Origin of the sequence: Streptomyces sp. NPDC004134, assembly GCF_042874195.1 — a bacterium.
Taxonomy (GTDB): Bacteria; Actinomycetota; Actinomycetes; order Streptomycetales; family Streptomycetaceae; genus Streptomyces.
On the sequence record NZ_JBIAMS010000014.1, the window covers coordinates 57,672 to 113,677 of the forward strand.

Consider the following 56,006-nt stretch of genomic DNA (forward strand, 5'->3'; position numbering starts at 1 on the left):
CCGGCGCTGCGATGGCCCGACGTGTTCGCCGTGGCGACGCTGGCCGGCATCGGCTTCACCGTCTCGCTGCTCATCAGCGAGCTGGCCTTCACCGACGACCCCGGCCTCGCCGAGGAGGCCAAGGCCGCGGTGCTGACCGGCTCGTTCATAGCCGCCCTGCTCGCGTGCGTGATGCTCAAGATCCGCGACAATCGCTACAAGGCGATCGCCGAGGAGGACGAGCGCGACGAGGACATGGACGGCATCCCGGACATGTACCAGCAGGAAGATCCGGAGTACCACCTCCGGATGGCCGCGATCCACGAGGCAAAGGCCGCGGAACACCGGAGGCGTGCCGAAATGCGGCACCCGCCCGGCGAGCAGGGTGACGGTCGGGCATGATGTGACTTCAGGCGGCGAAGGGACGGACGATGAGCGCAGCCGGCAACGGTGCGGCAGGCAGCCGGACGGCCGCGGACGCGAGCACCACCGCGAAAGTCACGATGGCGAAGGCCGGGACGGCCAAGGACGGCGCGGGCCCGGAGCCCGGCGACGACGCCCACCTCGACACGCAGCAGAGCCTGGGTCAGCTCGTCTCGACCGCCACCACGAACCTGAGCGCGCTGCTCCACGACGAGATCGCCCTGCTCAAGGCCGAGACCCGGGAGGACATCAAGCGCGCGGGCGCGGGCGGCGCCGCCCTCGGCGCCGCCGCCGTCCTCGTCCTCTTCGGCATCCCGGTGCTCAGCTTCGCCGCCGCGTACGGGCTGCACGCCCTGGGCCTCCATCTGGCCTGGTCGTTCCTCATCGTCTTCGGCGCCCACGTGCTCCTCGGCGCGCTCGCCGCCGTCTGGGGCATCGCCAAGATGCGCCAGATGCGCAAGCCCGAGCGCGCGATGAACTCCACCAAGGAGACCGCCACCGTCATCTCCGACTCCCTGCGCGGCCGAAGTCATCCGGCGGACCGACGCAAGCCGGCCGCGGGCGTGGCACGCTCGGAGTCATGACGGCACCGTCGCCAGTCGACCCGGCAGTCCACCTCGAGGGGCCCTGGACCCACAGGGACGTCGCGGCGAACGGCGCCCGCTTCCACATCGTGGAGATGGGCGAAGGGCCGCTGGTGCTGCTGCTGCACGGTTTCCCGCAGTTCTGGTGGACCTGGCGGCACCAACTGCCCGCGCTCGCCGAGGCCGGCTACCGCGCGGTGGCGATGGACCTGCGCGGCGTCGGCGGCAGTGACCGTACGCCCCGCGGCTACGACCCCGCGAACCTCGCCCTCGACGTCACCGGCGTGATCCGCTCCCTGGGCGAGCCGGACGCCGCGCTCGTGGGCCACGACCTCGGCGGCTACCTCGCCTGGACCGCGGCCGTGATGCGGCCCAAGCTGATCCGCCGGCTGACCGTCGCCTCGATGCCGCACCCGCGCCGCTGGCGCTCCGCGATGCTCACCGACCCGCGGCAGAGCGCCGCGGGCTCCTTCGTCTGGAGCGCCCAGCGCCCCTGGCTGCCCGAGCGGCAACTCGTCGCCGACGACGCCGCGTTGGTCGGCCGGCTGATCCGCGACTGGTCGGGGCCGCGGCAGCCGGACGACAAGGCGCTGCAGGTCTACCGGCGCGCGATGACCGTGCCCTCGACGGCGCACTGCTCGGTGGAGCCGTACCGCTGGCTCGTCCGGTCGCTGGGGCGGCCCGACGGCATCCAGTTCTACCGCCGGATGAAGCTGCCGGTGCGGGTGCCGGTGCTGCATCTGCACGGATCCCTCGATCCGGTGATGCGCACGCGCAGCGCGGCGGGATCCGTCGGGTACGTGGAAGCGCCGTACCGGTGGCGCCTTTTCGACGGTCTCGGGCACTTCCCGCACGAGGAGGACCCGGTCGCGTTCACGACCGAACTCGTCAACTGGCTGCGGGATCCCGAGCCCGACCGCTGACCCCCGCGCAGCTCACCGGCCGGTCCACCGCCCGTACGGCACCCTCCGCCACCGCGGCGACCGGGGCCTGGCGCGGCCGACGCTCGAACTGGACACGTCAATTGCACCCTGCATAGGCCGATGGGCCACGGAAAGGGCGATTACCGGCCGCCCGGCGGGGGGAGGATCCGGGGTATGGGTTGGACGCATGACTACAACGACGTAGGAACCCACCGCGCCACCACCCCGGACGCCAGACCGCTCCGGGGCGCCTCGGCGCACCGCGAAGTGGACCTCCCTCTGGGGATCCCGCACATTCTCCGCCGCCGGGCCCGCTGGATGAGCGCCCGGTTGCGGCGCGTGCACTGAGCCGCGCCTGCACCGAGCGGCCCGCCGGGGTCGTCCCGACGAGGATTCCGGAGGCTCGGCCCCCGGCTCCCCCGCGGCTCACATGGCGCAACTGTCGCTGTCCACGCGTTGCGACGCCGTGCGCCCGCGCTCGATGTCGTCGCGGACCTCGTCGACCGTCAGCGCGTAGCCGGTGTCCTTGTCGTCCATGGACCTGGCGAAGATGACGCCCACGACGGCGCCCTCGGGAGTGAGCAGCGGGCCGCCCGAGTTGCCCTGGCGGACGAGGGTGCGCAGGGAGAGGACGTCGCGGTTGACGGTGCCACGGCGGTAGATGTCCGGGCCGTTGGCCGTTATACGGTCGCGCACGCGCGCCGCCCGTACGTCGAAGCCGCCGTTCTCCGGGAAGCCGGCGACGATGGCGTCGTCGCCGCGGGTCGCGTCGTCCTGGTCGAACGGCAGCGCGGGGGCGTCCAGCCCGGGGACCTCCAGCACGGCGATGTCCCGCTCCCAGTCGTAGAGCACGACCTCGCCGTCGTAGAGCCGGCCCTCGCCGCCGATCTGCACGGTGGGCTCGTCGACGCCGCCGACGACGTGGGCGTTGGTCATCACGCGCTGCGGCGCGAAGACGAACCCGGTGCCCTCCAGCACCTTGCCGCAGGACTGCGCCGTGCCGACGACCTTGACGATGCTCTTCCGGGCCTGCTCGACCACCGGGCTGCTGACCAGCGCGGGGTCCGGCGCCGGCACGTTGGTGATCTGCTCGCTCTGGAACGGCGCGAAGACCTGCGGGAAGCGGTTCTCCGACAGCACGGAACTGAACTCGCCGAACCACGTGTCGGCGCTCTTCGGCATCACCTCGGCCACGCCGTTGAGCACCTTCGACGCGCGCACCTCGCGGGCGACGGTCGGCAGCGTCGTCGACGCCAGCGCCGTGCCGAGCAGCCAGGCGACGAGCAGCAGCGCCACGACGTTGACCAGCGCGCCGCCGGTGGCGTCGAGGGAGCGGGCAGGCGACCAGGTGATGTACTGCCGCAGTTGGTTGCCGAGGTGGGTGGTGAGTCCCTGGCCCACCGAGGCCGCTATGAGGACGAGGACGATGGCGCCGAACGCGGCCGTCGGGCCGAGCGCGGCGCCGTCGGTGAGCAAGTCCCAGATGACGGGCAGCAGATAGATGGCCAGCAGCCCGCCGCCGACGAAGCCGCACACGGACAGGACACCGACCACGAAGCCCTGGCGATAGCCGACCACGGCGAACCACACGGCGGCCGCCACCAGCAGGATGTCCAGCACGTTCACCCGGTCACCGTCTCATGCGTGCCAGTCCAGCGGCACCCGGCGGTCGCGATCCCACGGTCGCTCCCACCCGGCCAGGTGCAGGATGCGGTCGATGACGCCGGCGGTGAAACCCCAGACCAGCGCGGAGCAGACGAGGAACGCGGGGCCGAGATGGCCGCGCGGATGGACGGCCATGGCGCGGTTCGCCGGGTCGGTGAGATCCGCCACGGAGACGCTGAACACCCGTGCCGTCTCGGCCGGATCGACGACGCCGACGGGGCTGGGCTCGCGCCACCAGCCGAGCACGGGCGAGACGACGAAGCCGCTGACGGGGATGTAGAGCCGCGGCAGCACGGAGAACACCTGCACGCCCGCCGGGTCGAGCCCCGTCTCCTCCTGCGCCTCGCGCAGCGCGGCGCGCAGCGGTCCTTCGCCCGCGGGGTCGCCGTCCTCCGGGTCGAGGGAGCCGCCGGGGAAGGAAGGCTGGCCGGCGTGCGAGCGGAGGGAGTGGGCGCGCTCGGTGAGGAGCAGCTCGGGGCCGTCCTCGCCGTCGCCGAAGAGGACGAGCACGGCGGCGGGCCGGCCGCCGTCGCCGTCGGGCGGGAGGAAGCGGCTCAGCTCTTCCGGCCGTACGGTACGGGCCGCTTCGGCGACCGGCGCCAGCCAGCCGGGCAGCCCGGCGTCGCTGACGGCCACGGGCGCCCGGGCCGCGGGCGTACGGGACGCCGCATGGGAGCCGGGCGTAGCGGACGCGCGGGTACGGGATCCGGGCGCGGGGGAGTCGGGCGCATGGGACACGGGCGTTCGACCCACGGGCGTACGAGCGGAATCCGCGCCTTCCGCGGGCCCGTTCGCGGCGCCCGGGGCGCCGTGCGCGCCCCCGTCCGCTTCACCGCGCGCCTCACCCGCCGACGCACGCGTCGGAGCACCGGGCGCCGCCTCGTCCGCCGTGCCGCGCGCCGCACCCGACGCCGCGCCGCCGCCCGGCCCGCCGGGCGTCCGGCGCGATCGCGTCATGCGGCGCCCAGCGGGGGCGCGGGCTTCCCGGGGTAGTCCGGCGGGGGCTTGAGGCGCTGCCCGGGCATGCCGCCCTTCTCGTACTTCAGCAGCTTCTGCGCCTTCTCCGGATCCGTCTCCCCCTCCCCGTACGCCGGGCAGAGCGGGGCGATGGGACAGGCGCCGCAGGCGGGCTTGCGGGAGTGGCAGATGCGCCGGCCGTGGAAGATCACGTAGTGCGAGAGCATCGTCCAGTCCTTCTTCGGGAAGAGGGACCCGACCTCCTGCTCGATCTTGTCGGGGTCGGTCTGCTCGGTCCACTTCCAGCGCCGCACGAGCCGCGCGAAGTGCGTGTCGACCGTGATCCCGGGGACCCCGAAAGCGTTCCCGAGCACGACGAACGCCGTCTTGCGGCCCACGCCGGGCAGCTTGACGAGATCCTTCAGATTCCCCGGGACCTCGCCGCCGAAGTCGTCCCGCAGGGCCTGCGAAAGACCCATGATCGACTTGGTCTTGGCGCGGAAGAACCCGGTGGGCCGGATCAGCTCCTCGACCTCCTCGGGGTTGGCCGCGGCCAGGTCCTCGGGCGTCGGGTACTTCGCGAAGAGGGCCGGCGTCGTCTGGTTCACCCGCAGGTCGGTGGTCTGCGCGGAGAGCACCGTGGCGATGAGCAACTGATACGGGTTCTCGAAGTCCAGCTCCGGGTGCGCGTACGGATACACCTCGGCCAGCTCGCGGTAGATCCGCCGCGCCTGCCGCACCAGCCCCGTCCGCGTCGGCGCCGGTTTCGCCTTGCGCACCACCGCGCGGTCCCCCGCCGCCGATGCCGCCTTGCCACTCTTCGCCATGGGGCCAGCCTACGGGCCCCCGCTGACACCGAAGCGCGAAACCGCTGGGCCCCCTCCCGGGGAGGCGAAACCAAGATTGAGCGACCGTCGTCGTGAGTAGGGTACGCATGAACGTCGCGAGCAGGGTGATGGAGGGGGTTCCCTCGATGGTGCCTGACGACGCCGTGATCGGCTGTCTGGGCGTTCTCGTCATCCCCACCCGCGGGTCCGCGGGCCCCGGCGAGGTGCTGGTGCGGGTCAGGGGTGGCACCGAGACCTTTCTCGCCTGGTCCGCCGAGCCGCTGCCGCAAGGGGCGGAGGTGCTCGTCACCGAGTACTGCGGCGGTCGCCAGGTCACCGTGATCGCGTGGGCCGATCCGTTGGACGAGCTGACCGGCGGCATCGGGCCCGTGGAGTGAGGAGGTAAGCATGTTCGGCTATCGCGTTCCGGCCCCCGACCAGGCCATGCTCGTGTCGGGCGGCAGGCGCCGGCGGGACGGCGCACCGTTCCGCGTCGTCGTCGGGCACGGCAGGTTCGTGTTACCGATCTTCCGCAAGACCCGCTTCCTGTCGCTGGCGATGCACGAGTCGGAGGTCGCCGAGTACTGCGTGACCAGGCAGGGCATCCCGCTGACCGTGCGGTCCGTGATCGCCTTCAAGGTCGGCAACGACATCGAGAGCATCGTCAACGCCGGGCAGCGCTTCCTCTCCGAGCAGAAGGAGATGTCGGTGCTGACCGGCCGGATCTTCGCCGGCCACCTGCGCGCCATCATCGGCTCGATGACGGTCGAGGAGATCGTCACGGAGCGGCAGAAACTCGCCTCCGAGGTGGTGGAGACCTCCAAGAGCGAGATGGGCCGGATCGGCCTGATCGTCGACTCGTTCCAGATCCAGTCGATCGACGACGGCGACACCGGCTACATCAAGGCGATGTCGGCGCCCCATCAGGCGGCCATCCAGCGCGAGGCGAAGATCGCCGAGGCGCAGGCGGCGCAGAAGGCGTCCGAGGCGGAGCAGGAGTCCGCCCGGAAGCAGGCCGAGTACGCCAGGCAGACCGCCATGGTGCGGGCGCAGTACAAGGCCGAGGTCAGCCGGGTCGAGGCGGAGGCGGCGCAGGCCGGGCCGCTGGCCCAGGCGCACGCGCAGCAGGACGTGCTCGCCGCGCAGACCGAGCTGGCCGAGCGCGCGGCCCGGCTCCGCCAGCAGGAGTTGCAGGCGGAGGTGGTCAAGCCGGCCGAGGCGGAGGCCGAGCGGGTTCGGGTGCTGGCCCTCGCCGAGGCGGAACGGATGAAGATCCAGGCCGAGGCGGCGTCCTCGTACGACAGGGTGGCGCTGGACCAGCAGTTGATCGACCAGCTCCCGAAGATCGTCGAACGGGCCGCGGCCGGCCTCCAGGGCGCGAACATCAACGTGCTCAACGGGGCCGACGGGCTCGGCGAGCTCACGGCGGGGCTGGTCGGCCAGGGGCTGGCCATCCTGGACTCGGTGAGGACCACCATGCCCCAGCAGCGGTCCCCGGAGGGCGAACGCCGGCCCGACTGAGGCACGTTGATCCGGCCTTCCCGGCCCTCTCCCCTGCCGGCGGACGTCCTGTACAGCCGCCGGCAGGGAGGCCGGCCGCCGCACGGCGATCGCGGCGGGGAGCGGCGCTTGACCTGAACCTTCGTTGAACTTCTACGTTTGACCGCGTCGAGTCGATCAAGACGGGAGCGTGGTCGCGGTGCGTGCGATCGAGGTACGGGAGTTCGGCGGGCCCGAGGTACTGGTGCCGGCGGAGGTGCCCGAGCCGGTGGCCGGGGCGGGGCAGGTCGTCGTGGGGCTGGAGGTGGCCGACGTCATCTACCTGGACACCCTGCTGCGCAGCGGCTGGGGCGGCGAGATCTTCCCGGTGCGGCCGCCGTACGTCCCTGGCCAGGGCGGCGCCGGGACCGTGCTGGCCGTCGGGGAAGGGGTCGACGCGGCGTGGGTCGGGCGACGCGTGGCCGCGCCGGCGTCCGCCGGGTACGCGGAGCAGGTCGTCTCCGAGGTGGCGGAGATCGCCGCGGTCCCCGACGCGCTCGGCCCGGCCGAGGCGGCTGCCCTGCTGCACGACGGCACCACCGCCGTACGCCTCGCCCGCGCCGGGCAGCCCCGGGAGGACGAGACGGTGCTCGTGGCGGCGGCGGCAGGCGGGGCGGGGTCGCTGGTGCTGCAACTGGCGCGCGACGCGGGGGCGCGCGTCATCGCGGCGGCGCGCGGCGAACGCAAGCTCGCGCTCGCCCGCGAGCTGGGCGCGGAGCACGCCGTCGACTACTCCGAGGACGGCTGGCAGGACAAGGTTCGCGAAGCCGCCGGCGGGGACGGCGTCGACCTGGCCTTCGACGGCGCCGGGGGCGAGCTGGGCCGGGCGGCGTTCCGTACGGTGGCGCGGGGCGGCAGGTTCGTGACGTACGGGACGTCGGACGGCGGCTTCGCCGAGATCGACCCGCGCGCGGCCGCGGAGCGGGACGTACGGGTGACCAACCTCCTGGAGGGCGGCCCGCCGCCCGCCGCCGTCTCGCAGGCCGCGCTCGTCGAGGCCCTGGACCTCGCCGCCGCGGGCCGCATCAGGCCGGTGATCGGCGCGACCCACCCGCTGGCGCGCGCCGAGGACGCGCACGCCTCGCTCGCCCGGCGCGCGACGGTGGGCAAGTCGCTGCTCGTCGTGTGAGGGCGCGGGCGGGGCTCACATGTGGATCGTGGGTGCCCCGCCCTTCAGCTCCTTGGGTGCGCCCCGCCGGTACAGGAACAAGGTCACCAGGGCGCCGGCGGCGAAGAACCCCGCCGACCACCAGAACGCGGTGTGGTAACTCTCCAGCGCCGCCTGCGCCTTGACCGCCGGGTCCCTGGGGTTGCGGCCCGAGATGTAGCTCGCGGCGGCGCTGGCGGAGACGGTGTTGAGCAGGGCGATGCCGATGGAGCCACCGACCTGCTGCATGGCGTTGACCGTCGCGGACGCGACGCCCGCGTCGTGCACCGAGACGCCCAGCGTGCCCAGGCTCATCGCCGTCGCCACCACCAGCCCGAGGCCGAAGCCCACCATCACTGTCATCGGCAGGATGTGCGCCGCGTACGAACTGCTGAGGTCCAGCCTCGTCATCCACACCAGGCCGACCGCCGAGACCGCCATGCCCGGGGGCACCACCCACCGCGGCCCGATGCGCGGTACGAGGAAGTTGGTGGCGAGCGTCGCGGCGATCACCAGGCCGCCGACCATCGGCAGAAAGGCGACGCCGGAGTCGATCGGCGTGTAGTCGAGACCCGTCTGCAGGAAGTACGTGAGGAACAGGAAGACGCCGAACATCCCGCCCGCGGAGATCAGCATGCCGAGGTAGGACGCGCCGCGGTTGCGGTCGGTGACGATGCGCGTGGGCAGCAGGGGGTGCCGGCTGCGGGTCGACCACCAGGCGAACGCCGTGAGCAGCACGCCGCCGGCGATCAGCAGCCCCCAGGTGGCCGGCGCGCCCCAGTCCTGGTGCTCGGCGTTGGAGAAGCCGTAGACGACGCAGAACAGGCCGGCGGTGACCAGGGCCGTGCCGGGCACGTCGAGCGTGACGCTCCGGTCCCGGGCCGTACGGGTCAGCAGCGCGGAGGCGAAGGCGAAGGCGACGACGGCGAGGACCACGTTCACGTACAGCGTCCAGCGCCAGTCCAGGTACTCGGTGAGCACGCCGCCCAGCAGCAGGCCGATGGCACCGCCCGCGCCGGACACGGCGCCGTAGACGCTGAACGCCTTCGCCCGCTCGCCCGGGTCGGTGAACGTCGTCGTCAGCAGCGACAGCGCGGACGGGGCGAGGAGCGCGCCGAAGGCGCCCTGGAATGCGCGGGCGAGGATGAGCATGTCGAAGCTGACGGAGGCGCCCGCCACGGCGGACGCGGCGGCGAAGCCGACGAGACCGACGAGGAAGGTGACCTTGCGGCCGACGAGGTCGGCGATGCGGCCGCCGAGGAGCAGGAGGCTGCCGAAGGCCAGCGAGTACGCGGTGACGACCCACTGGCGGTCGCCGTTGGTGAAGCCGAGGTCGGACTGGGCGGACGGCAGGGCGATGTTCACGATGGTCACGTCGAGGACGACCATCAACTGGGCGAGGCCGAGGACGCCGAGGATCAGCCACCGGTGGCGGTGGGCGCGGTCGTCCTGGGGCGTGCCGGCGGTGCCGGGCGGGCCGGGTTCGCCGGCGGGACCGCTGCCGGCTACGGCGTCGGTGCGGGACATGGCGGGCTCCGTGTGGGGGGTCGGATGCTCGGAGGACCGGATGCGGCCCGTACGGGTACGGCGTAGGGGTATGAAGCCGTCGGAGTACGGGCCCGGGCCCGGCGGCCACCGGCCCGCGAGGCGGGCGTACGGGGGCCGGAGGACCGGAGTGACCGGCGAGGGGTGGTGAAGGGCGTACGGCTCAGGAGTGCCGCAGCGCCGGCAGCACCACGAGATCGACGAACCGGGCGAGATACGCGGAATCGGCGAACGTCCCGTCGATCAGCGGGCGTATGACGACCGCGCCGAACAGCAACTGCGGCAGGAACTCCGCCGCGCCCGGCTGCCCCGGCAGTTCGCCGCGCGCCACCGCGCGGTCGAGCAGGCCGCACAGGTGCGTCAACTCGTAGTCCGCGAGGGAGGCGTGCAGCGTCGCGGCCAGGTCCCCGTCGGTGAGCGCGGCGTGGTGTATCGCCGCGATCAGCGCCGTGTCCTTCTCCGCGGTGGTGGACAACTCTTCGACCAGGCTGATCAGATCACCGCGCAGGGAGCCGGTGTCGACGGCGCCGGGGTCCACGGGCCGGTTGGCGATCATCGCGGCGACGACCATCTCCGCCTTGCTGTGCCACTGCCGGTACAGGGTCGCCTTGCTGCATCGCGCGCGGGTCGCGACGAGGTCCATCGACAGCGCCTCGTACCCCGACTCGCGCAGCACGCCCAGCACCGCTTCGAGCAGCTCACGCTCGCGCTCGGGGGTCATGCGGGGCCGGCGGATCCGGGCGTCGGAGGTCTGGCCGGGGAGCTGGCCGACGGGTCTGCCGGGCATGACGAGCGATCCTTTTCGTACGGAACGGTTTCGTACCGCCACGCTAGTTTGCGGCCGGGTGAAACGCAACCGTTTCACCCGGTGACTTCACGAGGGGATCCCCAACCGGCCAATCCCCCTTTTATGCCTACTCTTTCGAGCGATTGCCGCACTCGGCGCAGATGCCTAGCGTCGAAGTATGACGATCTCCTCGCCGGCCTCCGCGGAGGCCGGGTGCCGCGCATGACCGGAGCACCCGCGGAAGCACTCCGCGCCCTCCTCCCCCTCGGACCCACCGGCCTCGGCACCGCCGCCGCGCACCCGCTCGCCGGGTACCTGGCGGAGGCCGTCCCGTCACCCGGGGCGGAGCCCCCCGCCCGTACGAAGCCCGCGCCGGAGCCGGCATCCGGCGCCGGGCCCGACGACGGCTCCGGCTCCGCCGCGGGGCCGGAGGCAGGCACCGCGCCCCCTGCCGACGGCGGCGGCGAGCGCGGGGGCCTGCGGATCCCGCCGCTGTACTGCCCCGACGCCCTGCGCAACGACCCCGCGCTCGGTGAGGAGGTCAACGAGCGGCTGGTCGCCTGGGCAGAGGAGATCGGCATCTTCACGGGCCGCATCGAGCGCCTGCGCTCCCACCAGTTCGGCCGCCTCTTCATGCTCGCGCACCCCGACTGCGACGACCCCGACCGGCTGCTGGCCGCCGCCAAGTGCGGCCTGTCCGAGTGGTCCGTGGACGACCACTGGGTGGACGAGGGCGAGGACCCGGATCCCGCCCTGCTCGGCGAACGGATGGCGCTGGCGCACGCCGTCATCGACCCCGTACGGCTGCCCGCGCGCTACATGCCGCAGTTCGAGGAGACCGTGCAGCGCGAGCCGGTGCTGCGCGCGTTCCGCTCCGCCCTGGCGCACCTCTCGCGGTACGCGAGCCCCACCCAGGTCGCCCGGCTGCGGCACGAGTTGGCCGTCATGTTCGTCGGGTACGGCCAGGAGGCCGAGTGGCGCTCCTCGGCGCGCACCCCCGCGGTGTGGGAGTACCTGCTCCACCGCTACGAGAACGCGTTCTTCCCCTGCATGGTCCTCGTGGACCCTGTCAGCGGGTACGAGCTGCCGCCCGACGAGTTCGCCGACGCCCGGGTCCGCCGCACGTACCTCTACGCCGGCACCGCCAGCGTGCTCCTCAACGATCTGTACTCGATGGGAAAGGAAGACCCCACGGACACCAACCTGCCCAACCTGATCGCCGCCGAAGAAGGCTGCACCCTCCAGGAGGCCGTGGACCGTACGGCCCTGATCCACGACGAGCTGATGCACACCTACGAGATGGAGGCCGCGGCCCTGACCGCCGCCGGCTCCCCGCACCTCGGCCGCTTCCTGGCCGGCGTGTGGGCATGGATGGGCGGCTGCAAGGAGTGGCACGCCACCAGCGCGCGCTACCAGACCGCCTGACCCGCCTGACCCGCCGGGCCCACCCGCCTGCCGGCCCGGACCGCCGGGCCGGCCCGGCCGAACCGGCCCGTCCGTCCCCCCGACGCACCCGCAGGCCCGCCTGACGGGCCCACGCGTCCCGCATCCGCACGCCCCCGACCACCACGCCTCAGCAGCTTCAGCACGCCCAGCACGCTCAGCACGTCCTCAGAAGGAGAACGACCATGGCGGCAGCCGCCGACACGAACGTCCTCAGCAGCCCGTACCAGCACTCCATCGCCGACTACTGGAACCGGGAGAAGGACCCCGTCAACCTCAAGCTCGGCGACGTCAGCGGCACGTACCACCACCACTACGGCATCGGCGAGGTCGACCAGTCCGTGCTGGCGGGCCCGGAGGAGACCAGGGAAGCGCGGATCATCGCGGAGATGCACCGCCTGGAGACCGCGCAGGCCACCCTCCTGCTCGACCACCTCGGCGAGCCCGACGCGGGCGCCCGGCTGCTGGACGCCGGCTCCGGCCGCGGCGGCACGAGCTTCATGGCGCACGAACGATTCGGCTGCCGCGTCGACGGCATCTCGATCTCGCAGTCCCAGGTCTCCTTCGCCAACGACCAGGTGCAGCGCCGCGGGCTGGGGAGCGCGGTGCGGTTCCACCTGAAGAACATGCTCGACACGGGCTTCGAGACGGGCGCGTTCCGCGGGATCTGGAACAACGAGAGCACGATGTACGTGGAGTTGGCGCAGCTCTTCAAGGAGCACGCGCGGCTGCTCTCCCGCGGCGGCCGGTACGTCACCATCACCGGCTGCTACAACGACGCCTACGGGCTGCCGTCCCGCGCCGTCAGCCAGATCAACGCGCACTACATCTGCAACGTCCACCCGCGGTCGACGTACTTCAAGGAGATGGTCGCGAACCGGCTGGTGCCCGCGCAGGTCATCGACCTGACCGAGGCGACGATCCCGTACTGGGAGCTGCGGGCCAAGTCCTCGGTAGCCACCGGGATCGAGGAGGCGTTCCTCACGGCGTACCGCAGCGGGAGCTTCCAGTACCTGCTGATCGCCGCGGATCGGGTCTGACCGGATCCGAACGGCTCGCCCGGTGGGCGCCCGCGGCCGGCGGGACCCACCGGGGCGGCCCGGCGCCGGTGGCCGCGTCCGCACCGGCGCCGGGTTCGGGGGTCCGGGACGGGGTCCGGGGGTCCGGGACGGGGTCCGGGGGTCCGGGACGGGGTCCGGGGGTCCGGGACGGGGTCCGGGGGTCCGGGACGGGGTCCGGGGGTCCGGCGTTCGGTAAAGGGCCGGGTAAAAGGAGATCGGCCGCTCACGGGGTGCGTGAGAGGCTGGCGCACGTGCGCATTGGGGTGCTGGGTCCGCTGGAGGTGGCGGTCGGCGGAGTGCCGGTGGAGATCGCCGGCGGCCGGCTCCGCGCGCTGCTCGTACGGCTCGCGCTCGACCCCGGCCGGTACGTCGGCACGGCGCTGCTCGCCGACGGCCTCTGGGGCGACGACGCCCCCGCCGACCCCGGCAACGCGCTCCAGTCCCTCGTCTCCCGGCTGCGCCGCGCGCTCGGCCGGGCCGACGTCCTCGCCTACGGGCCCGCCGGCTACCGGCTCGCGCTGCCGCCGGAGGCGGTGGACGCCGTGCGCTTCGAGCGGCGGGCGCACGCCGGGCGCGAGGCGCTGGCGGCGGGCGACGCCGCAGCGGCGCGGCGGCTGCTGGAGGAGGCGCTGGCGCTGTGGCGCGGGCCTGCGCTCGCGGACGTGGCGGACGCGCCGTTCGCGGCGGCTCCCGCGCACCGGCTGGAGGAGCTGCGGCTGGAGGCCACCGAGGACCGCATCGAGGCGGGCCTCGCGGATGCCGGTCCTGCCGGTGCTCGCCCCGGTGCCGCGGTCCCCGAGCTGGAGGCGCTGACGGTGGCGCACCCGCTGCGCGAGCGCCCGCGCGCGCTGCTGATGCGCGCGCTGTACGCGGCGGGTCGGCAGCCGGAGGCGCTGGGGGCGTACGAGGAGTACCGCGCGCTGCTGGCGGAGGAGCTGGGCGCGGACCCGTCGGAGGGCCTGCGGGAGCTGCACGTGGCGGTGCTGCGGGGCGAGGTGCCGGGGCGGGGCGGCGCGGGCGGCCCTGGCGGTACGGGGCCGGGCGGCTCAAGCGGTCCGTACGGTACGCACACGGGCGCCGGGAGTGATCCGTACGGCAGCAATCCGGCAGGCGCAAGGGGCTCGTACGGTACGAAGTCCGTCAGCGGCGCCGGCGCCGGTGCCCCCGACGACTCCCCGCCCCCGGTCCGTACCAACCTGCGCGCCGCCCTCACCAGCTTCGTCGGCCGCGACGGCGAACTGCGCCGCGTGCACGCCCTCCTCGGCGGCTCGCGGCTCGTCACCCTCACGGGGCCCGGCGGCGCCGGCAAGACCCGGCTCGCCACCACCGCCGCGGAAGCGCTCCTCGACGACTCCCCCGGCGGCGTGTGGCTCGTCGAACTCGCGCCCGTGACCGGCGGCGACGACGTCCCGTTCGCCGTGCTCGGCGCGCTCGGCCAGCGCGAGACCGCGGTGCTCGACAACCGCCACCTGCCCCCGCGCGACGTGCTGACCCGGCTCACCGACACCCTGGCCGCCGCGCCCACCACCCTCGTACTCGACAACTGCGAGCACGTCGTCTCCGCCGCCGCCCACCTCGCCGACCACCTGCTGCGCCGGTGCCCCGAGCTGCGCGTGCTCGCCACCAGCCGCGAGCCGCTGGGCATCGACGGCGAGGCGCTGTGCCCCGTCCCGCCCCTGAGCCTGCCCCCGCAGGACGCTCACGAGGGGCAGGACGTCCGGGACGAGCAGGCCACCGGCGCGGCCGTGCGGCTCTTCGCCGACCGTGCCCGCGCCGCCCGCCCCGACTTCGCCGTCGGCCCCGCCAACGCCGCCGCCGTCGCCGAGATCTGCCGCCGCCTGGACGGCCTGCCGCTGGCCATCGAACTGGCCGCCGCCCGGCTGCGTGCGCTGCCCGTCGAGCAGGTCGCCGCCCGCCTGGACGACCGGTTCCGGCTGCTGACCACCGGCAGCAGGACCGCGCTGCCCCGGCACCGTACGCTCCAGGCCGTCGTCGCCTGGAGCTGGGAGCTGCTGGGGGACACGGAACGGCGGCTCGCGGAGTGGCTGTCGGTGTTCCCGGGCGGCGCGACGCCCGAGTCCGTCGCGGGCGTGTGCGGCACGGACGTCGTCACCGCTCTCGACCTGCTCGCCGCCCTCGCCGACAAGTCCCTGCTGCAGATCGCGGAAGCACCGCAGGGCGCGAAGGCCGAGCCGGGCGCCGCCCCGCGCTACCGCATGCTGGAGACGATCCGCGAGTTCGGCCGCGACCGCCTCGCCGAGGCCGGCGATCTCGACCGGGTACGGGCCGCGCACGCCGCCCACTTCCTCCGGCTCGCCGAGACCGCGGACCCGCACGTGCGCGGCCGCGAACAGCTCGGCTGGATCGCCCTCCTCGACGCCGAGCACGACAACCTCCTGGCGGCCCTGCGCTACGCCACCGACGTCGGGGACGCCCGCACCGCCGTCCGGCTGGTCGCCGCCCTCGGCATCTACTGGATGATCCTCGGCCACCACAGCGAGGCCGCCGACTGGCTCCGCCTCGCGCTCGCCGTCCCCGGCGACCTGCCCCTCGAACCGCACGCGGTCGCCCTCGGCTTCTACCTCATCAACTCCGCCACCAGCGGCGGCACCGACCCCGACCCGGCGGCCCTGGAGGAGCTGACGGCGCTGGCCGCGCGGGTCGATCCGATGAGCGGGCATCCGATGCTGGCCGTGCTGGAGCCGGGCATCGCGGTGTTCACGGACGACGACGAGCGCGGGCTCGCCGCGATCGACGAGCGGCTGGGGCACCCGGACCCGTGGGCGCGGGGGCTGCTGCGGATGATCCGGGCGGCGTTCCGGGAGAACCGGGGGTACGCGCCGGGTCTCGAGGAGGACCTGGAGGCGGCCGCGGCGGAGTTCCGCGAGGTCGGCGACCGGTGGGGGCTGGCGATGTCCCTGCACCAACTCGGCGAGTACCGCGCGCTGCTGGGGGACGCGGAGCGGGCGCGGGCGGGGTTCGAGGAGGCGCTGCGGCTGATGGGCGAGGTGCACGCCGAGGACGACGTGGGGCAGTTGCGCACCCGGCTCGCGCAGCTCGAAGCGGCGCAGGGGCGTACGGAGGAGGCGCGCGCGGAGTTGCACCGCGTGTTGGGTGTGGCCGTGCGCGAGGGGCGCTCGCATGTCGCGGCGCTGTGCCGGGACATCCTGGGCGACCTCGCACGCTGGGCGGGCGACGCGGACGAGGCGGAGCGGTGGTACGGGGAGGCGCTGGCGACGCTGCGGCGGGGCGGGGTGGCGGTGCCGCAGATCGAGGCGATCGTACGGACGGGGCGGGCGCTGCTCGCGTGCGTACGGGGTGACCTGGCCGGCGCGCGTACGGAACTGGCGACGGGGCTCGGCGTCGCGGTCGGGGTGAAGGACATGCCGGTGGTCGCGATGGTCGGGGTCGGCGTGGCGACGCTGGCGGCGGAGTACGCCGCGCACGCGGAGACGGAGCAAGCGGAGGCGGAGGACGCAGGGGCGGCGTTCGCCCGCGCCGCCGGGCTGCTCGGCGCGGCCGACTCCGTCCGCGGGGTCCGCGACGTCGCGCTACCGGACGCCGCCGGCCTGGCCGCCCGGCTGCGCCGCGCGCTCGGCGCGGAGTTCGAGCCGGCCCGGGCCCGCGGCGCCGCCCTCAAGCAGGGCGACGCCGTCGAACTGCTCCGCGCGTACCTGGCCGACACCCCGGACCCCGCTCCGGGGCCGGCCGCGGAACCGGCGGCCGAAGACTAGGTGCGCCGCAGATACGCCCGTACCGCCAGCGGGAAGAACACCGCGAACAGCCCCGCGCTCCACAGCACCGACTCCAGCACCGGCCCCGCGACCGGCCCCTCGACCATCAGCCCCCGCGCGGCCTCCATCACGCCCGTCACCGGGTTCACGTCGACCCACGTCCCCAGCCAGCCGGGCAGAGTGTCAGTGGGCACCAATACGTTGGTGCCGAAGGTCAGCGGGAACATCGCCATGAAGCCCACGCCCTGCACCGCCCCCGGCTCCCGTACGAGCATCCCGATCAGCACGAACAGCCACGAGAGGCAGAACGCGAAGAACATCACCAGCAGACAGGCCGCCAGGGCCGGCAGCAGTCCGGTCTCGACCCGGAAGCCCACGGCGTAGCCGAAGCCGAGTTGCACCACGATCAGGATGACGAACCGGATCAGGTCGCCGAGCACCGAGCCGATCAGCGGGGCGGAGCGCGCGATGGGCATGCTCCGGAAGCGGTCGAAGACGCCCTTCTTGATGTCGTCGTTGAGGTTGATGCCGGTCTGGACCGACGCGAAGGCCGTGTTCATGACCATCAACGCCGGCAGCAGGGTCTGCAGATACGCGTGCGTGGAACCGGCGACCGCACCGCCCAGCAGGTACAGGAACATGACGAGGAAGAGGATCGGCTGCAGCGTCACGTCGATCAGTTGCTCGGGCGTGCGCCTGGTCTTGACCAGGCTGCGGCCGGCGAGGGCGACGCTGTGGCGTACGAGCGCGAAGGGCCGCGCGGCGCCTTCGGGGCGGGACGGTACGGCGGTCCGCCCGGGGGCGGTGAGCGTGGTCATCGGACGGCCTCCTCGGTCTTCGCGGTACGGGCCGCGCCCGCGGCCCCGGTGCCGGAGCCGGAGCCAGCCGTGGCGGCCGTGTCGTGGCCGGTGAGGGTGAAGAACACGTCGTCCAGGTCGGGCAGCCGCAGCGACAGCTCGGACACCGCGATCCCGGCCTCGTCGAGGCGGCGGACGGCCGCCGTGAGCATGTCGTCGTCGGCGACGGGGACGGTCAGCGTGCCGCGCGTCGGCGACTCCGGCTGCGTGCCGGCCACCGCCGCGAGGATCCCGGCCGAGTCCAGCAGCCGCGCCGGGTCAAGTGGGCGCAGGTCGAGGTGGCGGCCGCCGACGCGCCGCTTCAGCTCGGCCGGGGTGCCGTGGGCGATGACCCGGCCGTGGTCGATGACGGAGATCTCGTCGGCGAGCGCGTCCGCCTCCTCCAGGTACTGGGTGGTGAGCAGCACGGTCACGCCGTCCCCGACCAGCGAGCGGACGATGCCCCAGACGTCCTCGCGGCGTACCGGGTCCAGGCCGGTCGTCGGCTCGTCGAGGTAGATGACGTCGGGCCGGCCGACGAGGGAGGCGGCGAGGTCGAGGCGGCGGCGCATGCCGCCGGAGTACGTCCGCACGGGGCGGCCGGCGGCCTCGGCCAGCTCGAAGTGCGCGAGCAGCTCGCGGGCGCGGGCCCGGGCGGCGGCGGTGCGCATGTCCAGGAGCCGCCCGATGAGCACGAGGTTCTCGGTGCCGGTCAGGTCCTCGTCCACGGAGGCGTACTGGCCGGTCAGCCCGATGAGCCGGCGCACCTCGCCGGCGTCGCGGACGACGTCGAGGCCGCCGACGGTCGCGGTGCCCTCGTCGGGGCGGAGGAGGGTGGCGAGGATCCGTACGGCGGTGGTCTTGCCGGCCCCGTTGGGGCCGAGGACGCCGAGGACGGTGCCCTGCCGGGCCGCGAGGTCGATGCCGGCCAGCGCGGTGGTCGCGCCGAACCGTTTGACCAGGCCCTCGGCCCTGAATGCGTAGGTCATGCGGGTGTCTCCTTCTCGGTCTGCGGGAAGGAGCGTGCCGAGGACCGCTGGCACGGCGCGCACAGGACACTGTCATGGCGGCGCTATGTCCGGTTTATCGGATTGCAGGAGGTGCGTTCGCTGAGAGCGGAATAGGGCCGTACGGGTCAACCCACGCGTCACGCACGACGGCGCCCCGACCGGCTCGTTGAGCGCCCGCCCGGGCCTCCGCGCGCAACCACGCGCCCCCGCGCAACCCCCCGAGCGCCCGCCGCTGAGCACCGGAAAAGTGCCGCCAATCGGACCCCTGGGCTACGGTTCACGCTGCGGTACGTCAAACTTGTGACTGATCGCACTGTTTTACTGTCCGGCATCATGGAAAGCGACGGGCCGACCGAGCAACGGCCCGCGGTCGCCCGGGCACCCCGACAAGGAGAGAACTCGTGGACGACGTTCTGCGGCGCGCGCCCCTCTTCGCCGCGCTCGACGACGAGCAGGCTGCGGAGCTGCGTGCCTCCATGACCGAGGCGACGCTGTCGCGCGGTGACGCGCTCTTCCACGAGGGCGAGCCCGGCGACCGGCTGTACGTCGTCACCGAGGGCAAGGTGAAGCTCCACCGCACCTCCCCCGACGGGCGCGAGAACATGCTGGCCGTGCTGGGCCCCGGCGAGCTGATCGGCGAGCTGTCCCTGTTCGACCCGGGCCCGCGCACGGCCACCGCCTCGGCGTTGACCGAGGTCAAGCTGCTCGGCCTCGGCCACGGCGACCTCCAGCCCTGGCTGAACGCCCGCCCCGAGGTCGCCTCCGCGCTGCTGCGGGCGGTCGCCCGCCGGCTGCGGCGCACCAACGACCAGATGTCCGACCTGGTCTTCTCCGACGTCCCCGGCCGCGTCGCCCGCGCCCTGCTGGACCTCTCGCGGCGCTTCGGCGTGCCGGGGGACGAGGGCATCCACGTCGTGCACGACCTGACGCAGGAGGAGCTGGCCCAGCTCGTCGGCGCCTCCCGGGAGACGGTCAACAAGGCGCTGGCGGACTTCGCCAGCCGCGGCTGGCTGCGCCTGGAGGCGCGGGCCGTGATCCTGCTGGACGTGGAGCGCCTGGCGAAGCGCTCGCGCTGACCCGGAGCCGGCGCCACCGCGCGGACGCCACCGCCTCACGGAGACCACCCCGGCACGGAGACCACCCCGGCACGGCTGCCACCGCTTCACGGCGCCGCCGCGGCACCGACGTGGCTTCGCACGCACGTGACCGGGACGGTGGGCCCGGCTACGTGATCAGGCCGTGCTCCTTCAGATACTCGAGCTGGGCCCGCACCGACAGCTCGGCCGCGGGCCACAGCGTCCGGTCCACGTCCGCGTACACGTGCGCCACCACGTCCGCGGCCGTGCGGTGCCCGTTCTCGACCGCCGTCTCGACCTGCGCCAGCCGCGTCGCGCGGTGGGCCAGGTAGTACTCCACCGCGCCCTGGGCGTCCTCCAGCACCGGCCCGTGGCCCGGCAGCACCGCCGAGACGCCGTCGTCCACGGTCAGGGACTGCAGCCGGCGCAGCGAGTCGAGATAGTCGCCGAGGCGGCCGTCCGGATGGGCGACCATCGTCGTGCCGCGGCCGAGGATGGTGTCGCCGGTGAGCACGGCGTCGTCGGCCGGGAGGTGGAAGCAGAGCGAGTCCGCGGTGTGCCCCGGCGTGGGCACGACCCGCAGCTCCAGCCCGCCGACGGATATCACGTCCCCGGCGGCCAGCCCTTCTTCGCCGAGGCGCAGCGCCGGGTCCAGGGCCCGCACCTTCGTCCCGGTCAGCTCCGCGAAGCGGACCGCTCCCTCGGCGTGGTCCGCGTGCCCGTGGGTGAGCAGCGTGAGCGCCACCCGCAGGCCCGCCCGGTCCGCGGTGTCCACGACCGCCGCCAGATGGCCTTCGTCCAGCGGCCCGGGGTCGATCACCACGGCCCGCGCGGAGTCCGGCTCGGCGACGATCCACGTGTTCGTGCCGTCGAGGGTCATGGGCGAGGCGTTGGGCGCCAGCACGCACGTCGCACGCGCGGTGGCCGGTCCGCTGAGCACCCCGCCGCGCGGCTGCCCCGGCAGCGCCGCCGCGTCCGTCACACGACCACCCCCGCCGTCCCCTGCGCTGCCGCCCTCATGACGGCAGCCTCCGCGTGAACTCCTCGTGCCCGGGAGCGCTCAGCACGACGTCGTCCCCCTCCATCCGGGCCTTCACCAGCACCGCCGCAAGATCCCGCTCCCCGGCCGCTTCCAGCGCCGCGGCCGCCGACCCGTACTCCCTGAGCCCGCGCAGCATCGAGATCGTCGGCGGCAGCATCACCAGCTCGCCCCGCTCGTATCCCTCGGCCGCCTCGGCGGGCCTGACCCACTCCGCGCGGTCGGCCTCCGTCGAGGCGTTCCGCGTGCGCTGGCCCTCGGGGAGGGCGGCGACGAAGAACCACGTGTCGTACCGCCGGGTCTCGAACTCGGGGGTTATCCAGCGCGCCCAGGCGCCGAGCAGATCGGTCCGTACGACCAGTCCGCGGCGGGCCAGGAAGTCGGCGAAGCCCAGCTCGCGGGCGACCAGCGCCGCGCGGTCCGCCTCCCAGTCCGCCCCCGTGGTGTCCGCCACGACCTCCGCCGCCGAGGCCCCGGCCAGCAGCACCCCGGCCTCCTCGAACGTCTCCCGCACGGCCGCGCAGACCACCGCCTGCGCCTCCGGCTCGGCCACCCCCAGCCGGGCCGCCCACTGCGCCGGAGACGGCCCGGCCCAGGCCGCCGCGTCCAGCGGGCGCTCGTCGCGCGGATCGACGCCGCCGCCCGGATACGCGTACGCACCCGCGGCGAAGGGCATGGAGGTCTTTCTCCGCAGCATGTACACCCACGGGCCGTCGGGGGCCGTGCCGCGCAGCAGCAGCACCGTCGCCGCGCGGCGCGGCGTGACGGGCGTCAGCTCGCCGCGGGCGAGCGCGCGGATGCGCTCGGCGGGCGGAATCCACCGGGGCTGCGCACCCGCCGCGGCGTTCGCGGCGTTCATTTCGGACATGACCGGGAGCCTACGGGCTGCCGAGGACATGTTCGAGTGGGCAACCCCAGCCTGTGGACAACTACCGGCATGTGGATAACTCCGGCCCCGCGGACCCCCGTACCCGCCCGGAAGAGCGCCCCGGAAGAGCGTCCCGGACGAGCGCCAGGGACGCAGCCCCCTACCCGGCCAGCTCCGCCTGGAACTCGATCTCCACCGGCGCGTCCAGCGGCAGCACCGCCACCCCCACCGCGCTCCGCGCGTGCACACCGGCCTCGCCCAGCACCTGGCCCAGCAGCTCGCTCGCGCCGTTGATCACACCCGGCTGGGCCGTGAAGTCCGGCGCCGAAGCCACGAAGCCGACGACCTTCACCACCCGTACGACCAGGTCGAGGTCCCCGGCGACCGACTTGATCGCCGCGAGCCCGTTCAGCGCACACCGCGCGGCCAGCTCCCTGGCCTCCTCCGGCGTGACCTCGGCCCCGACCTTCCCGGTCAGCGGCAGCGTGCCGTCGACCATCGGGAGCTGCCCGGCGGTGAACACGTACGGCCCGCTGCGCACGGCGGGCACGTACGACGCCAGCGGCGGCACCACCTCGGGCAGGCTGAGCCCCAGCTCGGCGAGCTTCCCCTCGACCCGCCCCGCCATCAGCTCTTTTCCCGCTTCAGATACGCCACGAGCTGCTCGGAGTTCGGCCCGGGCACGACCTGGACCAGCTCCCAGCCGTCCTCGCCCCACTGGTCCAGGATCTGCTTGGTGGCGTGTACGAGCAGCGGCACGGTCGCGTATTCCCACTTCGTCATGGGCCAGACTTTAGCCCGCCCCGACTGGCCCCCGCTTGGGGCCGTCGGACGGAGGCGGTCTGCTGAGTCGCGCGCCGAGGAATTAGGCTCGCGGACATGAGCGGGCTCCAGAGGCTGCACGTGGTGACCGGCAAGGGCGGGACCGGCAAGACGACCGTGGCCGCCGCCCTGGCGCTGGCACTGGCCGCCGACGGCAGGCGCACTCTGCTCGTCGAGGTGGAGGGGCGGCAGGGCATCGCCCAGCTCTTCGAGACCGAGCCGCTGCCGTACGGCGAGCGGCGCATCGCCTCGGCGCCGGGCGGCGGCGACGTGTACGCGCTCGCCATCGACGCCGAGCAGGCCCTGCTGGACTACCTGCAGATGTTCTACCGGATGGGCAGCGCCGGACGGGCCCTCCGCCGGCTCGGCGCCATCGACTTCGTCACCACCATCGCCCCGGGCCTGCGCGACGTCCTGCTCACCGGCAAGGCGTGCGAGGCGGCCCGCCGCCAGGACAAGCACGGCCGGCACGTGTACGACGCGGTGGTCATGGACGCCCCGCCGACCGGCCGCATCACGCGCTTCCTGGGCGTCAACGCCGAGGTGGCCGGGCTGGCCAAGGCCGGGCCCATCCACAACCACGCCCGGTCGGTGATGCGGGTGCTGACCTCGGCCCGTACCGCCGTGCACCTGGTCACCCTCCTTGAGGACATGCCGGTGCAGGAGACCGTCGACGGCGTCGCCGAGCTGCGCGAGGCGGGGCTCCAGGTCGGCGCCGCGGTGATCAACATGGTGCGCCCCTCGCTCATGGACGACGCCGAGCTGGAACGGGCCGCCGCCGACCCCGCCGCCCTCGCCGCCGCGCTGTCCGCCGCCGGGCTGGGCGGCGCGAGCCGGGGCGCACGGGCGGAGCGGCTGGTCGCGCCCCTGCTGCGGGAGGCGCGCGAGCATACGGAGCGGCTGGCCCTGGAACGTACGCAACGGGCCGCGCTGGCGCGGCTGGAGCTGCCGCAGTACGAACTGCCGCTGCTCACCGAGGGAGTGGATCTGGCCGGTCTCTACCGGCTGTCCGGCGAGCTGGGAAAGCAGTGGCCCCTATGAGCCTCGACACCGCGCCCCGGCTGGACGCCGACGGGCTCCTCGACGACCCGCAGACCCGCATCGTCGTCTGCTGCGGCGCCGGCGGCGTCGGCAAGACGACGACGGCCGCCGCTCTCGGCGTACGGGCCGCGGAGCGCGGCCGCCGCGTCGTGGTGCTCACCATCGACCCGGCGAAGCGGCTGGCGCAGTCCATGGGCATCGACGCCCTGGACAACAGCCCGCGGCGGGTCGACGGCGTGGAGGGACCCGGCGAGCTGTACGCCATGATGCTCGACATGAAGCGCACCTTCGACGAGATCGTCGAAGCGCACGCGGACGGGGAGCGGGCCCGCGCCATCCTGGAGAACCCCTTCTACCAGTCGCTGTCGGCCGGCTTCGCCGGCACGCAGGAGTACATGGCGATGGAGAAGCTGGGCCAGTTGCGGGCCCGGGACTCCTGGGACCTGATCATCGTGGACACCCCGCCCAGCCGCTCCGCGCTGGACTTCCTGGACGCGCCGAAGCGGCTGGGATCCTTCCTCGACGGGCGCTTCATCAGACTGCTGACCGCGCCGGCGAAGGCGGGCGGCCGGGCGGGGATGAAGTTCCTCAACGTCGGGATGTCGATGATGACGGGGACGCTCGGCAAGCTGCTGGGCGCCTCCCTGCTGCGCGACGTGCAGACGTTCGTCGCGGCCATGGACACGCTCTTCGGCGGCTTCCGCACGCGCGCGGAGGCGACGTACCGGCTGCTGCAGGCGCCGGGCACGGCCTTCCTGGTGGTGGCGACGCCGGAGCGGGACGCGCTGCGGGAGGCGGCCTATTTTGTCGAACGCCTCGAAGCGGACCGGATGCCGCTGGCGGGTCTGGTGCTCAACAGGGTGCACGAGAGCGAGGCGGCGCACCTGAGCGCGCAGCGGGCACTGGCGGCGGCCGAGGCGCTGGACGAGCGGGGCATGGACGACGCGGGCTCCGGCGCGAAGGGCGCGGGGACGGCGGGCACGAACGGCACTGCCGGCACGGGCACGGAGGGCGCGGCGGATGCCGCGGCGCTGCTGCGGCTGCATGCCGAGCGGATGCAGGTGCTGGCACACGAGCGCCGTACGCGGGACCGGTTCGCGGCGCTGCACCCGGAGGTTCCGGTGACCCAGGTCACCGCGCTGCCGGGGGACGTACACGACCTCGCGGGGCTACGGGACGTGGCGGAGCGGCTGACGGCGCAGGAGGCGCCGGGCGCGTAGGCCGGAGCACGCGTGGGGGGGCGTAGCCGGGGCGTACGGCGCGCGGGCCGCGCCCGGCCCGTAGCGACGGGCACAAGGGCAACGGGCCCGAAGGCTCAGGACAGGCGCACAGCGGGGCTTGCGGCGGACTCACGACGGGCACACAGCAGGCTCACGGCGGGACTGCGAGCCCCGGAGCCCGGGGTCAGCCCGCGGCTACCGGCAGCTCCTCCGCGGCGCGCAGCGCGTCCTCGTGCAGGGCGCCTTCGTGCAGCGGCGTGCCCGCGCTCTCGTACTCCTCACGTGCCGTTTCCAGCAGTCTGCGCCACGACGTGACCGTCGGCCGGCGGCGCAGCAGCGCCCGCCGTTCGCGTTCCGTCATGCCGCCCCATACGCCGAACTCGACGCGGTTGTCGAGCGCGTCGGCGAGACACTCGGTGCGCACCGGGCATCCGGTGCAGACCGCCTTGGCTCTGTTCTGTGCCGCGCCTTGCACGAACAGTTCGTCCGGATCGGCAGTGCGGCAGGCTGCCTGTGCGCTCCAGTCGGTAACCCAGCTCATGCTGGCGCCGTCCTCTCCCGAATTGAGGCTCCCCCACGGCGGCAAACGGCATATGCACCGTTGCCAGTTGAGGACGTTACGGAAGGAGTGCGGCAACGCAACACCCCCGTCAGGCCCAAAGTTGAATGGCCCGAACGGACTATGCGTACGCGGCAGATCACCCACCGGAGTGAGCCCTCCTGGCCAAGGACGATCCGGGCAAAGCGGGCAGTTCGCCGACTTGCAATCGGATCTCGGGCGTCACATGTCGTCAATTCGGTCAAGCCTCATCACCCACAGGAGTGAACCAACGGGCGAGGTGGACCGTGGCCGGTGGTGATGGCCGAAAACAGAGTAGGCGAACAGACGGGCGGCTGTCCGGGGAATCAGAAGTTAGGGTGGCCCCATGGCCTACAAGCGCCCGGGTGGCGGACTCACCGCCACGCAGCAAGCCGCGAAGTTCCTCGGCGTCAGCGTCCTCGCGGGCTCCGTGCTCGCGGGCCTCGCGCTGCCCGCCGCCGGTCTGCTGGGCCTGACGGCCAAGGGCACGGTCGCGGAGTTCGACGACATCCCCGCGGACCTCAAGCGCCCCCCGCTCAGCCAGAAGACCACCATCCTCGACCGCGAGGGCGGCCACCTGGCCGACGTCTATTCGCGCAACCGCACGGTGGTCAAGTTCGACGACATCGCGCCGGTGATGCGGCAGGCGATCGTCGCGATCGAGGACGAGCGGTTCTACGAGCACGGGGCCGTCGACCTCCAGGGCATCCTGCGCGCACTGAACAGCAACGCGCAGTCCGGCACGGTCTCCGAAGGCGCCTCCACGCTCACCCAGCAGTACGTGAAGAACCTCTTCGTCGAAGAGGCGGGCAACGACGCCCGGAAGGTCGCCGAGGCCACCCGGCAGACGCTCGGGCGCAAGATCCAGGAGCTGAAGTACGCGATCCAGGTCGAGAAGGAGCTCACCAAGGACGAGATCCTGGAGAACTACCTGAACATCGCCTTCTTCGGCCAGCAGGCGTACGGCATCGAGGCCGCCGCCGAGCGCTACTTCAGCAAGTCCGCCGACAAGCTGACCCTCGCCGAGTCCGCGATGCTCGCCGGCATCGTGCAGTCCCCGAGCCGGTGGGACCCGATCAACGACCCGGAAGCGGCCGAGAGGCGCCGCAACGCCGTGCTGCGGCGCATGGTCAGCAACGACAACGTCACCCAGGCCGAGGCCGACAAGGCCATGAAGGAACCGCTGGGCCTCAAGGTCAGCGAGCCGCGCAACGGGTGCATCACCGCGGTCAGCGGCGCCGCCTTCTTCTGCGACTACGTACGCGAAGTGCTGCTCGACGACAAGAGCTTCGGGAAGACGCCCGAGGCGCGGTCCAAGCGCTGGAACCGCGGCGGCCTGACCATCCGCACCACCCTCGACCCGGTGGCGCAGAAGTCCGCCAGCGAGTCGATCAAGAGCCACGTCTACCAGGACGACAAGGTCGCCACCGCCGTCACCATGGTGGAGCCCGGCACCGGCAAGATCCGCGCGATGGGGCAGTCCAGGCCGTACGGCTCGGGCAAGAACGAGTTGATGATCAACCTGTCCGTTGAGAAGTCCATGAACGGGTCCAACTTCGGCTTCCAGGTCGGCTCCACCTTCAAGCCGCTCACCACCGCGGCGGCGCTGGAGAAGGGCGTGCCGAACACGAAGGTGTACCCGTCGCCGAACGAGATGCCGTATCCGAGCCCGGTGGACACGTGCGAGTCCGGCGCACCGTACGTCAACTCCACGGGTGAGGAAGTCGCGAACGAGACGGAGGAGGAGGTCGGCCCGTACAGCATGCGCGAGGCCACCGCCAAGTCCATCAACACCTACTTCGTCGACCTCATCTCGGACATCGGCATCTGCCCGGTCAAGGAGCTGGCGCAGAGCATGGGCATCCACCGGGGCGACGGCAAGGAGCTGGAGGAGTCCCCCTCGCTCACCCTCGGCGGCCAGACCATCGCGCCGCTGGCGATGGCCAACGCGTACGCGACGTTCGCCAACCGCGGCGAGTACTGCAGTCCGGTCGCCATCGAGTCCATCAAGGACGCGAAGGGCAAGAAGGTCCCGGTGCCGAAGACGCAGTGCAAGCGCGTCATGTCGGAGAAGACGGCCGGCACGATAAACACCCTGCTGTCGGGCGTCGTCGAGGACGGCACCGGCCAGGAGGCGGGGCTGACCGGGCGGGACAACGCGGGCAAGACCGGTACGACGGACGAGCGGAAGGCCGCCTGGTTCGTCGGCTACACCTCGGACCTCGCCGGCGCGGTGTGGGTCGGCGGGCCCCAGGACGACGTCTCCATGGAGAACATCCAGATCGGCCCCACGTACCACGAGCGGGTCTTCGGTGGCGCGGTCCCCGGCCCGATCTGGCGCGACGCCATGGACGGCGCCCTGGCGGGCAAGACGTCACCCGAGCTGTACAAGGTCCCGGTGCCGGTCGACCGCCCCGACAAGGGCAAGGGCGACGATGACGACGAGGACGACGACGACAAGCCGGACGACCCGCTGGGCGGCCTCCTCGGAGGCAACAACGGCAACGGCGGCGGGAACGGCGGCAATGGCGGGGGCCCCGGCGGCGGCGGCCCGGGCGGCGGCACGCTCGACGGGGGCGCGCTGGACGGCGGCTGGTCGGACGGCGGGAACGGCGGCTGGCCGGACGGCAGGTGACGGGGGACCCGGCCGCGACGGCCGGAGAGCCCCCGTACCCCGGGCCTCAGCTTCGGTGACCGGAGCCGGTCACCCCTGACCGAGGGCGCGCTTGACCGCGGCGGCCACGCGCCCGCCCTCGGCCCGCCCTGCGACCTTGGGATTCACGATCTTCATCACGGCGCCCATGGCCCGCGGGCCCTCGGCCCCGGCAGCCTTCGCCTCGGCGACGGCCTCGTCGGCCAGCGCGGCCAGCTCCTCGTCACCGAGCTGCTTCGGCAGGTAGTCCGCGAGCACCTCGCCCTCGGCGCGCTCCCGCTCCGCGGACTCCGGACGACCGCCCTGCGCGAAGGCATCCGCGGCTTCGCGCCGCTTCTTGGCCTCGCGGGTGATCACCTTCAGCACCTCGTCGTCGGAGAGCACGCGCGCCTCCTTGCCCGCGACCTCCTCCTTCGTGATCGCGGTGAGCGTCATACGGAGGGTGGCGGCACGCAGCTCGTCCCGGCCCTTGATGGCGGCCGTGAGGTCGTCCTGCAGCTTCGACTTGAGCGTGGTCATGCCCGGAGTCTCCCATGCCGCGCCGGCAGCGCGCCGACGCCGCCGGATCCGGCCCCTGGCCACCTCCACCCCGCGCCTCTGCGACGATAGGAGGATGCGCGCGCGATACGGAGTGCCCCTGGGTCTGGCCGCTCTCTCGGCCGGCAGCGTCGCCTACGCGGCCGTGGTCGAACCCCGCGCCTTCCGGGTCCGCCGGGTCACCGTCCCCGTACTGCCGGAAGGCATGCACCCGCTGCGCATCCTGCAGGTCTCGGACATCCACATGGTCTCGGGCCAGCAGGCGAAGCGCCGCTGGCTGCAGTCGCTGGCGGGCCTGCGGCCCGACCTGGTGGTGAACACGGGCGACAACCTGTCGGACCCCGACGCGGTGCCGGAGCTGCTGGACGCGCTGGGCCCGCTGATGGAGTTCCCCGGGACGTACGTCTTCGGCTCGAACGACTACTACGCGCCGACCTTCCGGAACCCCGGCCGCTACCTGATCGAGAAGGCCCGCGGCATACACGGCCTCAACGGCCGCCACCGCCTCCGCCACAACGTCCCCCGCAACCCCTGGGAGGGCATGCGCGACGCCTTCGACGCGGCGGGCTGGGTGGGCCTGGACAACAGCCGCGGCCGGCTGAAGCTGGACAGCGGCGCGGTACTGGGCCTGACTGGTCTGGACGACCCGCACATCAAGCACGACCGCTACACCGCGGTCGCCGGCGGCCCCGACCCGGACGCGGACTTCTCCCTCGCCCTGGTCCACGCCCCGTACCTACGCGTCCTCGACGCCTTCACCGCCGACGGCTACCCCCTGATCCTCGCCGGCCACACCCACGGCGGCCAGCTCTGCATCCCCTTCTACGGCGCCCTGGTGACCAACTGCGACCTGGACACCAACCGCGTCAAGGGCCTCTCCACCCACACCGCCGGCTCCCGCCGCTCCGCCCTCCACGTCTCCGCCGGCTGCGGCGCCAACCGCTATACCCCCTTCCGCTTCGCCTGCCCCCCGGAAGCCACCCTCCTCACCCTGACCCCCACCCCCGGAAACGAATTTCACCCGACCCGCTCGGGTGGGCTACAGTAGTGCTCGCAGTCACGGGGTGTGGCGCAGCTTGGCAGCGCGCTTCGTTCGGGACGAAGAGGTCGTGGGTTCAAATCCCGCCACCCCGACAGCAAAGCACCAGGTCAGGGGCTTGATCCGCTTAGCGGATCGGGCCCCTGAGTGGTTTCCGGAGATCGTTCGGAGAGGTCGGGGGCGAGCCAAAGGCCGTGCCGACCACCGCACATGGCCGGCAGGCACTCAGGCCGTTCAGCCGTTGATGAGGGAGAGGCCCTCCGAGCCGGCTGCCCTGTCGTTCTTGCGGTCCTTCGCCTTGGGCTCGAAGCGGAGCACGGCGCCCCGGGAGTCGATCTCCTCGACGGTGACCGTGACGCCGTTGGCGAGGCTCAGGAAGCCGGTGCCGGCGATGTAGCCGCTTGCGTTGCCGTACTCCGGACGCTGGACATCGAACGTCACCGTGTTCGGCTCCTCGTGGCTGAGCGTGAACCCGACGACGCCGAAGCTGGGCCGCACCGGGATCTCGACGGTGCCGCGAAGCAGGATCTCGCAGTCCGCGTTCCGGCACGCCTTGACGTCGGAGCCGTCCGCTGCTTGCAGCGGGGTGGGCGAGGGCTTCGCCGGGAGCGAAGAGGCGGAGGTGCGGCTCCGTTCCGGCGGGTCGCTTGGTTTCGGGCCGGCCGCGTCGTCCGAGCCGGAGCAGGAGGAGAGTAGAAGCGCCGCGGCGAGCAGCGACAGCGCATACCGGGCTGGTGCGTGAAATGGAGCCGTAGCGTCGGTTGGCATGCTCCATCTCTACCGACGCGGACCCTGGAGGGGTCCCGCGCGAGGCGGGCGTGCTCGTCGGCCCGAGGTGCCGGGAGTGGCGACCGATGTGGCCGCCGGGGGGCGCAGTCCCGGGCTCACGCCTTCGACTGGCACACTCCAGCACATCATCGCCCGGCGTGATGTGCGTGATCTGGGTCACAACCGGGCGAGTGCCCGCCCCGACCTGCCGAGCACGCCGAAATCCCACACAAGGCGATGAGCAGGAACCTTGCACTGCGAATATTTGCGCAGCGCTGCTGCGCACCGAGTCGGCCTGAGAACGCCGGGCGTTTCGCGCTCACGCAACTGCCCTGGAAACACTGCTAAGTTCCTCTTCGTTCGACACCATCTCCCCACCTTGACAGCTCAGCAACCGCACCGGGGATGAGAGAGATATTGCGCAGCGTCGCTGCGCAGTTCACCACTTGAGATCGAAGGCAGGGGGCACCACCGAGTGAAGTCGTTCTTCGAACTGCTGGGGAAGGCGATGCAGAGCACGGGTATGACGTTGCGTCTGTGTCTGCTGATGCTCGTCGCCGCGGCAGCGGCGTACGCCATGAGTCAACTGCGGTAAGCCGACACGGAGCAAGGAGGGCCCACACGTGGAGAACATGCAGGCAGGAAGTCACGCCGCGGAGGTCGTTGACAGGCTTTGGCGGGCCTACACGCCCTTCCAGCGGGGCCGGAACACATTCGGCGACCTCACCTCCATGCTCGCAATCCTGGTGCTTGCGGGCTTCGTCGAGTCGGTGGGCGAGTCCGAGGACGGGGTCGTCAGGCGATGGGCCCGAGCGGTCGCCGAGGCCCGGATCGGCCTCCCGCCGCTGGTCGACCTGCGGGCGGCGCTGATGGACGCCGGCAGGGATCCGCGCTTCCCCCTGTCCGACATCCGCAGCCTTGGCATAGGTCTTCTGGAGGGTGACGAGGACTCGGACGACGTACCGTGGGCGGCCGCCTTCCTCACTGCGCTGACGCAGCCCACGAAGCCGGCCGAGGCCGAACTACCGGAGGTTTGCGAGCTGCTCCTCGAACGCCACGTTCAGGACAGCACCGTCTCCACGGGAGAGTTCTTCACGCCCCGTGAGGTCGTCCGCCTGCTCGTCGAGTCCACGGCCCCGCAGCCCGGAGACCGAATCCTTGATCCTGCCTGTGGCACCGGCGGCATGCTCGCTGCCGTGGCGCAGTACGTCGCCGCCGGCGGCCGCGTCGACGGATCCTCGCTGGAGGCGTACGCCACGGACCGCAGCAATCCCCGTCTTGCGACGATGAACCTGGCCATCCACGGGGTGGACCAGCCGGTCGTCCGTGCCTCCGACCTCACGTCGCTGTTTCAGCGAACGGGCAACAGCCTTGCCGATGTCGTGCTGAGCAATCCGCCGTTCAACCAGCGCTTCGAGGGACCCGGCCCAGCCGACTGGCCCTTCGGTCGGCCGCATGAGTCCAATGCCAACTTCGCCTGGCTTCAGCTTGCCTGGACCCGGCTGAGCGAGAACGGTGTCGCCGCGCTGATCATGCCGCCGCGAGCCGCCTGGTCCAAGGGCACCGAGGCGGAGATCCGCAAGCGGATGATCGCCGGCGGAGCACTCCTCGCCGTGATCGCGTTGCCGGGAAACCTCTTCACGCGCACCAACATCCCCGTGCACATCTGGATACTCGCCCGCGAGAAGTCGCGGCACTTGCCTGCCCCCGACGCGTCTGCCGTCCTCTTCATCGACGCCAGCGGTCTCGGTACGCAGGCGCCCCGGCAGCCGCGGGTCCTGACTGCGGCGGACACCGAACGCATCTCCAACCGCTTTCGCGAGTGGCGGCGGTCTCCGGGCGCGATACCTGAGGAGCAGGGTTTCTCCCGTTCGGTATTGCATGACGAGATCCTCGAGTACGACGGCAACCTCGACCCCCGGCTGTACGTCCCCGTCAGGGAGGAGCGACAGGCGACGGCAACGAACGTCAATCTGATGCTGGACGAGTTGGGCCGGCATGCCGAACTGACACCCGGTTCGAGTGCCGATCTTCGGAAAAGCTTCAGCAGTTGTGAACGGTTGACCCGTGGCGGCGAACCCCCACGGATTCCGCTCCGGAGCATCGTGGAAGGCACAGAGAAGGGCTGGTTCGAGGGATCGGCACCGGGTCTGCTCCTGGCCGGACCTTCGGGGAGCCTGCTCGGCGCCAAGGACTACGTGGACACCGGCGTTCCTGTGGTGATGCCGAAGGATCTCACCGGCAACGGATTCAGTGGGGAAAGCATCAGACACATCACCGAGCGGCAAGCGGAGAAGCTGGACCGCTTTCGCGTCCGCCGGGGGGACGTGGTTGTGGCACGCCGTGGCGAGCTGGGGCGATGCGCCGTCGTCCGTGAGGAACAGCACGGCTGGATCTGCGGCACCGGCTGCTTCCTTCTTCGCCCGACCGACGAGCTCAACGCCGACTACTTCGCGGCGTACCTCCGCAGTCCCGAGGCACGGAACTGGCTTGAAGCACGCTCCACCGGGAGCATGACCATGAAGACCATCTCTCTGAAGGTGCTGGGCACGCTGGAGATTCCACTACCCGACCTCGGGACACAGCAGGCGGTCGCTTCCGCGATGGCGCAGTTGGACGAGCATGAGCGACTGCTGCGAGAGCAGCTTGCGGCAACGCGGAGGGTACGCAGCGAGGCGCTGGCGGGGTTCCTGCCGAGCCACCGGTGATTGCTCTGATCGGACGGTGCGGATCGAGCCCAGGCTGGTGAGCTGCCGGCCTCTGCGGCGGCGGCGACATCCAGGACGGCGCGCAGGGAAGTCTGGGTGGATGGGCGGGGGAGGACATCTTGGCCATGCTGTACGGGGGCGTCTTCGGGGAAGGGAACCGGTGTGGAGAGCATTACCAAGAACAGGCAGTCCGCCGGCGTTCTGCGCGCCATGGTCGGGCGCGCATACGGGGCCGGGCGTGCGCCTGTGGGGGACGGGTGGGCCGCCGAGTTGGGGCACGGGTGGTTCAACGTCGCGTACCGCATCCGGTTGCGTGACGGGGCCGAGGTCGTGGTGAAGATCGCGCCGCCGCCGGAGGTGGAGGTCATGACGTACGAGCGCGGCGCCATGGCCGTCGAGCTGCGGATGCTCGATCTGCTCCGTACGCACACCTCCGTGCCCGTCCCCGCCGTCGACTTCGCCGACCCCAGCCGCGAGCTGTGCGACGCGGACTACTTCTTCATGCCGTACATCGACGGCGACAACCTCGGCGTCGTCGCGAAGGAACTCCCCGCCGCCGCGCGGGACTCGCTCATGGAGCAGGTCGGCGCGGCCAACCGGGAGATCAACTCGCTGCGCGGCGACGCCTTCGGGCCGCTCGCCGGGCCCGGTGACCCGAGCTGGCGGCGGGTGTTCACCGGCATGGTCGAGGACGTACTCGCCGACGGCGAGCGCCGCGGCGTCGACCTCGGCTGGGGCTACGACACCGTGCGTAGGGTCGTGGACGCCCACGCCGGCAGCCTCGACGAGGTGACCGAGCCGCGTCTCGTCGAGTGGGACCTGTGGGCAGGGAACGTCATGGTGCGCGACGGCAAGATCGTCGGGGTCATCGACCACGAGCGGGCCTTCTACGGCGACCCGTTGATCGAGTCCGGCTTCGCGGGCACCCAGATGGCGGCCTTCGGTCATCCTCTGCCGTTCATGCGCGGCTACGGCCACCCCGAGCTGACCGCGACGCAGCAGGTGCGGCGCCGGCTGTACTGCCTCCATCTGATGCTGATCATGGTCATCGAGACGGTCTACCGCGGCCACACCGACAGCAAGCAGTACGACTGGGCCCGCATCCGGCTCGACGAGGCCATGGCCCTCTTCGGCCACACCCGCCGCTGACGGCCGGGACACCGGTCGCACCACGGCGACCGCGCGCGAGGGCGCCAGGCGGCCCGCGCAGCGCACGCTGGGCCGGCGGGTGGGATGCGACTGCTTCCATGACGGTGAGGCGCTCCTCCGCGAGGGCGGCGAGCAGGGCAGGCAACTGGCCATTCTCACCGGCGGGTCGTACTACAACATCAATCCGGACCTCTTCGAGGTGATCACGGAAAGCTCCCCGAGCAACTACGACGCGGCGCTGCGCCCCATCCTCGTGAACGTCATGGGCCACCGGCTGCAGGTCGACATCTCGCAGACCCTGGAGATCCCCGAGCCGGCCGCTCCCACACTGGTCAGCCGGTTCGGCGGCGCGCACACCTCACGTCTGGGCGGGCTGGTGGACGATCCGCTTCCGGTGCAGCGGTTCGTGGAGCGGGTGCTGGGCGGAATGGTCGAGACGTATTTCAACGCCATCGCCTCGGCCTCCACGGTGGAGGAATTCCTGAGCATGTACGCGAGTACGCGGACGGACCTCTCCTCCCAGGTACGCAACGCGCTCGCCGCCTGGGGAATCGAGGCGCGGGGCGCGACTCTGGGCGAATTCGAGTCCTCCGACCCCGAACTCGACCGGGCCCGGCGGCGGCTCGCCGACAAGCAGATGGAAACCCGCGAACTGGAGGCGGAGGAGAACAACTCGGTCATCCGGGAACGTATCCGCGACCGCGAACGGCGCGGCGAGCGGAAGGACCGGATGCTGGAGACGGTGGTGCTGGAGCGGAAGATCGAGCTGCTCGGCGGCGACACCATCGCCAAGGAGATGTTCCTGCACCGACTCAAGGGCATGGGCGTGCCGGAGGTCGTGAGCGGGAACGCGGACGAGCTGCTGCGCCATCTCCCGCTGCAGCGCGCCCTCGCGCTCATCGAGAGCGCGCAGCGGCACGCCAGGATGGCGGCGCTGCCGAAGGGCGCCGAGGGCGCGAAGAGCATCGAGGCCGGCGAGGACGCCGGGGGCGCGCTGGACGCCGTGGACATCGAGGAGGACGAGGACGGGTCAGCCGTTCTGTAACGCCCGGACTATCTGCTCCAGTTTGCGCGCGTAGGTGTCGTCGTCCGCGTCGCGGAAGTCCGCGCTGAAGCGCGTACGCGCGAACTCGGGCAGGACGGCGTCGCCGACGAGAACGGGGATGAACAGCCTGCCGGACTCGATCGAACGCTCCATCAGGGCCGCGTACTCCTGGAGGACCCACCCGTCGTCCGTCGACTGCGCGCTGAAGACCAGGAGTCCGTGGGCGGAGTCGCGGACGGCCTGCTCGACGGCGTGGACGCGTACGCCGCCGGGGGCGCGGACCACTTCGTCGTCGGCCACGCGCAGGCCGCTCGCGCGGAGCCGGGCGGCGAAGGTGCGCGCCCAGGGGGCGTCGGCGGGGCTGTGGGACACGTAGACGTCGTACGCCGGGGGGTTCCCGGCGGGGGGCGGCTCCGGGGCGGTGCTCCCGGCGGGCGGCGGTGGGGTGCGGCGGGAGGCCCGGCCGCGTACGGAGGCGTAGGAGAAGTACGTGCCGACGACCCCCGCCAGGGTGCCCACCGCGGTGAGGACGAACTCCGCCATGCCCATCCCCGCAGGCTAGCCGTCGTCTGCCGGTGCCGCACCGCACCGTCTAGGGTGGCGGGTTCACGCCGGGGTGGCGGGGAGGCCGTGGGGGGCTGGATGGCGGAGGCACGGGAGGGCTGGGTTCGGGTTCCGGTGGGGGAAGGGGCTCGGCGGTGGGCTTCCCGGGGGCGGTGCCGGCGGGTGCTGTTCGTCGTGCACAACGTCACGTCGGCCACCCGGCTGCTGGACGTGATGCCGCTCTTCGACGACGACCTGCGGGTGCAGATGCTGGCGACGTGCACGGGGTCTTCGCCGTTCCAGGGCGGCGTCGGCGAGCTACTGGCGGCGGTGGGGGTGCCGGTGCTGCCGTGGGAGCAGGCGGTGCGTACGCCCGTCGACCTGGCCGTCTCCGCAAGCCTGGGTGGTCAAATAGCCTCATTGCACGGCAAATTGGCCGTTCTGTCACATGGCGTTGGATACACTAAGAGGCTCAGGTCGCCGGTCGCCGGTCGCCGGTCGCCGGTCGCCGGTCGCCGGACGCCGGGCTCCCGTCTTCGGGCTGGCGCCGGAGTGGCTGCTGGAGGACGGGCGGCCCGTGGCCGACGCGTTCGTGCTCTCGCACCCCGAGCAGGCGGAGCGATTGCGCCAGTCGTGCCCCGAGGCAGCCGCTTCCGCGGTGCTCGCCGGGGATCCGTGCTTCGACCGGATGCTCGCCGCCCGCGCGCACCGGGACCGGTTCCGGCGGGCGCTGGACGTACGCGACGGGCAGCGCCTCGTCGTGCTGTCCGCGACGTGGAACCCCGAGGGCCTCTTCGGCGACGGCGGCGCGGACGACGTGCTGCCGGCCCTGCTGCCGCGGCTGACGGGCGAGTTGGCCGCCGACGAGTACCGGGTGGCGGCCGTCCTGCATCCCAACGTCTGGCAGGGGCACGGCCCCGGGCAGGTGCGGTCCTGGCTCGACGGGGCCAGGCGCGGCGGGCTCGCGCTCGTCGATCCGCTGGGCGGCTGGCGGCAGGCGCTGCTCGCGGCGGACGCGGTGATCGGCGACCACGGGGCCGTCACGTACTACGCCGCCGCCCTCGGCGTGCCCGTGGCGCTGGCGGCGGCTCCCCTCGCACACGTCGACCCGCGGGCGCCGCTGGCCGGCTTCCTCGCCGACTCGCCGCGGCTGGATCCGTGCGCGCCGCTGCCCGCACAGCTCGACGCGCTGATCGGCGGCCACCGGCCGCAGCCGGGTCCGGCACGGTTCACCACGTCGGTGCCCGGGGAGTCGGCCGGCCGGCTGCGGGAGCTGTTCTACGGGCTGATGGAGCTGCCCGAGCCCGAGCGGCCGGCGCTGCTGGAGCCGCTGCCGCTGCCCGCGTACGAACCGGTCCAGCGCACCGCCCCGATGCGGGTGCTGACCCGGCTGCCGGCCGGGACGGGCACGGGCACGGGCGCGGGCCCTGGCGCGGTCGTGCTGCGCCGCTGGGCCGATCCCGCGTACGAGCCAGACGGCGACGGCACCGCCCACACCGCCGTGCCCGAGGACACCCGCGACCCCGGCCGCCTCGACCTGGCCGACGTGATCCTCCGCCACGGCGCCCCCGACGACCCGCGCTTCGGCTCCCCCGCCGCCTGGTGCGCGGAGACCCTGCGCCGGTACGCGCACTGCACCCTCGCCGCGTACGTCACGGGCCCCGGCGACTGCACCGTCCGCACCCGCGGCGGTGACGCGTTCGCGCTCACCGCCGTCCCCGGCGCGGCCGACGCCGACCCCGCGGCGTACGCCTCCGCCCTGCACGCCTGGCTGGCGGCGGGCCGCAGCGCGGCCGCCCTCGCGGAGCACGGCCTGCTGGTCCGTACCGGCGCGCGGGAGCACCGCGTGACCGTCGCCCCGCTCAGGGCGTGACGCAACGGGCCCGTACGGACCGTGCGTAGGCCAGCGGGTGCTCGGCCTGCTGCGCGTCGAGCAGGGCGATGGCCTCGTCGATCAGCGGCAGGGCCGCGGCGGGCGCGGCGGCGAGCACGTGGGTCTCGGCGAGGTCCGTCAGGGCACGGGCACGGTTGTAGTCGTCCCCGATCTCTTCGAAGGACCCGACGGCCGTACGCAGCAGGGCTATCGCCTCCCCGAAACGGCCGTCGACGCGCAGCGCCCGCCCGCGGTGGCGCACGAGCAGCGGCCGAGCACGGCGCAGGTCGGCGTGGCCTTCCTCGCCGGGGGCGATGGTCCCGTACAGCGTGTCCGCCCGGTCGAAGAGGGCCAGCGCCTCGGGACCCGCCCACTGCCGCAGCCGCAGCAGGCCCAGCGCCTCGACCGCGGAGGCGTGCCCGCGTATGTGGCCCGCCGTCCGCTCGTCCTCGGCGGCGGCCAGGAACTCGGTCTCGGCCTCGGCGTGTGCGCCCAGCTCCGTGAGGCTCATGGCCAGTTGGAAGCGGAGGGCCGCGCGGTCGCGGAGGCCGGTGGCGGGCGGCTCGCCCTCCGGCGCGGGGAGGCGCAGGGCCGTGCGGAGCGCGGGGACGGCCTCCGCGTGCCGGCCGGTCTTGAGCTGCAACGGCCAGAGGGCGCGCGCGAGGCGTACGGCCGCGGCCCGGTCGCCGGCGTCCGCGGCGGCCTGCACCGCCTCGAAGACGTTCGCCGCCTCCCGCACCAGGGTGCCGAGGGCCCCGGCCCTGCCCAGCGGCGGACCGGGCCTCGCCGGCCGCGGTACGCGCCAGCTCTCCGGCAGCGCCTGGTGGGCGGCGTCCTCGGCGAGGCCGGCATAGCCGCGCACGAGGCGGGCGACCGACTCGGCGCAGGCGTACGGGCCGTCCTCGTGCCGGGCGAGCAGCTCGGCGTGGCGGCGTACGGCGGGACGGAAGCGGTAGCGCTCGGCGCCGGCGGGCTCCAGCAGGCCGCGGTCGGCGAGGAGGCCGAGGAGCGCCGCGGCGGGAGCCGGGTCGGGGTCGGGGGCCGGGTCGGGGGCCGGGTCGGGGTCGAGGGCCGGGTCGGGGTCGAGGGCCGGGTCGGGGTCGAGGGCCGGGGCCGGGTCGGGGGCCGGGGCCGCGGTCGGCTGGGTCGCCCAGGCGGCGGTCCTGACGTCGACGTGGGGCCAGTCCCGTAAGGCCAGCAGCCGGTACAGCCGGGCGGCATCGGAGTCGAGCGCGCGGTAGGCGGACTCGGTCAGGGCGGCGACGGGCCCGGCCGCGTCCGCGCCACCCCGCGCCGTGTCGCCGTGCACCGACAGCAGCGGCGCCGCCGTGCGCAGCGCGTACGGCGACCCCGCGCAGCGCACCAGCAGGTCCTTCGCCATGTCCGGCGCCGCGGCCACGGCTTGCGGCCCGGCGAAGTCCGTGAGCAGCCGCCGCGCGTCCTTCGCCGCCAGCGGCCCCAGCGCCACGGGCACGGCGTCCAGACCCGGCAGCGGGTGGCGGGCCGTCACGAGCGTGAACACCCCGGGCGCGGAAGTCAGCAGCGGGCGCACCTGGGCCGCGGAGTACGCGTGGTCGAGGACGACCAGCAGCCGCAGTTCGGCGACGAGCCGCCGCCACAGGTCCAGCCGCCCGTCCGCGCCGTGCGGCGTCTCCTCCACCGGCAGCCCCAGCTCCCGCAGCAGACGGCCGGCGACCACGGCGGGACCGAGGGCGCTCTGCGACGACCAGCCGTGCAGATCGACGTGCACCTGCCCGTCGGGGAAGTCCTCCGCACGCCTGCTGCCCCAGTACAGCGCCGTGGCGGTGGTCCCGATGCCCTCGGGGCCGTGCAGCAGCGCCACCCGCGGCCGGCCGTCGAACCTGCGGTCCGCCTCGCGGTCAAGCAGCCGTAAGGCGGGGCGGCGGTCGGTGAAGTGCCGCGTCGCGGCGGGCAGTCGCGGCGCACCCGCGGAGCCGGGTCCTGAGCCGGCCGGCAGGGTCGAGGCGAACCGCTCCCACATCCGGGCGAGTTCCGGATCGCGCGCGGCCCCCTCCCGCAGCAGCGCCGCCACCCGCTCCACCTCCGCGCCCCGCCCCGGCGCCCGCACCTCCCGCCCGGCGGCCCGGCGCACCAGCGCCCCGGCAGTCTCCCACGCGGACCGGCCCACCTCGTTGGCCATCCCCATGCCGATCGCGCCGAGCACCCCGGAGATCGCGGCCAGCGACACCGGATCCGTCATCACACACCCCTCCCCCTGCACGCCGTAGCGAGTTGGTACGACTCCGAAGAGTAACGCGGGTCACCGACAGCGGAGTCCGGGACGGCGGTGGCACCCGCGTCAGCGGGCCAGCCAGTCCGCGGGGCCCATCACCGCCACCGGGTGCTTCCGCGGGTCCAGGCTGCGCAGCAGGGTGCGCATGTGGGGTTTGGCCAGGGAGACGCAGCCGCTCGTCGGGCCGCCGTGGTCGACGTGGACCCAGATGCCGCCGCCGCGGCCGTCGCCCAGGGGGCGGGTCCAGTCGAGCGGGGTGGTGCCGGGCTTCCGGTTGTAGTTGATCGCCACGACGTAGTCGAAGGAGCCGGCGAGGGGTTCGCCCTCGTAGCCGCGGCCGGTGGCGGTGAAGGCGGGGCCGTGGTCGTACGGAAGCTTCGTGCCGGGGTCGGGGTCGAGGCCGCCGGCGTCGGTGAGGCCGTAGACGCCGGTCGGGGTGCGGAGGTCGCCGGCGGTGTGGTGGTTGGTCCAGCCGCGGAGGGCGTTGTGGGCGGGCCAGTCGGGTCCCGCACGCCAGCCCTCGGGGCCGCGTTCGTAGAACACGGCGGTGGAGTCGGACGAGCGGCGGGAGGTGCCGGTGACGACGAGGGCCTGGCGCGCGCCGGCGGGGACGCGGGCGCGGATGCGCGGCCCCAGTCCCGGTATGTCCCGCGGCAGCCGGGCGGGGGCCGCCGTGACAGGCGGCCGGGTCGGCGTCGGCTCGGGGGCGGGCGGCGGTGCGTCGTCCGTACGGGGCGGGGCCGCGTCCGTGCAGCCGGCGGCCGCGAGCAGGGGGAGTCCGACCGCGTACAGCATCTGGCGACGAGGCAGCATCAGCGGTCGGTCCGCTCCGATCGACGAGGTTGTGCCGCGGGGTCGAAGCGCATCGAGCCGAGTACGGTGCTCGCCTCGGCGACGTCTCCGGTCGCCGGAGTGGCCAGGCAGACCGTGGCCAGGACCTGGACACCCTCCGCCGCGCCCGCCGGTCTGCGTACGGCCCACAACTCCTCGGTGCCGCCCGCGACGACGCACGCCTTGCCCAGCTCGCGGGTCCGCAGGCCGGGGTCGGGGGTCTTCGGCCCGTAGAGCAGTTGCAGCGTGATGAGCGTGCCGCGGCGGGGCAGTTCGCGCGGCGGGGTGGTGCAGGTGCCGTCCGCGCCGGTGGGGCAGGGCTCGGGGGAGGGGCTGAGGGACAGGCTCGCGACGTAGCCGACGTACTCCCCCTTCGGCGAGTCCGTGCGCACCGTGCGGCTGCTCCAGCCCGCGGGCACCTTGAGCGTGAGGTCGGACAGCTCCGGCAACCGCGTCTCGGCGTCCCGCTGTGCCGGCGCCCCGGCACCCGCGGCGGGAGACGTGGAGCGGGGCGGCGTGTCGGTGGCGGGGAGCGCCTGCGGCAGGAGTACGCCCACGGCCGCGGCCGTCGCCGTCGCACCCCACACCGCGCACCGCCGGCGGCGCCGCCGCAGCGCCCGTCCCCGTATCCGCTCCATCCGCTCGGCGGGCGCGGCCGGCCGCGGGACGGCGCGCTCCAGCAGTGCGCGCAGCGCGCGCTCCTCCTCCGCGGACTCCAGGAGTTCTGGCGCGGCGGCCGGCTCGCCCGGCCCCGTCGTCTCAGCCGCGTTCCCGGCCACCGGACTCACCGCCCTCCACCAGCTCGGCCTCGGGCAGCAGGCCGCGCAGCGTGCGCAGCGCCTTGGCGGACTGGCTCTTGACGGTGCCTGTCGCGCAGCCGAGGGTCGCCGCGGTGTCCTGGACGCTCAGGTCCTCGAAGTAGCGCAGGACGACCACCGCGCGCTGCCGCGGGGGCAGGCGCCGTATCGCGGCGGCGAGCGACTGCTCCAGGTCCACCTGCGCGAAGGCGTCGGCGGGGGCCGCCGTGTCGGGCAGCTCGCCGTGCGGTACCTCGCCCCACCAGTGGCGGCGCCACCAGGAGATGTTGGTGTGCACCATGGCCGTACGGACGTACGCCTCGGGGCTGCCGTCCGCTATCTGCTCCCACTTCGGCCACACCTTGGCCAGCACGGTCTGCAGCAGGTCCTCGGCGAGCTGGGCGTCCCCGGTGAGCAGCCAGGCCACGCGGAGCAGCCGCGGCCCGCGGGCCGCCACGAACTCCTCGAATCCCGGCGGCTGGGCCGCGCCCCGTCTCAGCATCCTGCGTCTGCCATCCGGTCCCCACTTCACGTCGCACACTGGTCGAACGCGATGAGGTCCGCGCCGGGTTGCCCCGCCTCGGTACGCCCCTTCAGTCGCCGTGCGCCGCTACTGCCCCACCCGGCCGTCGACGCACTCGCGCAGCAGGTCCGCGTGGCCGCAGTGCCGCGCGTACTCCTCCACCCGGTGCACCCACAGCTCGCGCACCGACGTGTCGTCCGTGGGCAGCCGGGCGCCCAGGTCGGGGTACGCGGCCAGCACCGCGTCGCACTCCGCCTGCTCGCGGGCGAGGTCGGCGAAGGCGGTGTCGACGAGCGCCTGGTCGGCGGCGGCGCCGTGGAAGTCGGCGTCCCGCTCGCCGTAGATCTTGGGGGCGGGGTTCTCCGGCACGACCCAGTTGCGCCAGTCCCGCTCCACCTCGGCGAGGTGGCGTACGAGCCCGAGCAGCGACATGGTCGACGGCGGCACGGATCGGCGCGCCAACTGCTCGGCGGACAGCCCCTCGCACTTCATCTTCAGCGTGAGCCGGTAGTTGACCAGGAAGTCCTGCAGCGTGGCCAACTCGCCGTCGGGACTGGAGTCGTTGTTGCGGGGGTCCTTGTCGGGGTCGGCCCACATGTCGGGGTAGACGCTGGCCTCGGTCCACCGCTGGGGTGCGTCGTCGTCACTCACCGTACACACGATGCGGATCGGCGGCCGGACACGCAAGCGAATATCGGCGCGCGGGCGCCGGGGCCGACGGGGATGATCGGGGGATGCGTCCGATGAAGCACGGCTACACCAACCGCACCCTCGGCGACGGCGCGGTGGTGCGGAAGACGTACGACGGACCGGACGCGGCACTCCGTCTCGACCGGGAGCGCGCGCTGCTCGACGGGCTGCGCGACCTGCTGCCCGTGCCTCCGGTGCGGGAGGCGTCCGCGGCCGCCCTGACGCTGGGCCACGTGGCGGGGGTGCCGGGGCAGGAGTTGCTGGACGGCGGGCGGGCCCCGGCCGTGCTGGCGGCGTGCGGGGAGGTGCTGCGGCGGATCCACGGGGTCGCGCCGGATGTGCTGCCGGAGGGCGAGCCGGCCGCGGGCGAGGTGCTCGTGCACGGCGACTTCGGGCCCAGCAACCTGCTTCTCGACCCGGGGACCTTCGCGGTGACGGCGGTGGTGGACTGGGAGTTCGCCCATCGCGGCGCCGCCGTCGAGGACCTGGCGTGGTGCGAGTGGATCGTACGGACCCACCACCCCGGGCAGCGCGGCGCCCTCGCCGCCTTCTTCCGCGCGTACGGCGGGGAGGCGCCGCCGTGGCCGGAGCGCCGGGCGGCGATGCTGGCGAAGTGCGAAGAGATGCGGCGGTTCTGCGAGCGGTGGGAGCCTGGTGGTTCCGGCGTACGGCTGTGGGAGGAGCGCGCGGCGGCGACGGCGGGCTGGGTGGAGTAGGCAGGCGTCAAGCGGGGGCGTCGTAGACGAGGCTGTAGCGCCAGAACAGGCGGCGGCGTATCCGTGCGCCCGGCAGCTCCGCCGCCGCGGCGGCGCGGATCTCGGCCAGGGTCTCCCCCGGCTCCGCGGTCGGCGCCGTCATGTGGACGGGTACGGCGTCCGCGCGGGCCGGGTGCCTGGCCAGCCCGACGAGCGGGTTCGCGACCGCCGCCGGCAGGGCGGCGGCGAGGTCGGCGGCGCCGGCCTCGCGGTAGCACCCGACGACGACCAGCCGCCCGCCCGGCGCCAGGCAGTCGCGCAGTTCGCGCAGCGTGGGCACCAGCGGCATGTGGTGCAGTACGGCGACGAGCGTGACGGCGTCCCAGTGCCGCCCCGGTTCGCGGCCGGCGAAGTCGGTCCGTACGACGGTGACCGCCGGATCGCCGTCGAACCGCCGGGCCGCGACGGCGGCGAGCGCGGCATCGGGTTCGAGCCCCGTCACGGCACCGGCGCGCCGCCGCAGCAGCGCCACCAGATTCCCCGCCCCGCACCCGACGTCCAGCACGTCCGTCGCCCCCGCCCCGGCGACCCGCCGGGCGATCCACGGGCCGTAGTGGTCGTTGTGGCTCCAGGGATGCCGCCGGTTGAAGCGGTCGAGCGCGTCCATGACTCCCATACGGCACACGCTAGCCGGGCGCCGCACAGCGTATTGACTTCGCCCGACAGCGGGGTTACAACGTTGCACTCGGCTGTCGTACGGACCGGAGGACAGGTGCGGGGGCGGGTGCGGGCGCGAGACGGGGCGGCTTGGGCGATTCCGGTGGCGCTCGGCGTCGACGCCGTCGGCAGTGGGCTCTATCTGCCGCTCTCCATGGTCTACTTCCTCGCCGTCACCGACCTCTCCGAGGCCCGCGTCGGGCTGCTCATGACCGCCGCGACCGCCTCCGCGCTCCTGTTGCCGCTCCTGGTCGGGCGGGTCGTGGACCGCGTCGGCCCGCGCCCCGTCGTGATCACGGGGCAAGCGCTGCAAGCCGGCGGCTTCCTGCTGTACCTGGCGGTGGACGGGCCGGCGTCGCTCTTCGCCGCGGCCCTGGTCGAAGCGGCGGGGCTGCGCGTGTACTGGTCGTCTGTCTTCGCGCTCATCGCCGAACAGGCCGACGACCGCGCCCGGGACCAGTGGTTCGCCCGCAGCGCGATGATCCGCGCGGCCGGGACCGGCGCCGGGACGGTGCTCGCCGGGGTCCTGCTGGGGCTCGCCTCGCGGGACGCGTACCGGGGGATGATCCTGGCGAACGCCCTCTCCTTCGTCCTCGCCGCCGGTGCCCTCACCTTCTTCGTACGAAGCCGCCCCCGGCCGGCCGCCGGGGACGTCGAAGGGAAGCCCGCCGACGGCGTACGGCACCTGCTGCGCAACCGCGCCTATCTGTTGCTGATCGGCGTCAACGTGCTGTTCAACATCTGCACCGTCCTGCTGGCCGTCGCCACCCCCGTCTACGTCGTCCGGGGGCTGGACGCGCCCGGCTGGGCGGTCGGGGTCCTCCTGACCCTCACCACCGCCGCCGTCGCCACCTCCACCGCCGCGGTCACCCGCCGCGTCCTCCGGCGTACCTCCCGCGGCGGCGCGATGGCCTGGGGCGGGGTGGCGTGGGCAGGTTGGTGCGGGGCCGTCGCGCTCGCGGTGCTGCTGCCGCGCGGCCCGGTGCTGGTCGGCTATCTGGCGCTGGTGATGCTGCTCTGGGCGGCCGCGGAGATGCTGCACGGTCCGGCCTCCAACGCGCTCTCCGCGGACGCGGCGCCGGAGGGGGCGCGGGGCACGTATCTGGCGGCGTTCCAGTACTCGTTCGCGACTGCGGACATGGTCACCCCGGGCCTCTTCGGGCTGCTGTACGGCGTGGAGCGGGTGCTGCCGTGGGTGGTGGTCGGCTGCCTGGCGCTGGTCGGGAGCGTGGCGATACGGCCGCTGGAGAGGCGCCTGACGGGTGTACGGGCGGGACCGGCGGGGGCGGCGGTCTGAGGCTCCGCGCGGCCCGTACGAGGGCGGCGGAAGCCCCCGCAAACGCACGCGATCCCCGGCGCTACCCGCGTGATCCGTTGTTTTCCGTCCCCGGCACCGCCGTTCACGCCCCGTTCCGCTACGCCGTCGAAACTCGCTGGTCGCCCCCCGCAACGCGAAGGAGAGGCCCGCATCATGAATGACGGACACATCGAAGGCGACGAAGGCCCCGAGCGCGCGGGGATCTCGCGGCGCCGCCTCGTCCGGTACGCCGGCGTGGGGGCGACACTCGCCGCGGCCAGCCCGCTCGTCGTGAGCGGCGAGGCGGCCGCCGACGACGCGCAGGGGAACGACCAGGGCGGGCGCGGGAACGAGGGGCGGCGTGCCTGGCGGGCCGGCGACCACCACATCCACTCCGAGTACAGCGGCCGGTTCGACACCTCGACCAACCCGCCCACGTTCCACAAGGGCGCCGACGCGGTGTACCCCATCGTCACCAACGCCATCATGGCCAAGCACTTCGGCCTGTCCTGGGTGATGTGCACCGACCACGGCGGCCCGACCCACTCGAAGGTCAATCTGGAGCTGGCCTACCCCGACCTGCTGCGCTCGCGCGTCCTCGTACCCGAGGTCCTGCAGTTCTGGGGGATGGAGTTCGACGCGCCCGCGCTGGACCACCACACGCTGATGATCCCGCACCACCGCGACGAGGCGGAGCAGTTGTACGAGCTGGAGCGCCGGTTCGCCAAGCTCGACGCCTTCCCCGCGGACCCCGGCCGCGACACCGAGGCCAAGATGATCGAGTTCCTCAAGGCCGCGAACGCCATGGACCGCAAGCCGTTGGTGCTCGCCCACCACGCCTCCCGGTCCGCGCCGGGACTCGGCGTCTACGGCCAGGACACCCCGCGCGAGTTCCGCAACGGCAACGACGTCGCCCCGAACGTCTACGTCGGCTTCGAGGGCGCCCCCGGCCACCAGGCGGGCCCCCTCGTCGGCGGCGCCCGCGGCGGCTACGGCAACCACCCCACGTACGGCGGGTTCGACCAGATGACGGCGCGCCTCGGCGGCCTGTGGGACGCGCTGCTGGGCGAGGGCCGGCGCTGGTGGATCACCGCCACGTCGGACTCGCACGTGCACTGGACGCGCGGCGGCTCGGACTTCTGGCCGGGCGAGTACAGCAAGACGTACGTCATGGCGCGGCAGGACTACGCGGACGTCATGGACGGCCTGCGCAACGGCCGCGTCTGGGTGGGCACCGGCGACCTCATCACGTCCCTCGACCTGACGGCCGGCATCCGCGGCCGCAGCGCCGCCATGGGCGAGACGCTCACCGTCAGCGGCCGGAACGGCACGGATGTGGATATCGAGATCCGCTTCCGCCCGCTGGACGGGAAGAACGGCAACGGCGACCGCCCCGAGGTCCGCCGCGTCGACCTCATCACCGGCAGCATCACGGGCCCGAGCGCCGACCGCGACGCCGACACCAACCCGACCACCAAGGTCGTCGCCCGCTTCGGCCCGAACGACTGGCGCCGCCAGGGCAGGGACTACGTCATCCGGCACACCCTGCGGGACGTGGACGGCGACATGTACGCGCGCGTACGCGGTACGGGCACGGACGAGGCGGAGCCGGTGGCGGACGGGCTGGAGAGCCCGTGGGAGGACCTGTGGTTCTACTCCAACCCGGTGTTCGTCAGCGTCCGTTAGGGGGCGCCCGCGCGCGGTGCGGCTCACGCCGGCGCCCCCGGCCGGCACCGGGTCAGGCAGACGCCGGCTCCGGCTCCGGCCGCATCGCGCGCAACCGCCCGCCGCGGGCCAGCGCCGCCAGCGCGCCCGCGCAGACCGCGCCCGTCGCGGTCAGCACCAGCCACGGCAGCCGCGGGTACCTCTCCGCGGCGTCCCACAGCGCGCCCGTCGCCAGGTTGCCCAGCGTGATGCCGAGGCCGGACACGGTGTTGTAGAGGCCGTAGTGCGTGGCGACGAGGCGGCCTCCTGAGAGGGACACCACGGTGTCCATCTCGAAGGGGTACGCCAGGGCCGTACCCAGCGCCAGCAGGGCGGCGGCGAGCAGCAGCGGGGTCAGCGCCCCCGCGGCCGCCGCCGCCCCGCCGCCGCCCGGCGGTGCGCCGCTGAGCAGGAGCGGCAGAAAGGCGACGCCCATCAGGGCGATGCCATACACCAGGGCCCGCTGCGCCGGCCAGCGCTTCTTCGCCCAGCCCGTGACGCGCAGTTGGCCCGCCGCCGCCACCCCCGCCGAGACGGCGAAGAGCGCGGTGGTCACCCCGTCGCCCGCGGCCGGGAAGGCGCGGTGCGCCTGGAGGGGCAGCGCCAGATACACCTGGAAGGACAGGACGTACGAGCCGATCATGGCGGCGGAGAAGAGCATGAACGGGCGGTTGGCGACGACCGTGCGCCAATCGGCCAGCACCCCGCGCGCCCCCGGGCGCTCGGCCCGTACCGTGTCCCCCTCGGGCAGCGCCAGCACCTGTACGACGGTCAGCCCCAGGAACAGCAGCGCCGCGACCGTGCACACCAGCCGGAAGTCGGCGGCCAGCAGCGCCAGTCCGACGAGCGGGCCTACGAACATCCCCGTCTGATAAAAGACGTTGAACAGGGCGAACGCTTCCACACGCCGCTTCTCGCCCACGGCCTGCGCGAGGTATGTCCGCACCGCCGGGTTGAACAGCGCCCCGGCGAACCCCGTCAGCGCCGACGCCGCGACCAGCGCCGGCAGCGACTGCACGAAGCCCAGCAGCCCGAACCCCGCCGTCCGCAGCACGCACCCCGCGACGATCATGCGCTTGCAGCCCAGCCGGTCCGCCAGCGTGCCGCCGACCAGGAACATGCCCTGCTGGGAGAAGTTCCGTACGCCCAGGACCAGGCCCACGGCCCACGCCGCCATGCCCAGCCCGTCGGCGAGATGCGCGGCGAGGTAGGGCATCAGCATGTAGAAGGCGGTGTTGATGGTGAACTGCTGCACCATCAGCAGCCGCACCCCGCCGCCGTACGAGCGGAACTCGCGCACCAGGTCCCTCATCGGGCCGGCACCCCCGCCGGCACCGCCGTGACGTCGGTGCAGCGCGTCCACCGCTCGACGGTCCGCTCCCCCGGGTGCCCGATCTCGTCGGGGTCCGCGGCCGGCGGGCGGTCGAGCAGGTCGTGCGCGCGGCAGTGGTCGTCGCTGAAGACGGTGTTCCAGTACCGCTGCACGCCGTCGGGGAAGACGGCCGCGATACGGACCGGGGGCCCCTCCGTACGCGCCAGCCAGCCGGCGACCAGCGCCACCGCGCCGACGCTCCAGCCGCCCCCCGCATAGTGGTGCCGCACCAGCCGCCGGGCCGCCCACACCGCCTCGTGCGCCGCGACCCAGTGGCACTCGTCGAACGCGGCGTGGTCGACATTGCGCGGGTGGATGCTGCTGCCGAGCCCGCGCATCAGGCGCTCGCCCGCCGGCTGTCCGAAGACCGTGGAGCGCACCGAGTCCACCCCGACGAGCCGCATGCCCGGCGAGAAGGCGCGCAGCGCGCGGGCCACGCCCGCCGAGTGGCCGCCGGTGCCGACCGCGGTGACGAGGACGTCGACGCGGCCGAGCTGGACGGCGAGTTCGAGGGCGAGGGCGTCGTACGCGGCGGGGTTGTCGGGGTTGTGGTACTGGTCAGGGCACCAGGCGCCGGGCTGCGCGGCCAGCAGTTCCGCGACCCGGTCGCGGCGGGCCTGCTGCCAGCCGCCGGTGGGATGCGGGGCGCGTACGACCTCGACGCGCGCCCCGTACGCGGCCAGTTGGTGCCGCATCAGCGGCTCGAGACCCGGGTCGGTCACGAGGGTCACCGGGTGGCCGAAGGTGATCCCGGCGAGCGCGAGGCCGAGGCCCAGGGTGCCGCTGGTCGATTCGACGACGGGCGCCCCCGGCGCCAGCTCGCCGCGGCGGCGGGCGGCGGCGACCATGTGCAGCGCGGAACGGTCCTTGAGGCCGCCCGGGTTGGCTCCCTCCAGCTTCGCCCAGAAGCCGTGTCCTGCCGGACTGAAGGGCTCGCCGATCCACAGGACGGGGGTGTTGCCGACGAGCCCCGCGGGGGTGCTGCGGGCACCGTCGGCGGGGGCGGGGAGGCGGTGGTCGGCGGCGAAGCCGCGGAGGTCGTCGGGGGAGACGGTGCGCAGAGTGGAGTGCATGGGTGGTCCTTCCGCGGCCGCGCGGGTACGGGGCCGGGTGTTCGCGTACGTACGTGGGGGGTGCCGGGCGCGCGCGGGCGCGCGGGGGCCGTCACGTACGGCTGACGCAGACCAGGCGAAGGAGGGCGGCCCCGGGGCGGGGCGCGGAGAGGGCGGCCGGTGGCGCGGCGCGGGCCCCGCCGGCTTCCCGGAGCGCACCGGGTGCCGGGGCGGGGGCGGCCGGGGCGGGGTGGGCGGCGGAGCCGGCGGGATCGTCCCGTACGACGGCGTGCGGGAGGGCGGCCGACGGCTCGCAGCACGGCTCGCCGCAGTCGGCGTGGCTGGCGTGGTCGTCGAGGTGGTCCACGACGTGGCGGGCGAGGGCGCCGGCGGCGGCGCTCCGGGCGCGCCCGTCCGCACGGTTGCCCGACGCTCGGTCACCGGCCGTACGGTCCGCCCGCTCGCCGCCGTGGCGGGCCGCGTGCGCCCGCGTCACCTCCGCGTGCGCCCGCGTCACCTCCGCGTAGGCCACCGGCGCCAGCGCCACCGCGAGCGTGCTGCCCCGCAGGCTCTCGCCGCCCTCGTGATGCGGCGTACCGGCGTCCACGCACGCGAACACCGGGGCCAGCACGACGATCGCCAGCCCCGCGAGAAGTGCGATCACGGCGCGGCAGAGTCGCGGCAGCGAGGCGGCGTGAGTACCCGGCACGCGACTGAGCGTAGCCACTTCTGCCCCACCCGCACTTTATTCGCCTCTTTCAGGTGAAAAACAAGGAGACGGGTTGACTAGCTCTCGTGGCCGATCCGGGCCAGGGAGCGGTCGGTGAGGCTGAAGAGCAGGTTCAGCAGGGCCACGGCGGTCATCAGCCAGGCCAGGTCGTGCAACCCGGCTGTCGTGGCACCGGCCTTGAAGAACGCGGCGGTCGCGGCGGAGGAGAGCAGTGCGCCCAGGTACATGAACGTGCGCAGCAGCCCGGCCGAGGCGCCCATCCGGGCCGGCTCGGCCTGCGCGTACAACGCGTTCTGATTCGCCAGGCCGTTCAAACCCTGCGGAAGGCCGAATCCGGCGGCCAGCAGGACCAGCACCCATACCGGGCTGTCCGGGGTGAGCAGCAGCAGCGCGGCGCAGACGGCGACCTGGATCAGCGACCCGGCCGCGAGCTTGCCGCGCACCTGCGCGTGCCGCCCCGTCAGCGCGGTGACCCCGAGCGCCGCCACGGCGGTGGGCAACTGCAGCAGTCCCGCCTGGGAGGCGTCGATGCCGCGGCCCTCCTGGAGCCACTGGCTGTAGCCGTAGAGGAAGGCGTACGCCGTCGTGTACGCCAGCAACTGACGTGCGTACGTGGCCAGCAGCGGCACGTTGCCGCCGAGCACCCGCAGGTCTATGAACGGCTCGGCGACGCGCAGTTCGCGCCGTACGAACACCGTGCCCAGCACCGCCCCGAGCACCGGCAGATACCAGCGGACGGCCGCCGGGTCCATGAGGAACAGCATGGACGCGGTCAGCGACCCCGCGAACAGCACCATGCCGCGCACGTCTGTCCCCGCACGGGACGGCATGGCGCCACCTGTGGGCAGCCGCAGGCCGAGCAGCAGGCAGGCGGCGGCAAGCGGCACGTTGATGGCGAAGATCAGATGCCAGCCGCCCGCGCCGATCAGCAGCCCGCCGAGCGCGGGGCCGACGACCGCGATCACCTGGTTGGAGACCGAGAGGATCGCCAGGATGCCGGTCGGGCTCTTCGCGCCCGTGCGCTCGGTCTCGGTGCGCAGCACCGACATCGAGGCGGGGTACGCGGCGGAGGTGCCGAAGCCGAGCAGCACCCGGGAGACGACCAGCACCCACAGGTTGGGCGCGAGCACTCCCACCAGGCCGGCGAGGCCGACGAGCGCGGTGCCCCACAGGTAGAGCAGCCGCGGCCCGTACGCGTCGACGAGGCGGCCGATCACCGGCTGGCCGACGGCGGTGGCGAGGTAGAGGCCGGAGACCAGCCACGCGGTCTGCGAGGGCGGCTCGCCGAAGGCGCGGCCGATGGGGATGAGCGCGACCGCGAGCATGGAGGAGTTGATCGGGTTGAGGATCGAGCCGAGGACCATCGGCGGCACCAGCCGGCGGTCGAACCCGTCGGGCCCGCCGGCCGGCCGCCGCCCGCGCGGCCGGAGCGGGACGCGCGGCAGGCGCGGAAGTCGCAGCCGGGGCAGCCGGGGCGGCCGGGGTGTCACGGCCGGTCCGCGCGGCGGGACGGGCCCGCGGCGGTCACCGCCCGCAGCACGGCGGTCCCCGTTCGTCCCCGTTCGCTTCCCGGGCTCCCGCGGCGCCGTCCGGGGCCCGCGGAGTCGCTCATCCCGCCAGCGTAGGAACCCCGTCCGAGGCGGGCAACCACCGCGGCGGCAGCCGCCTGGGGCCGGACGGCCGGGCGGTGTCAGTGGCGGTTCCTACGATGGCCGGCATGAGCGTCGATGTTTCGGCAGCGCCCCGGAGTAGCGCCGGGAGCCCTCACAGGCCCACGTCGCGGCTGCGGTAGTCCTCCAGGGTCTCGCGGCGGACCAGGAGCCGGGCGTGCCCGTCCCGTACCGCCGCCACCGGCGGGCGGCCGACGAGGTTGTAGCCCGAGGCCAGCGAGACCTGGTACGCGCCGGAGACCGGGAGCGCGAGCAGGTCGCCGGGGTGGACGTCGGACGGGAGGGGGACGTTCTCCGCCAGGAGGTCGCCGGCCTCGCAGTGGCGCCCCGCGACCGTCACGCGGCGGGGCGGTGCGGTGGTGGCGCGGCCGACGAGGCGGGGTTCGTAGCGCCCCCCGTACAGCGGCACGCGCGGGTTGTCGCCCATCCCGCCGTCGACCGCCACGAACACCCGCCCCTCGGTGTGCTTCACGGACAGCACGCGGTACAGCGCCACCGCCGCGGGCCCGGCCACCGCGCGCCCCGGCTCGACCACCAGCCGCGGCACCGGCAGACCCGCACCCGCGCACCCCTCCGCCAGCTCCGTACGCACCCGCGCGGCCAGCGCCGCCGGGTCGAGCGCCGGCTCGCCCGGGCGGTACGCGACGGCGTGCCCGCCGCCGATGTCCAACTGCGGCAGCGTGATCCCGTGCTGGTCGCGTACGCGCGCCAGCAGCCCGACGAGCCGCCGCACGGCCGCCAGATACGGCTTGACCGTCGCGATCTGGGAGCCGATGTGGCAGTGCAGGCCGACGAGTTCGAGACCCGGCTGACCGAGGACCCGCCCGATGGCGTACGCCGCCGAGCCGTCCGTGACCGACAGGCCGAACTTCTGGTCCCCCGTGCCCGTGCGTATCGCGCTGTGGCCGCCCGCGGAGATCCCGGGCACCACCCGGACCATCACCCGCTGCCGCTCCCCCGGCGGCACCGCGACCGCGATCCGCGCGATCTCCGAGGCGCTGTCGATGACGATCCGGCCGACCCGCAGCCGCAGTGCGGTCCGCAGGTCGTGCGGGCTCTTGGCGTTGCCGTGCAGCACGATCCGCTCGGGCGGGAAGCCGGTGGTCACGGCCAGCTCCAGTTCGCCCGCGGAGCACACGTCGAGGCCGAGCCCCTCCTCCTGCACCCACCGGGCCATGGCGCGGCAGAGGAACGCCTTGGCGGCGTAGAGCACTTCACCGCCCGCGAAGGCCGCGGTGTAGCGGCGGCAGCGGGCGCGTACCTCCTGCTCGTCGAGTACGTAGACGGGGGTGCCGAAGCGGTCGGCGACCTCGGCGAGGGAGACCCCGCCGAGGGTGACGTCGCCGCCGGGCGCCTCGCGCGCGGAGGCGGGCCAGACGGCGAGCGAGGGCGAAGGAGAGGGCCCGATGACGCCCGGGTGCGGCGTGGCGACGGACATCGCGTATCCCTCAGCCGGCCAGGGCGTCGGCGGCGGGGACGAACGCGGATGCGGACGTGGGCGACGTCGACCGTGCCCGCGCCGGCGTCCGCGAAGGGGCCGGGGCGACCAGGCGCGGGTCCACCGTCAGCCGCGTGACGCCCAGCGGCGCCGCCAGCGCCCGCAGCGCGCCCGCGGACAGCCGGATCCCGGGCTGCCCGGCGCCCAGCGCCGCGGCGAGCTTCGCGCGGCTGGTGAAGGCGACCGCGGTGCGTTCGCCGAGCGGGGTGCGGAAGAAGCGGGTGGTGCAGCCGTACGGCACCGGGCATACGGGCACGTAGAGCACGGCCCGGGCGCCCGGGGCGGGTTCGGCGGGGTCGGGATCCTCGTCGGCACGGGGTTCGCTCATGGTGGCCCTCCTCGCGGGCACGTCGTTCCAGGTCGTGAACGTCATGGCCGCCTGTCGACACCATGGAGCCGTCCACGTCGTGAACGCTATGCCCGAGGCGCGCACCCCGACCGCGCCCTGATACGCGCTTGACGCGCCCCGCCCGCAAGCCTGATGCGCCCTTGACGACCGCGCCCGGCGCGCCTGTCACACCGCGGGCCCGGTCAGCCGGCGTCCCGCGTACCCCCGGTCCCGTCGGCCCGGTCGCCGGCCTCGGCCGCATCCGCCGCCTCGTCCGGGGCTTCGGGGTCTTCCTTCTCGTCCGTGGCCTCCGGTTGCTCGAAGGGGTCCCATCCCTCCCATTCGCGGGGATCGCTGGAGGCGCCGGGCCGCGGTTCGCGCCGCTCCCCTGCGGGAACCTCCCGCGCGAGCGCGGCCAGCGGGTCGCGTAGCCGCTCGATACGGTCCGCCAGGGGCCCGTTCCGGCCCGGGTCGTCATTGCCGTTCGGCATGGAGAAGCACTCCGTCCATCAACGCTTTCCTACTGTTGCGGCAGTACCTGGTCTCGGTGACGTCGAATCGACCGGTCTCGAAGTACTTGTTCGCGGGATTGCCCCCGCGGCAGTACGCGAAGTGGTCGCACACCGTCCGGCAGGCCGACACGCCGCGCATCGCCTCCGCGACCCACGGGACCCCGGCGGCGCGCGCCATCACCTCGTCCAGTTCCGACGTGCGCAGGCTGCCCACCGCGAACGGCCCGTACGCGGGCGACGAGAAGCCCGCCAGCTCGGGCCCGGCGGGGATCACGTCGCCGTTCCACATGACCAGCGGCACCGGCTGGTGCAGGCGGTCCCCGGCCTGTCCGCCGCGCCCCGCCAGTTGGTCCCCGACGTAGCGCAGCGCGTCGTCGACGTCTTGTATCCGCAGCCGCCCGTCGTGCTGGACACGGGCCGTGAGAGCCGCCCAGAACTCCACCACCCGCTCGTAGTCCGGCGTCCCCGACTCGCGCCACGTCCCCTTCTGTTCCACGACGTTGACTCCGAGCGACGTGCAGCCCAGCTCGGCGAACCAGTCGTACAGCGCGCCCGCCGCCGCGGCGGAGGGGTCGCGGACCACCGCGATGGCGGTGAAGGGGATGCCGTACGAGCGCAGGAGCCCGACGCCGCGCAGGGTGCGCCCGGTGGTGTCCCGCCCGGCGCGGTCGGGGCGGGCCCCGTTCCGGTCGGCCGGGCCGTCGAGGCTGACCGACACGTGGACGCGGCGACGGGCGAACAGCTCGCACCAGGAGCCGTCGACGAGCGTGGCGTTGGTCTGCACGCCGTGGCGTACGGGATGGCGGGTGCCGCCCGCGGGGAACGCGCCGAGCAGGTCCTCGAAGTGCCCGATCCCGGCCGCTAGGGGTTCGCCGCCGTGCCAGACGACGCGCACGGGGTGCCGGTCCGCCCAGGCGGTCACGCCGCGGGCCACGGCGCCGGCCACCTCCCGGGACATGCGGCGGGCGCGCGTGCGGTCGGGCAGGTAGCAGTACGAGCAGTCGAGGTTGCACAGGGTCGTGGGCTGGACGTAGAGCAGCGGGGACGTCGGTGCCAGGCGCGCGGGCGGTACGGCGGCAGCGCCGGTGCCTGCGGCGCCGTTCGCCGTGGCGGGGGCGTACGACCCCCCGGTGGCACTCATCCGGGCCCTCCCGGCCGCCGCGTACCGGAGAGGGCGCCGATCGCGGCCAGCCGCTCGTCGCAGAGCCCGAGGTGGTAGTCGGCCCCCAGCTCCGCGAAGACCGCCGCGGCGTGCTCGTACACCTCCGCGGCCTCCTCGTGCTCTCCGAGCCCCTCCAGGCTGAGACCGAGGTCGTGGCTGACTATCGCCTCGCGGTACCTCGCGCCGATCTCCCGCAGCACGGCGAGTACGGCGCGCTGTTCCGCCGCCGCGGCGGCGAACCGTCCCTGGTCCGCGAGGACGAGGGCCCCCTCGTTGCGGCACGTGGCCTCCCCTTCACGGTCGCCCAGGGCGGCGAAGGTAGCCCGTGCGCTCCGGTGCGCGCCGGCGGCCTCCTCCAGCCGGCCCGTCCCCCGCAGCACGCGGCCTATGTTGTTGGTCACCATCCCCCCGAGCGGCGGGTCGCCGAGGTCCGCCATCAGGCCGCGCGCCCGGTACAGGGCCGCGAGGGCCTCGTCGTACCGCTGCTGCTTCAGGAGCACGTGGCCCCGGCCGTTCTCCGCCCGGGCGAGAGCGGGCACGTCGCCCGCTTCCGCGGCGATGCGCGCCGCCTCGTCCTCGGCGGCGAGGGCCTCGTCGAAGAGCCGGGACAGGGTGAGGGCGCTCGAGAGGTTGTGCCAGCTCCGCCCGCGACTGGCGGCGTACCTGTCCGGCAGGCCGTCGTACGCCCGGAGCGCGGCGCGGCAGGCGGCGACGGCCTCATCCAGTTGCTGCGTCCAGCGCAGGGCGACGCCC

At 73.7% G+C, this 56,006-nt stretch carries 51 protein-coding genes and 1 tRNA gene (2 of these 52 cut by a window edge); 22 read left to right on the plus strand and 30 right to left on the minus strand.

All coding sequences use genetic code 11. From position 1 onward, the window contains the following. The 3 genes from nhaA to ACFYVJ_RS18885 all read left to right on the plus strand — a co-directional run. A protein-coding gene (gene nhaA / locus ACFYVJ_RS18875; RefSeq protein ID WP_388892740.1) for a Na+/H+ antiporter NhaA crosses the window boundary here: on the plus strand, positions 1-381 show its end. Its footprint begins 1,017 nt before the window's first position; only the last 381 of its 1,398 coding nucleotides appear in the window; the start codon falls outside the window, past its left edge; the stop codon is at positions 379-381. Positions 382-482: 101 nt separating this feature from the next. Next, entirely contained in the window at positions 483-986 is a 504-nt protein-coding gene (locus ACFYVJ_RS18880) for a phage holin family protein (protein WP_388892971.1), read from the plus strand. Then, a complete protein-coding gene (locus ACFYVJ_RS18885) occupies positions 983-1,909 on the plus strand; it encodes an alpha/beta fold hydrolase (protein ID WP_388892742.1) in 927 nt (308 codons plus the stop codon). The genes ACFYVJ_RS18880 and ACFYVJ_RS18885 overlap by 4 nt, the downstream gene beginning before the upstream one ends. Before the next feature lie 426 nt (positions 1,910-2,335). Here the strand turns inward: ACFYVJ_RS18885 and ACFYVJ_RS18890 are convergent, their stop codons facing one another. The 3 genes from ACFYVJ_RS18890 to nth all read right to left on the minus strand — a co-directional run bounded on the left by ACFYVJ_RS18890 (position 2,336) and on the right by nth (position 5,358). Next, positions 2,336-3,535, minus strand: a complete 1,200-nt coding sequence (locus tag ACFYVJ_RS18890; RefSeq protein ID WP_388892744.1) for a MarP family serine protease — start codon at positions 3,533-3,535, stop codon at positions 2,336-2,338. Between the two features lie 12 nt (positions 3,536-3,547). Next, positions 3,548-4,210, minus strand: a complete 663-nt coding sequence (locus ACFYVJ_RS18895; protein WP_388892746.1) for an NUDIX hydrolase — start codon at positions 4,208-4,210, stop codon at positions 3,548-3,550. Positions 4,211-4,527: 317 nt separating this feature from the next. Further along, positions 4,528-5,358, minus strand: coding sequence for an endonuclease III (gene nth / locus ACFYVJ_RS18900; protein WP_388892748.1), 831 nt, complete (start codon positions 5,356-5,358; stop codon positions 4,528-4,530). A 146-nt stretch (positions 5,359-5,504) separates the two neighbouring features. Here nth and ACFYVJ_RS18905 point away from each other — a divergent pair, with 146 nt between their 5' ends. The 3 genes from ACFYVJ_RS18905 (at position 5,505) to ACFYVJ_RS18915 (ending at position 8,026) form a co-directional block, all read left to right on the plus strand. Beyond that, entirely contained in the window at positions 5,505-5,756 is a 252-nt protein-coding gene (locus tag ACFYVJ_RS18905) for a hypothetical protein (RefSeq protein WP_018835851.1), read from the plus strand. A 10-nt stretch (positions 5,757-5,766) separates the two neighbouring features. Continuing rightward, a complete protein-coding gene (locus tag ACFYVJ_RS18910; RefSeq protein ID WP_388892750.1) occupies positions 5,767-6,879 on the plus strand; it encodes a flotillin family protein in 1,113 nt (370 codons plus the stop codon). Between the two features lie 178 nt (positions 6,880-7,057). Further along, complete coding sequence (locus tag ACFYVJ_RS18915) at positions 7,058-8,026, plus strand: zinc-binding dehydrogenase (protein WP_388892752.1); 969 nt, start codon at positions 7,058-7,060, stop codon at positions 8,024-8,026. A 15-nt stretch (positions 8,027-8,041) separates the two neighbouring features. On the opposite strand, the gene ACFYVJ_RS18920 is transcribed toward ACFYVJ_RS18915, so the two are convergent. Then, positions 8,042-9,571, minus strand: a complete 1,530-nt coding sequence (locus ACFYVJ_RS18920) for an MFS transporter (protein WP_388892754.1) — start codon at positions 9,569-9,571, stop codon at positions 8,042-8,044. 181 nt (positions 9,572-9,752) lie between these two features. After that, positions 9,753-10,376, minus strand: a complete 624-nt coding sequence (locus tag ACFYVJ_RS18925; RefSeq protein ID WP_388892756.1) for a TetR/AcrR family transcriptional regulator — start codon at positions 10,374-10,376, stop codon at positions 9,753-9,755. 222 nt (positions 10,377-10,598) lie between these two features. Between ACFYVJ_RS18925 and ACFYVJ_RS18930 the strand changes: the two genes are divergently transcribed. From ACFYVJ_RS18930 to ACFYVJ_RS18940, 3 genes are all read left to right on the plus strand, one after another. Continuing rightward, positions 10,599-11,801, plus strand: a complete 1,203-nt coding sequence (locus ACFYVJ_RS18930) for a family 2 encapsulin nanocompartment cargo protein terpene cyclase (RefSeq protein WP_388892758.1) — start codon at positions 10,599-10,601, stop codon at positions 11,799-11,801. 203 nt (positions 11,802-12,004) lie between these two features. Next, positions 12,005-12,859 carry a geranyl diphosphate 2-C-methyltransferase gene (locus tag ACFYVJ_RS18935; protein WP_388892760.1) on the plus strand — a complete coding sequence of 285 codons (855 nt, stop codon included), beginning with the start codon at positions 12,005-12,007 and terminating at the stop codon, positions 12,857-12,859. A 272-nt stretch (positions 12,860-13,131) separates the two neighbouring features. Continuing rightward, a complete protein-coding gene (locus tag ACFYVJ_RS18940) occupies positions 13,132-16,614 on the plus strand; it encodes a BTAD domain-containing putative transcriptional regulator (protein ID WP_388892762.1) in 3,483 nt (1,160 codons plus the stop codon). On the opposite strand, the gene ACFYVJ_RS18945 is transcribed toward ACFYVJ_RS18940, so the two are convergent. Continuing rightward, positions 16,611-17,432, minus strand: coding sequence for an ABC transporter permease (locus ACFYVJ_RS18945; protein WP_388892764.1), 822 nt, complete (start codon positions 17,430-17,432; stop codon positions 16,611-16,613). The two genes, ACFYVJ_RS18940 and ACFYVJ_RS18945, sit on opposite strands and share 4 nt — an antisense overlap. Continuing rightward, positions 17,429-18,439: an ATP-binding cassette domain-containing protein gene (locus tag ACFYVJ_RS18950; protein WP_388892766.1), complete on the minus strand. Its 1,011-nt coding sequence runs from the start codon at positions 18,437-18,439 to the stop codon at positions 17,429-17,431. Before ACFYVJ_RS18950 ends, ACFYVJ_RS18945 begins: the two co-directional genes overlap by 4 nt. Positions 18,440-18,861: 422 nt before the next feature. Here ACFYVJ_RS18950 and ACFYVJ_RS18955 point away from each other — a divergent pair, with 422 nt between their 5' ends. After that, positions 18,862-19,536, plus strand: coding sequence for a Crp/Fnr family transcriptional regulator (locus ACFYVJ_RS18955; RefSeq protein ID WP_018835840.1), 675 nt, complete (start codon positions 18,862-18,864; stop codon positions 19,534-19,536). A gap of 148 nt (positions 19,537-19,684) precedes the next feature. Here the strand turns inward: ACFYVJ_RS18955 and ACFYVJ_RS18960 are convergent, their stop codons facing one another. From ACFYVJ_RS18960 to ACFYVJ_RS18975, 4 genes are all read right to left on the minus strand, one after another. Then, on the minus strand, positions 19,685-20,518 hold the full coding sequence (locus ACFYVJ_RS18960) for an MBL fold metallo-hydrolase (RefSeq protein WP_388892768.1): 834 nt from the start codon (positions 20,516-20,518) through the stop codon (positions 19,685-19,687). 34 nt (positions 20,519-20,552) lie between these two features. Next, positions 20,553-21,434 carry an NUDIX hydrolase gene (locus ACFYVJ_RS18965; protein ID WP_388892973.1) on the minus strand — a complete coding sequence of 294 codons (882 nt, stop codon included), beginning with the start codon at positions 21,432-21,434 and terminating at the stop codon, positions 20,553-20,555. 169 nt (positions 21,435-21,603) lie between these two features. Next, positions 21,604-22,071 (minus strand): RidA family protein, encoded by a 468-nt coding sequence (locus tag ACFYVJ_RS18970; RefSeq protein WP_388892770.1) that lies wholly within the window; start codon positions 22,069-22,071, stop codon positions 21,604-21,606. Beyond that, positions 22,071-22,226, minus strand: coding sequence for a DUF4177 domain-containing protein (locus ACFYVJ_RS18975; protein WP_123060262.1), 156 nt, complete (start codon positions 22,224-22,226; stop codon positions 22,071-22,073). Before ACFYVJ_RS18975 ends, ACFYVJ_RS18970 begins: the two co-directional genes overlap by 1 nt. 96 nt (positions 22,227-22,322) lie before the next feature. Between ACFYVJ_RS18975 and ACFYVJ_RS18980 the strand changes: the two genes are divergently transcribed. Both ACFYVJ_RS18980 and ACFYVJ_RS18985 read left to right on the plus strand, forming a co-directional pair. Next, positions 22,323-23,306, plus strand: a complete 984-nt coding sequence (locus ACFYVJ_RS18980) for an ArsA-related P-loop ATPase (protein WP_388892772.1) — start codon at positions 22,323-22,325, stop codon at positions 23,304-23,306. Further along, a complete protein-coding gene (locus ACFYVJ_RS18985) occupies positions 23,303-24,526 on the plus strand; it encodes an ArsA family ATPase (RefSeq protein WP_388892774.1) in 1,224 nt (407 codons plus the stop codon). Before ACFYVJ_RS18980 ends, ACFYVJ_RS18985 begins: the two co-directional genes overlap by 4 nt. A 184-nt stretch (positions 24,527-24,710) precedes the next feature. On the opposite strand, the gene ACFYVJ_RS18990 is transcribed toward ACFYVJ_RS18985, so the two are convergent. Further along, complete coding sequence (locus tag ACFYVJ_RS18990) at positions 24,711-25,067, minus strand: WhiB family transcriptional regulator (protein ID WP_018841321.1); 357 nt, start codon at positions 25,065-25,067, stop codon at positions 24,711-24,713. Positions 25,068-25,452: 385 nt separating this feature from the next. Between ACFYVJ_RS18990 and ACFYVJ_RS18995 the strand changes: the two genes are divergently transcribed. After that, positions 25,453-27,741 (plus strand): transglycosylase domain-containing protein, encoded by a 2,289-nt coding sequence (locus tag ACFYVJ_RS18995; RefSeq protein ID WP_388892777.1) that lies wholly within the window; start codon positions 25,453-25,455, stop codon positions 27,739-27,741. A 69-nt stretch (positions 27,742-27,810) separates the two neighbouring features. Here ACFYVJ_RS18995 and ACFYVJ_RS19000 read toward each other — a convergent pair whose 3' ends face one another. Further along, positions 27,811-28,278 (minus strand): GatB/YqeY domain-containing protein, encoded by a 468-nt coding sequence (locus ACFYVJ_RS19000; protein ID WP_388892779.1) that lies wholly within the window; start codon positions 28,276-28,278, stop codon positions 27,811-27,813. Between the two features lie 94 nt (positions 28,279-28,372). On the opposite strand from ACFYVJ_RS19000, the gene ACFYVJ_RS19005 reads away from it, so the two are divergent. Both ACFYVJ_RS19005 and ACFYVJ_RS19010 read left to right on the plus strand, forming a co-directional pair. Further along, on the plus strand, positions 28,373-29,344 hold the full coding sequence (locus ACFYVJ_RS19005; RefSeq protein WP_388892781.1) for a metallophosphoesterase: 972 nt from the start codon (positions 28,373-28,375) through the stop codon (positions 29,342-29,344). A gap of 12 nt (positions 29,345-29,356) precedes the next feature. Further along, a tRNA-Pro gene (locus ACFYVJ_RS19010) sits at positions 29,357-29,430 on the plus strand. Positions 29,431-29,569: 139 nt separating this feature from the next. Here ACFYVJ_RS19010 and ACFYVJ_RS19015 read toward each other — a convergent pair. Further along, the gene (locus tag ACFYVJ_RS19015) at positions 29,570-30,103 is read right to left on the minus strand and encodes a hypothetical protein (RefSeq protein ID WP_388892783.1); all 534 of its coding nucleotides are present in this window, start codon (positions 30,101-30,103) and stop codon (positions 29,570-29,572) included. A 632-nt stretch (positions 30,104-30,735) separates the two neighbouring features. Here ACFYVJ_RS19015 and ACFYVJ_RS19020 point away from each other — a divergent pair. From ACFYVJ_RS19020 to ACFYVJ_RS19030, 3 genes are all read left to right on the plus strand, one after another. Next, a complete protein-coding gene (locus ACFYVJ_RS19020) occupies positions 30,736-32,811 on the plus strand; it encodes an N-6 DNA methylase (RefSeq protein ID WP_388892975.1) in 2,076 nt (691 codons plus the stop codon). Between the two features lie 162 nt (positions 32,812-32,973). Beyond that, positions 32,974-33,960 carry a phosphotransferase family protein gene (locus ACFYVJ_RS19025; RefSeq protein ID WP_388892785.1) on the plus strand — a complete coding sequence of 329 codons (987 nt, stop codon included), beginning with the start codon at positions 32,974-32,976 and terminating at the stop codon, positions 33,958-33,960. Between the two features lie 79 nt (positions 33,961-34,039). Then, positions 34,040-35,005, plus strand: coding sequence for a hypothetical protein (locus tag ACFYVJ_RS19030; RefSeq protein ID WP_388892787.1), 966 nt, complete (start codon positions 34,040-34,042; stop codon positions 35,003-35,005). Here the strand turns inward: ACFYVJ_RS19030 and ACFYVJ_RS19035 are convergent. Beyond that, a complete protein-coding gene (locus ACFYVJ_RS19035; RefSeq protein WP_388892789.1) occupies positions 34,991-35,554 on the minus strand; it encodes a toll/interleukin-1 receptor domain-containing protein in 564 nt (187 codons plus the stop codon). The two genes, ACFYVJ_RS19030 and ACFYVJ_RS19035, sit on opposite strands and share 15 nt — an antisense overlap. Before the next feature lie 571 nt (positions 35,555-36,125). Between ACFYVJ_RS19035 and ACFYVJ_RS19040 the strand changes: the two genes are divergently transcribed. Further along, positions 36,126-37,421 carry a hypothetical protein gene (locus ACFYVJ_RS19040; protein ID WP_388892791.1) on the plus strand — a complete coding sequence of 432 codons (1,296 nt, stop codon included), beginning with the start codon at positions 36,126-36,128 and terminating at the stop codon, positions 37,419-37,421. On the opposite strand, the gene ACFYVJ_RS19045 is transcribed toward ACFYVJ_RS19040, so the two are convergent. From ACFYVJ_RS19045 to ACFYVJ_RS19065, 5 genes are all read right to left on the minus strand, one after another. After that, positions 37,411-39,642: a hypothetical protein gene (locus tag ACFYVJ_RS19045; protein WP_388892793.1), complete on the minus strand. Its 2,232-nt coding sequence runs from the start codon at positions 39,640-39,642 to the stop codon at positions 37,411-37,413. The two genes, ACFYVJ_RS19040 and ACFYVJ_RS19045, sit on opposite strands and share 11 nt — an antisense overlap. Before the next feature lie 99 nt (positions 39,643-39,741). Next, positions 39,742-40,488, minus strand: coding sequence for a L,D-transpeptidase family protein (locus tag ACFYVJ_RS19050; protein WP_388892795.1), 747 nt, complete (start codon positions 40,486-40,488; stop codon positions 39,742-39,744). Next, on the minus strand, positions 40,488-41,285 hold the full coding sequence (locus ACFYVJ_RS19055) for a hypothetical protein (protein WP_388892797.1): 798 nt from the start codon (positions 41,283-41,285) through the stop codon (positions 40,488-40,490). The genes ACFYVJ_RS19050 and ACFYVJ_RS19055 overlap by 1 nt, the downstream gene beginning before the upstream one ends. Next, entirely contained in the window at positions 41,266-41,805 is a 540-nt protein-coding gene (locus ACFYVJ_RS19060) for a SigE family RNA polymerase sigma factor (RefSeq protein ID WP_388892799.1), read from the minus strand. The genes ACFYVJ_RS19055 and ACFYVJ_RS19060 overlap by 20 nt, the downstream gene beginning before the upstream one ends. A 108-nt stretch (positions 41,806-41,913) precedes the next feature. Continuing rightward, positions 41,914-42,477 carry a DinB family protein gene (locus ACFYVJ_RS19065; RefSeq protein ID WP_388892801.1) on the minus strand — a complete coding sequence of 188 codons (564 nt, stop codon included), beginning with the start codon at positions 42,475-42,477 and terminating at the stop codon, positions 41,914-41,916. 83 nt (positions 42,478-42,560) lie between these two features. On the opposite strand from ACFYVJ_RS19065, the gene ACFYVJ_RS19070 reads away from it, so the two are divergent. After that, the gene (locus tag ACFYVJ_RS19070) at positions 42,561-43,232 is read left to right on the plus strand and encodes a phosphotransferase family protein (RefSeq protein ID WP_388892803.1); all 672 of its coding nucleotides are present in this window, start codon (positions 42,561-42,563) and stop codon (positions 43,230-43,232) included. Between the two features lie 7 nt (positions 43,233-43,239). On the opposite strand, the gene ACFYVJ_RS19075 is transcribed toward ACFYVJ_RS19070, so the two are convergent. Next, positions 43,240-43,887: a class I SAM-dependent methyltransferase gene (locus tag ACFYVJ_RS19075; RefSeq protein WP_388892805.1), complete on the minus strand. Its 648-nt coding sequence runs from the start codon at positions 43,885-43,887 to the stop codon at positions 43,240-43,242. Positions 43,888-43,995: 108 nt separating this feature from the next. Between ACFYVJ_RS19075 and ACFYVJ_RS19080 the strand changes: the two genes are divergently transcribed. Further along, positions 43,996-45,225, plus strand: a complete 1,230-nt coding sequence (locus ACFYVJ_RS19080; protein WP_388892807.1) for an MFS transporter — start codon at positions 43,996-43,998, stop codon at positions 45,223-45,225. 174 nt (positions 45,226-45,399) lie between these two features. After that, positions 45,400-46,911: a phosphoesterase gene (locus ACFYVJ_RS19085; protein WP_388892809.1), complete on the plus strand. Its 1,512-nt coding sequence runs from the start codon at positions 45,400-45,402 to the stop codon at positions 46,909-46,911. Between the two features lie 52 nt (positions 46,912-46,963). On the opposite strand, the gene ACFYVJ_RS19090 is transcribed toward ACFYVJ_RS19085, so the two are convergent. From ACFYVJ_RS19090 to ACFYVJ_RS19130, 9 genes are all read right to left on the minus strand, one after another. Continuing rightward, the gene (locus ACFYVJ_RS19090; protein ID WP_388892811.1) at positions 46,964-48,241 is read right to left on the minus strand and encodes an MFS transporter; all 1,278 of its coding nucleotides are present in this window, start codon (positions 48,239-48,241) and stop codon (positions 46,964-46,966) included. Continuing rightward, positions 48,238-49,374, minus strand: coding sequence for a PLP-dependent cysteine synthase family protein (locus tag ACFYVJ_RS19095; protein WP_388892813.1), 1,137 nt, complete (start codon positions 49,372-49,374; stop codon positions 48,238-48,240). Before ACFYVJ_RS19095 ends, ACFYVJ_RS19090 begins: the two co-directional genes overlap by 4 nt. 91 nt (positions 49,375-49,465) lie before the next feature. Continuing rightward, the gene (locus tag ACFYVJ_RS19100; protein WP_388892815.1) at positions 49,466-50,062 is read right to left on the minus strand and encodes a hypothetical protein; all 597 of its coding nucleotides are present in this window, start codon (positions 50,060-50,062) and stop codon (positions 49,466-49,468) included. A 77-nt stretch (positions 50,063-50,139) separates the two neighbouring features. Beyond that, on the minus strand, positions 50,140-51,447 hold the full coding sequence (locus ACFYVJ_RS19105) for an MFS transporter (RefSeq protein WP_388892977.1): 1,308 nt from the start codon (positions 51,445-51,447) through the stop codon (positions 50,140-50,142). A gap of 400 nt (positions 51,448-51,847) precedes the next feature. After that, positions 51,848-53,191, minus strand: a complete 1,344-nt coding sequence (gene lysA / locus ACFYVJ_RS19110) for a diaminopimelate decarboxylase (RefSeq protein WP_388892817.1) — start codon at positions 53,189-53,191, stop codon at positions 51,848-51,850. Between the two features lie 10 nt (positions 53,192-53,201). Then, entirely contained in the window at positions 53,202-53,579 is a 378-nt protein-coding gene (locus ACFYVJ_RS19115) for an SAV_915 family protein (protein ID WP_388892819.1), read from the minus strand. Between the two features lie 203 nt (positions 53,580-53,782). Further along, a complete protein-coding gene (locus ACFYVJ_RS19120; protein WP_388892821.1) occupies positions 53,783-54,070 on the minus strand; it encodes a hypothetical protein in 288 nt (95 codons plus the stop codon). Beyond that, positions 54,054-55,232 carry a cyclophane-forming radical SAM peptide maturase AmcB gene (gene amcB / locus ACFYVJ_RS19125; RefSeq protein ID WP_388892823.1) on the minus strand — a complete coding sequence of 393 codons (1,179 nt, stop codon included), beginning with the start codon at positions 55,230-55,232 and terminating at the stop codon, positions 54,054-54,056. The genes ACFYVJ_RS19120 and amcB overlap by 17 nt, the downstream gene beginning before the upstream one ends. Then, a protein-coding gene (locus tag ACFYVJ_RS19130) for an ATP-binding protein (protein ID WP_388892825.1) crosses the window boundary here: on the minus strand, positions 55,229-56,006 show its end. 1,808 nt of this gene lie beyond the right edge of the window; the window shows 778 of its 2,586 coding nt (coding positions 1,809-2,586); its start codon lies beyond the right edge, outside the window; its stop codon occupies positions 55,229-55,231. Before ACFYVJ_RS19130 ends, amcB begins: the two co-directional genes overlap by 4 nt.

Coding starts and splice junctions, on each gene's coding strand:
- ACFYVJ_RS19035 (WP_388892789.1), bottom strand. CDS start 35,554: ATGGGCATGGCGGAGTTCGTCCTCACCGCGGTGGGCACCCTGGCGGGG.
- ACFYVJ_RS19015 (WP_388892783.1), bottom strand. CDS start 30,103: ATGCCAACCGACGCTACGGCTCCATTTCACGCACCAGCCCGGTATGCG.
- ACFYVJ_RS19020 (WP_388892975.1), top strand. CDS start 30,736: ATGCAGGCAGGAAGTCACGCCGCGGAGGTCGTTGACAGGCTTTGGCGG.
- ACFYVJ_RS18920 (WP_388892754.1), bottom strand. CDS start 9,571: ATGTCCCGCACCGACGCCGTAGCCGGCAGCGGTCCCGCCGGCGAACCC.
- ACFYVJ_RS18980 (WP_388892772.1), top strand. CDS start 22,323: ATGAGCGGGCTCCAGAGGCTGCACGTGGTGACCGGCAAGGGCGGGACC.
- ACFYVJ_RS18905 (WP_018835851.1), top strand. CDS start 5,505: ATGGTGCCTGACGACGCCGTGATCGGCTGTCTGGGCGTTCTCGTCATC.
- ACFYVJ_RS18910 (WP_388892750.1), top strand. CDS start 5,767: ATGTTCGGCTATCGCGTTCCGGCCCCCGACCAGGCCATGCTCGTGTCG.
- ACFYVJ_RS18945 (WP_388892764.1), bottom strand. CDS start 17,432: ATGACCACGCTCACCGCCCCCGGGCGGACCGCCGTACCGTCCCGCCCC.
- amcB (WP_388892823.1), bottom strand. CDS start 55,232: ATGAGTGCCACCGGGGGGTCGTACGCCCCCGCCACGGCGAACGGCGCC.
- ACFYVJ_RS19120 (WP_388892821.1), bottom strand. CDS start 54,070: ATGCCGAACGGCAATGACGACCCGGGCCGGAACGGGCCCCTGGCGGAC.
- ACFYVJ_RS19000 (WP_388892779.1), bottom strand. CDS start 28,278: ATGACCACGCTCAAGTCGAAGCTGCAGGACGACCTCACGGCCGCCATC.
- ACFYVJ_RS19045 (WP_388892793.1), bottom strand. CDS start 39,642: ATGACGGATCCGGTGTCGCTGGCCGCGATCTCCGGGGTGCTCGGCGCG.
- ACFYVJ_RS19060 (WP_388892799.1), bottom strand. CDS start 41,805: ATGCTGAGACGGGGCGCGGCCCAGCCGCCGGGATTCGAGGAGTTCGTG.
- ACFYVJ_RS19090 (WP_388892811.1), bottom strand. CDS start 48,241: ATGAGGGACCTGGTGCGCGAGTTCCGCTCGTACGGCGGCGGGGTGCGG.
- ACFYVJ_RS19095 (WP_388892813.1), bottom strand. CDS start 49,374: ATGCACTCCACTCTGCGCACCGTCTCCCCCGACGACCTCCGCGGCTTC.
- ACFYVJ_RS18965 (WP_388892973.1), bottom strand. CDS start 21,434: ATGAACGCCGCGAACGCCGCGGCGGGTGCGCAGCCCCGGTGGATTCCG.
- ACFYVJ_RS19105 (WP_388892977.1), bottom strand. CDS start 51,447: ATGGTCCTCGGCTCGATCCTCAACCCGATCAACTCCTCCATGCTCGCG.
- ACFYVJ_RS19005 (WP_388892781.1), top strand. CDS start 28,373: ATGCGCGCGCGATACGGAGTGCCCCTGGGTCTGGCCGCTCTCTCGGCC.
- ACFYVJ_RS18925 (WP_388892756.1), bottom strand. CDS start 10,376: ATGCCCGGCAGACCCGTCGGCCAGCTCCCCGGCCAGACCTCCGACGCC.
- ACFYVJ_RS18935 (WP_388892760.1), top strand. CDS start 12,005: ATGGCGGCAGCCGCCGACACGAACGTCCTCAGCAGCCCGTACCAGCAC.
- ACFYVJ_RS18885 (WP_388892742.1), top strand. CDS start 983: ATGACGGCACCGTCGCCAGTCGACCCGGCAGTCCACCTCGAGGGGCCC.
- nth (WP_388892748.1), bottom strand. CDS start 5,358: ATGGCGAAGAGTGGCAAGGCGGCATCGGCGGCGGGGGACCGCGCGGTG.
- ACFYVJ_RS18880 (WP_388892971.1), top strand. CDS start 483: ATGGCGAAGGCCGGGACGGCCAAGGACGGCGCGGGCCCGGAGCCCGGC.
- ACFYVJ_RS18975 (WP_123060262.1), bottom strand. CDS start 22,226: ATGACGAAGTGGGAATACGCGACCGTGCCGCTGCTCGTACACGCCACC.
- ACFYVJ_RS18995 (WP_388892777.1), top strand. CDS start 25,453: ATGGCCTACAAGCGCCCGGGTGGCGGACTCACCGCCACGCAGCAAGCC.
- ACFYVJ_RS18950 (WP_388892766.1), bottom strand. CDS start 18,439: ATGACCTACGCATTCAGGGCCGAGGGCCTGGTCAAACGGTTCGGCGCG.
- ACFYVJ_RS19085 (WP_388892809.1), top strand. CDS start 45,400: ATGAATGACGGACACATCGAAGGCGACGAAGGCCCCGAGCGCGCGGGG.
- ACFYVJ_RS18970 (WP_388892770.1), bottom strand. CDS start 22,071: ATGGCGGGGCGGGTCGAGGGGAAGCTCGCCGAGCTGGGGCTCAGCCTG.
- ACFYVJ_RS19115 (WP_388892819.1), bottom strand. CDS start 53,579: ATGAGCGAACCCCGTGCCGACGAGGATCCCGACCCCGCCGAACCCGCC.
- ACFYVJ_RS18990 (WP_018841321.1), bottom strand. CDS start 25,067: ATGAGCTGGGTTACCGACTGGAGCGCACAGGCAGCCTGCCGCACTGCC.
- ACFYVJ_RS18985 (WP_388892774.1), top strand. CDS start 23,303: ATGAGCCTCGACACCGCGCCCCGGCTGGACGCCGACGGGCTCCTCGAC.
- ACFYVJ_RS19050 (WP_388892795.1), bottom strand. CDS start 40,488: ATGCTGCCTCGTCGCCAGATGCTGTACGCGGTCGGACTCCCCCTGCTC.
- ACFYVJ_RS19070 (WP_388892803.1), top strand. CDS start 42,561: ATGCGTCCGATGAAGCACGGCTACACCAACCGCACCCTCGGCGACGGC.
- lysA (WP_388892817.1), bottom strand. CDS start 53,191: ATGTCCGTCGCCACGCCGCACCCGGGCGTCATCGGGCCCTCTCCTTCG.
- ACFYVJ_RS18930 (WP_388892758.1), top strand. CDS start 10,599: ATGACCGGAGCACCCGCGGAAGCACTCCGCGCCCTCCTCCCCCTCGGA.
- ACFYVJ_RS19075 (WP_388892805.1), bottom strand. CDS start 43,887: ATGGGAGTCATGGACGCGCTCGACCGCTTCAACCGGCGGCATCCCTGG.